Source organism: Chromobacterium sp. (assembly GCF_041912965.1).
GTDB classification, from domain to species: Bacteria; Pseudomonadota; Gammaproteobacteria; order Burkholderiales; family Chromobacteriaceae; genus Chromobacterium; species Chromobacterium aquaticum.
Genome location: NZ_JAYSGF010000003.1, coordinates 1 through 56,253, shown reverse-complemented (window position 1 = coordinate 56,253; position 56,253 = coordinate 1). Strand labels below are relative to the sequence as shown.

Below are 56,253 nucleotides of genomic sequence, written 5' to 3'. Positions count from 1 at the left end.
TGTACAACTTCAGCAAGAAACGGGTGGGCTTCAATATCGGCATCGGTCCGGTGGACTTCGGCTTCTTCACGCTCAAGGGCGTGGCGCTGAAATACGATCCGCAGTCCAAGGACGCCAAGGTGGAGATCTCGGTGCAGGGCAGCTTCGTCTGGCAGTCCGGCGACGCGCTCAGCTGGGACCCGTCCAAGCCGGAAACCACGCCGGCGCCTCCGGGCGGCGGCAACAAATACCTGGACCTGCGCCTGCTGGCGCTGGGCCAGCATGTCACCGTGCCGGGCCTGGTGGAGGAAACCTCGGTGCAGGGCGTGATCGCCAAACTGCGCAGCCTGGAAGTGCCCAACCCGCCTGAGGTGCCGGTGGGCGGCAAGGGGCAGCCGGTGTTCGCCGCCAACAACTCCTGGTTCATCGCCTTCGACTTCGGCGTGTTGAAAACCCAGAAAGACAAGGAAGCGCCGGCGGCCAAGGGCAGCCAGCAGTTGATCACGGCGCGCGAGGCGGCCGCGGCCGACGAAGAGGCCGACGAATACCTGCTGCAGCTGTCCATGGTGTTCAACGACCCCACGCTCTACGCGCTGCGCGTGGCGCTGGCCGGGCCGATGGCCAAGATTTTCGCCGGCCTGGATTTCCAGATCCTTTACCGCCAGGTATCGGAAACCGTGGGCTGCTATTCCGCCAATATCGCCTTGCCCAATCTGATGCGCAAATTCCAGATCGGGGTGGCCACGATCACCTTGCCGGAATTCGGCATCAATCTGTACACCAACGGCGATTTCCAGGTGGACATCGGCTTCCCGTGGCGGCAGGACTTCGCCCGCTCCTTCACCATAGAGCTGATCGTGGCGCCGGGCATCCCGGTGCTGGGCTCGGCTGGCTTCTATTTCGGCAAGCTCAGCAGCGCCACCACCAATCTGGTGCCGGTGTCGGAGCGGGGCTGGTTCAATCCGGTGCTGGTGTTCGGCTTTGGCGCCCAGATCGGCCTGGGCAAATCGATAGAGCTGGGCATTCTGCGCGCCGGTTTCAGCCTGACCGTATTCGGCGTGATCGAGGGCGTGCTGGCGCGCTGGCTGCCTTATCGCGAGGCCACGCCCAGCCAGGGCCGCGATCAATTGCAGGATGGCTATTTCTTCTCGCTGATCGGCACCGCCGGGGTGCAGGGCCGCCTGTACGGCAGCATAGACTTCGCCATCATCCGCGCCGACGTCAATATCGCCATCAAGATCTATGTGCGGCTCAGCTATATCGCCTATCAGGACATTCCGATCAGCGCCAACGCCTCGGTGGAAGTCAGCGTCGACGTCAAGATCAATCTGGGCTTGTTCACCATCACCATAGGCCTGTCGTTCTCGGCCTCGGTGCAAGCCACCTTCGTGCTGAAGAACCCGGCCGGCAACAATGCGCCCTGGGGCCGCACCCTGCCTGGCAACGGCATGCGGACGCTGGCCCTGGCCGACGGTTCATTCCCGCGCCATGCGGCGGCGGAATTGGAAGCGCGCCGGCTGCGCCGCCCGCGGGGGCAGGGCGGCGCGGCCGGCGCGAGGCGGGCGGCCAACGCGGCCGGCGACCAGCCGGCCAGGGACAAACTGCAAGCGGGACAGCTGCTGCAACTGACCGGCTGGACCGTGCCGGTGCTGACCGTGGCCGGGGATCAGGCCAAGACCGCGGCCGAACAACTGCCGTGCTATGTGGCGGCCTTCTTCCTCGCCACGCCGGAACCGGTCAAGGCCGGCGGCGCGCTGGCGGCGGCCCGCAACGGCGCGTCCGAGTCAGGTCAACTGGCGCATGCGGCGCTGGCGCGCGCGCGTCGAGGCCAGGCGCTGCGCGCCAATGTCGCCGCCAATGGCGGCGATGACGGTTTCGAAGACTTGGCGGTGCGGGTGCTGCAATGGGTATTGGCCGCCGGCATGAGCGGGGCGATGAGCCCGGATCAGCTCAACCAGCAAGTGGTGAGCGCGACCTTCCTGAATCAGGCGCTGCAGTATTTCTCCAACCCGGACCAGCCCTTGCCGATTCCGGCCGACCAGGTGGAGGCCTTCCTGGCGCGGCAGGCGACGATCTGCTTCGCCTCCGCCGCGGCGGCCAACGCCCATGGCGTGTTTTTCCCGGCGCCGCCGGGCGTGCGCCTGAACGTGCCGAGCTACGCCGGCGCGCCGGGCTACGATTACGTGTTCGGCCAATACAACAGCAGCCAGACCGACTACCTGCTGCTGCTGCGCCAGTACTTCCAGCAATTGCAGGTGCAAGTGGAAGGCGGCGGCGCGCCGGCGGCGGCCGCGGCGCGGATGCAGTCCGGCACCGGCGCGTCCATCGCCAGCTATATCTTCGGCGATTACTTCTGCCTGCTGGCGCGCCAGGCCTTGCAGGCGCTGCGCGACGGCCTCGGCAATTTCAAGCTGGTGATCCAGCCGGCGCAAACGGTGGCCGAGATCGTCGCCTGGGTCAACGCCACCGGCCAGCTGTCCGGCGACGACGCCTTCAGCGCCGGCCAGCTGTTCGTCGCCAACCAAGAGCACCCGCTGGCGGCGCGCGCCCAGCCCCTGACCGTGGCCGGCATGCGCTGGCAGACGCCGGGCGGCTTGAGTTTCGATCAGATCGCCGCGCAGTCGCTATTTGGCGGCGGCTTCGGCGGCGAGCAACTGGCGCGGGCCAACGCCGACGAGGCGCGCATCCTCGCCGCCAATCAGCGCATCGCGCTGGGCGACAAGGTCTATCTGACCCAGGACGGCGACTCGCTGGCCGGCATCGCCGCCGGGCTGGGCGTGTCGCTGGACGCGCTATTGCAAGGCAGCGATGTGCTGCGGCGCGCGGATCTGCTGCTGCCGCTGGCGATACTGGCGCTGCCGGCCTTCCCGCAGCCGGTGGCCGCCGGCGACACCCTGGCCGGCATCTCCGCGCGGCTGGGCGTGAGCCTGGACCTGCTGGCCGTCGCCAACGGCGCGGCCGCCGGCTTGTTCGACCACGACAGCGATCCCAATCTGAACATCCCGGAACTGGCGCAGTTCCAGGTGGGCGAACTGATAGACGAAGCGCTGCGCACGCTGGCGTTCCAGAACCTGGGAGCGATGGCCTCGCGTTACTATCTCAACGGGTTGAGGCTGCCCACCGCCGGGCTGACGGCGAAATCGCCCGGCCTGTTCGTCAAGCCCAACGGCCAGGGCGGCTATGACTATCCGGCGCAGCTGGGCCTGTTCGCGCTGACCGGGCAGGCCTTCCCGCTGCCCGCGCTGCAAGACCCGGCGCAAGGCGCGAAATTCAGCTTCACCCTGAGCCGCGGCAGCGCCGAAACCTGGCTCAGCCTGGGCGCGCCGGGCAGCGCCAGCGCCCGTTTCGAAGTGGGCGCGGACGATTATCTGCGCTATGTGAAAGTGCGCGCCGCCGCCACTGGCCAGCCGCTGCGCACCGACACGCTGGCGATCCGGCCGCTGCTGGACGCCGAGGCCCAGGCCTCGCGCTTCCCGCTGTCCAGCTCCCAGCCGTGGCAGTGCGCGGCGCCGGTGACGCTGCCGCGCCAGGCCCATGCTCCGGAAGTGGCCGAGCTGCGCTTGTGGAGCCTGCCGGACTCGCTGATCAATACCCCGCTGGAACAAGGCGTGCTGCCGCGTTTCGCGCCGCAGCTGGCGCGCACCGACGCCGCCACCGGCAGTGTCAGCGAACAGCCCTTGCTCAATTACGGCTTCGGCATGCTGATCCCCTTCGGCGTGCGCCGCACCCAGCCGCTGGCGGGCAATCCCAGCAGCCAGCGGCTGTATGAAATCATCGGCGCGCCGGACAAGGAAATCGTGTTACTGGAGCGCCTGCTGAATCAACTGCGGGGTCCGGGCGCCGGCCTGAGCCAGTTGCTGGTCTTGTATCGGCCGGCGACTACCGGCAGCGAGGTGGCCGGCTGGCAAATGGAAAATCCGGCCGCCAGCCTGGCCGGCATCGCCAAGGTCAATCTGTCCACCGAGACCCGTCCGCCGGCCCAGAGCGGCCTGCGCGCGCTGGCGCTGGCCGAGAACGGCTTCCCCAATCTGATCGGCGCGCCGGACGAATTGCTGCGGCTGTTGTGGGAGGCCAGCATCACCCGTCAGGGCGGCTTCTTCCTCAGCTACAGCCAGGGCTTGCAAGCCGGCGGCACGCTGTCCGGCCTGCCGGACCATGTGTTCAACGACAGCGGCGAAGCCGAACTGGCGGTGCTGGCGCTGTTCGCCGTGGACGAGGGCGAAGGGCAGGCGGTGGGCGACTGGATGAATGTGCTGGCCACCAATGAATCGTTCGATGCCAGCGCCGCCGCCCTGGTGGCGGCCGCGGTGCTGCGGCGGGAACAGACCGCGCCGCTGTCCGCCGTCTCGCTGTCCGGCGTCGCCGCCGCCTACTACAGCCGCGTCGACAGCCTGGCCCGGCTCAACGCCGAGCGGCCGCTGCGCGGCGGCGCCGCGCTGCGCGTGCACGGCGGCGTCTATCAAGTGGCGCCCGACGGCGCGGCGCCGGGCGGAGACCTGGCGCGCATCGCCGAGCACTTCTTCACCACCGAGGACGCCATCAAGCAGGCCAACCCGTATCGCGCTGGCTGGAGCGGGCCGCTGGCCAGCTACACCGCGCTGCGCCTGCCCGAGGTCAGCGTGACCATGGGCCAGCGTTACGCCAATGGCGCGGAGTTCTCCAGCCTGGCGGACACGGCGGCGTACTTCCAGGCGCCGCTGGCCAGCCTGGCCGCCGCCAATGCGCATGTCCCCGGCCTGTTCCCGGACCAGACGGTGTTCGAGGTGGAATTGGGACCGTTCGACGTGTCGGCGACCACCCAGGCTGGCGTCGCCGGCATCGAGCTGGAACGCAAGGCCGCGCCGCCGGTGCCGGACCGGGCCGATGGCGACGACTGGGGCTGGATCTACCTGGCCAATCTGTTCAATCTGCTCGGCTACCGCAATAGCAAGACCGACGATTTCAAGGAGAGCAATTTCGGCGTGGCTTCCGGCCCCGGCAATATCGACGGCGATGGCCCGGCCGACAAGGTGCGCGCGCCGCGCGCGGCGAATCAGGACCAGCCATGGCGCTATGTGCGCACCGTGCCGTATCCCAGCCTGTATCTGCATCCGCCGATGCAGCGCCAGGCCTCGCCGGCGGTGGGCGGCAGCCCTTATCTGGGCGTGGGCGGCCTGCTGCAGATCGAGCTGGCCTGGCTGGACTTGTTCGGCAACCGCATCCTCAGCGATCTGGACGCGCCGCCGGCCAAGGCCAAGGCATACAACTTCCCGCCGCAGCTGACCGGCTACACCGACAGCGTGCTGGGCGTCGGCCAATGGCCGTCGCTGGCCAATGACTACCAGTTCGCCACCCTGCCGGACGGCAAGGCGGGGCTCAAGGTGGCGCTGGCCTTTGATCAGCAACCCTATCTGGACGCGGCCAAGGCGCTGGACGCCGGCGGGCGGCAGCGCATCGAACAGGCGATCGCCATCTACGCCAAGATCTTGTACCAGTTGCAAGACCCCAACGGCCTCGCCATCGAACTGAGCAGCAGCGTCTGCCCCGACGCGGCATCCTTGCTGGAACCGACGCAGCAGGCGGCGCTGCTCAATTGGGCGGTGGACATCTATGCCTGGCTCAACAGCCTGCTGCCCAGCGGCAGCGGCAGCCACCGCGAGCGCGCCGCCGGCTTCCAGCCGCTGCTGGAGCTGAGCGTGCCGCTGCCCGCCGGCCAGATCAACGACGAGCAGATCTTCCGCCTGAACGCCAGCCTGACGCTGAGCCGCCGGCCGCAGCTGGTCAGCGGCGAACTGGCGGCGGTGTCCGGCGTGGCCGAGGCCGGCACGCTGCTGTCGCCGTCCACCGGCCCGCTGCAAGGCGACCAGGCCGCGGCCGGCGCGCAGCGCGATCTCAAGCAATTCGCCGCCAGTTTCGAGCAAGCGCTGTCCACCCCGCAGGGGCCGCGCTATCAAGTGGCCACCGGCACCGATCGCGACGCCTTCGCCGGCGGTTCCGGCATGACGCTGTGGGCGGTGCAGCTGGGACGCGATGCCACGCAAGCCATTTCCTACCGCGTGCTCAATCCGGGGCAGCCCAAGCAGTACGCGCCCAGGCCGGTGTCCAATCAGCTGGCGTCCAAGCAGAACGCGGCCATCATTCCCTATCACACCGGCAAGGTGATCAGCCTGCAGGACCCGGCCCAGCCGCGCGCCTTCACCGACGTGGATCTGGATCAATGGCTGCAATCCTCGCTGGCGCGCATCGACCAATTGCTGTCGCCGGCCTATGTCGCGCCGGCGCAGATCCTGCGCAGCCTGACCGGCAACGATGCGATGCAGGGATTGCTGGACGCCAAGGAAGCGCTGGCCCAGGCGCTGAAGAGCGCGATGATTCCGGTGTTCCGTGACGAAACCGCGGACGACAAGGAATTGGCGGCGATCCGCGAAGCGTTCTTCCAGCGCATGCTGGGCACGCTCAGCGAATTCTACGCGGTGCGCGCCGGCATCCAGTTCCAGGCCGAGGTCAATGCGGAGATTCAGCCGTCGGGCGCGGAACTGACGCCGCGGCTGTACGGCAATATCGTGGGCCGTCCGGGCGGAGACAAGATCGGCGGGCAGGGCAATCTGTCGCTGACCGCGCCCAAGCTGGGGCTGAAACTGGCCGGCGACGGCGGCGGCAATACCCGCGCGCTGAGTTTCCTGCTCTCCAGCGCCGGACTGGAGGCCAAGAAGGTGGACCTGGACCTGGTGTTCGAAGGACAGAACATCGAACACCAGATCGGCGCGCTGGCCGGCATCCGCGGTTATCAGCCGTCGTCCTGGCTCAGTTTCGTGGCCGATACCGCCGGCGAGGGCTGGCCGCTGCGGCAGGCGCTGGGCGCGTTCAGCACGCCCATCGTGCTGCGCGCCTTCCCGGAAACCCCGGCCTTGACCCTGCAGGAAGCGGTGGCCAATGCCGATATCGCCTGCCCATGCCGGCCGCCCGAGAGCGCGGTCGCGCCGGCGCGGGCATGGGCCGTCGGCGATCCGGCTTGCAGCCGGCCCGGCGATTACAATCCCTTGGCCGCGCTGAGCCGCTGGAACTACCGGCTGCGTTATGCCTTGCAACGCCACTTCGAGCAGGACGCGATCAACGGCCAGATCGATTTCAACCTGGGCGGCCAGGCCAGCCTGAAAGCGATGGCGCTCAGCCGCGATCTGTTCGACAACCTGGCGGAAATGACCCAGGTCTTCCCGCAGGTGGTGGCGGATCTGAACCGCTACCTGCTGCCGCTGGACATCGACAGCAAGGACCCGGCCCAGATAGAAAACGCCGAGGCGGCGCTGCTGTCCGCCGGCGCGATGGTGGAGTGGCTGGCGGACAGCGCCGGCGGCTCCGGCCTGCTGCAAGCGAATAGCCGGCTATTGGCGCAGGCGGAGCCGGTGCGCTTCGTCATCGAGGAAGACGCGGTGGAGCGCGTCAATCCCGGCGGTGGCAAAGTGAGCGCGCTGCGGGTGACGCTGACGCTGGAACAGGCGCTGCCCGAGCGCGTCGGCCAGCCCTTCGTGCAAGTGGAGCCGGAGCGTTACGAGTGCGAGCCGGAGGAGGGCGAAGGCCTGAGCCGCGCCTTCACCTATCGCCAGCGCGACACCGGCATGTATCTGCCCGCGTCCGAGGGCAAGGGCATCGCCGCGCGCATGGTGGTGTTGCCGGACCTGGACATTCTGGAGCGGCAGGACGCCAATGCCCAGGTCTTCCTGCGGCGCAACGAGGAATTGGTGCCCGGCAAGCCGACGGCCGAGCCCTTCGTCTACCAGACGCCGACGGTATCGCTGTCCGCGCCGCTGCGGCCCACCGTGGATTCTGACCAGCCGGTGAATATGGCGGCCATCTACGCCCAGGGCGCGGATCAACCGGTGAGCCGCTCGCTGGAATGCCAGCTTGGCCTGTTCTACCAGGCCTTGTTCGGCCATGCCGGCAGCGACAGCGCCATCCTCAGCCTGACGGCCTACTATGAATACCGGCTGAACAATGCGCTGACCAAGGTGCGTCTGCCGGTCTATCTGATGCCGCCGACCAAGGCGGCCTTGCGGGAGGGGGGCGCCGGCCTGCCGCTGGCCGACATCGTCGCCTTGCAGGCCCAGGGGTGCGTGGATTGGTTCGCCGCGCATGGTCCGGAGCGGAAAGACGGCGGTTTGTGGTTCGATCTGACCGTCAGCTCCAATCTGACCGAGCAGGCGCAACCCTTGCTGCGCTTGCGCAATGTGTTCCTGGAGCTGGCGAACATCGAGCCGCCCTTGGCTTGAGCCGCGCCTCACGGTCTGCCGCCAGCGGCAGACCGTGAAGCTTCCCGGATCGATGCGCGCGCTCGCGGTGGCGGGGGTGCGCAATGGTTATTTGCTTAGACATAAGGATTCCGTCTTTGCTGATAGCCAATCGGTATAATGGCCGTTCCCCGTTGGAGAACGCGTCGTGTACAAGCATCTGGAAGATTTCGTCGGCCACACCCCGCTGGTCAGACTCAAGCGCCTGCCCGGCGTCACCAGCAACACCGTGCTGGTCAAGCTGGAAGGCAATAACCCGGCGGGTTCGGTCAAGGACCGGCCGGCGCTGTCCATGATCCGCCGCGCGGAACAGCGCGGCGAGATCCGGCCGGGCGACACCCTGATCGAGCCCACCAGCGGCAACACCGGCATCGCGTTGGCGATGGCGGCGGCGATGATGGGTTACAAGATGATCCTGATCATGCCGGAGAACTCCAGCGCCGAACGAGTGCAGGCGATGCGCGCCTATGGCGCGGAAGTGATCCTGACGCCCAAGGAAGCCTCCATGCCCGGTTCCATCGACCTGGCGCGCAATATGGAAGCCGCCGGCCAGGGCCGCATCCTCGATCAATTCTCCAATCCGGACAATCCGCTGGCCCATTATGAAAGCACCGGGCCGGAAATCTGGCAGGACACCGCGGGCGGCATCACCCACTTTGTGTCCAGCATGGGCACCACCGGCACCATCATGGGCACCAGCCGCTATCTGAAGCAGCAAAACCCGGCGATCCAGATCGTGGGCGTGCATCCGGAGCCGGGCAGCCAGATCGCCGGCATCCGCAAATGGGAAGATCCCTACGTGCCCAAGATCTGCGATTTCTCGCAGCTGGACGATTTGCAGCATGTCAGCCAGCAGGAAGCGGAGGACATGGCGCGGCAACTGGCGCGCGAGGAGGGCATCCTGGCCGGGCCTTCGTCCGGCGGCGCGCTGGCGGTGGCGCTGCGCCTGTCGCGCCAGCTGGAAAACGCGGTCATCGTGTCCATCGTCTGCGACCGCGGCGATCGTTACCTGTCCACCGGCCTGTTCGGCTGAGCATCTGTCGATGATGCGCCGGAACGCAGCGTTCGCGTTTTGGCGCTGGCGTGCGGCGCATCATGCAGTTAGCATCTGGAGTCCACTATCCCAGTCACGGAGGCTCCCATGCTGCTGCACGTCGATTCCCGCTTCCTCAGCCCTTATGCGCTGTCCGCCTTCGTCGCCCTGAAAGAAAAGGGGCTGACTTTCGAGCTTTCGACCGTCCGCCTGGAAGCGCAGGCCAATCTGGCCGCCGACTACCGTCGCCAGTCGCTGACCGCCCGCGTGCCCATGCTGGAAGACGGCGAGTTCCGTCTCAGCGAATCCTCGGCCATTGCCGAATACCTGGAAGACGCTTATCCCGAACGCGCGCGCCTGTATCCGCAAGAGCTGCGCCAGCGCGCCCGCGCGCGCCAGCTGCAAGCGTGGCTGCGCAGCGACCTGATGGCGCTGCGCGAAGACCGCAACACCGAAGTGGTGTTCCTGCGCCCGGCGACGGGCACGCTGGCGCCGGAAGCGCGCCAGGCGGCCGGCAAGCTGATCGACGCGGTCGAGCAACTGCTGCCGGCCGATGGCGGCGACTTGTTCGGCGCCTGGTGTCTGGCCGACACCGATCTCGCCTTGATGCTGAAACGGCTGCAATACGACGATGTGCTGCCGCCGCGCTTGGCCGCCTACGCCGAGCGCCAATGGCGGCGGCCGGCGGTGCAGGACTGGCTGGAGCTGGGACGGCGGGCGGCGTCGGCGTGACCGGCCAAGGCCTCGCCAGGGAAGCTCGTTGAGCAGGGGCGGGGCCAGGCCCCGCCTCGGCCTCAGCGGTGGATGTCGTGAGCGACGAAGGGACGGTCCGGCGATGGCATCGCCAGCCAGTCCGGATGGCGCAGCGTGCGGCACATGTCCTGATAGCCGCTGGCCCAGTGCATGCGCATGGTCTGAGCGCCGAATTGATAGTCCTTGTGGTGGTTTTCGTACTCCTTGTCCTGGTAGATCAGGTGTATCACCTTCAATAGCCGGCCGCAGGCCAGTTCCCGCGCGCGCAGATAGGCCGGGTGCTCGCGCTGCGCCTCCGGGATCAACTCCATCAATTGCCGCAGCAGGCCGCGGTAGTTCTGCTCCCGTTTCATCATGTCGGTGATCTGGCGGGTGCGGCTGGAGTACTGGATATCCTTCTGCCGCATCGTGATCGCCTTCATGTCCGTGGGCGGCTCACCCTTGGCGCTCCATAGGTCAACCTGAAAGATCAGCGAGTTCTTGCGCGGCTCGGTGGCCAGCACCTGCTGCAAGGGGGTGTTGGACACCAGGCCGCCGTCCCAGTAGTACTCGCCGTCTATCTCCACCGCCGGGAAGCCGGGCGGCAGCGCGCCGGAAGCCATGAAATGCTCGGGCCGCAGCCGTTGATGGGTATTGTCGAAATAGACGAAGTTGCCGTTGTGCAGATTGACCGCGCCCACCGACACCCGCATCTGATTGCTGTCGTTGATGCGGTCGAAATCCGCGAACCGCTCCAGCGTGCTCTTCAAGGGCGTGGTGTCGTAGACGCTGCAATTGGTCGGCAAGTGCACGGATGCGGGCCACCAGGGCCGCGGTTGGTAGAAGCCGTTCTGGCCCTCGGTCATTGCCCGCCACGCCTCCCAGTCCGACGCCAGCTCGTTCAGCTCCGTTGGCCAGGAACGGTTGTCCAGATGGCTGAACGGGCTGGGCGGCAGCATCGGCGGACGGCAGATGGTTTCCCAGAACGCGCGCAACTGCTCCACCCGCCGTTCCGGCGGATTGCCGGCGATGATGGCCGCGTTGAGCGCGCCTATGGAAATGCCGGCCACCCAGTTGGGGTGCAGATCGGCCTCGGCCAGGCCCTGGTAGACGCCGGGCTGGTAGGAGCCCAGCGCGCCGCCGCCCTGCAGCACCAGCGCCAGCACCTGGTAGCGATGATCGGGCGGCAGGCTGCGGCTCTGGTACAGGCCGTCGGCGTGCGGGCAGGCCGGGTTGTGCCGCGTCGTCATTGCATATACCAGCCGTGGCTGACGATGACGGATTGGCCGGTCAGCGCCGCGCTGGGGAAGGCGGCCAGGAACAGCGCGGTCTGGGCCACGTCTTCCACCGTGGTGAACACGCCGTCCACGGTATTGCCCAGCATCACGTGCTTGACCACGTCCTCCTCGCTGATGCCCAGCTCCTTGGCCTGCTCCGGAATCTGCTTTTCCACCAGCGGCGTGCGCACGAAGCCGGGGCAAATCACATGGGCGCGCACATTGTATTCCGCGCCTTCCTTGGCCAGCACCCGGCACAGGCCCAGCAGCGCGTGCTTGGCGGTGACATAGGCGGACTTGAGCTTGGACGCTTCGTGGGAATGCACCGATCCCATATAGATCACCGTGCCGCCGCGCTTGTCCTTGTACATATGCGGCAGCGCCGCCTTGGTGGTGAGAAAGGCGCCGTCGACGTGGATGGCCTGCATTTTCTTCCAGTCGGAGAACTTGTAATCCACCAGCGGGTTGACGATCTGGATGCCGGCATTGGAAATCAGGATGTCCAGCGCGCCCAGCGCATCCACCGCCGCCTGGGTGCCGGCGTTGACGGATTCCTCATTGGTCACGTCCATCGCCACGCCCACCGCCTTGCCGCCGGCGGCCTGGATTTCCGCCGCCGTCGCCTGCGCCGCCGCCAGGTTGATGTCGGCGATGGCCACCGCCGCGCCGGCCCGGGCGTAGGTTTCCGCGATGGCCTTGCCTATGCCGCTGGCCGCGCCGGTGATCAAGGCCACTTTGCCGTTCAATTGCATGCTGCTCTCCTTCGTTGTCGAGTGGGGACGTGCCGCCGAGCGGCGTAGAGCCGGTTTACGATCCCGCGAGCCGCGCCGCGTATCGTAAACCGCTTCAATTCAGGTAATCGAATTCCACTTCGCCCAGGCCCAGGGTCAGGTCGGCGATGATGTGGCGCGCTTCCACCACTTCCAGCACCGGCAGCTCCGCCACCGGGGCCAGCGCGTGCGGAAACAGCGCCAGCGCGGCCGGGCCGCTCCAGACGCCGTGCACGGTCACGTCCTTCAGGTAGAAACGCACCAGTTCGCAGATGCGGGCGCTGCCGTCCACGTGCGGAATGATCTTCAGCAGGAAGTTGGGGGTGTTGATCATGGAGCGCTGTTGCGCGCTGGCATCCTGAGCATGGTGCTTATAGCCCATGGTGGCGGTGGCCACCCGCACCGGGCCGTAGTCCAGCTCGCCCACCAGGGTATCGGTATGCACTTGCAGGCGCGGGCAGGCCAGTTTCTTGGGAAAGCCCCACAGCTCGCGGCCGCCGGCGATGGGCGGATGGTCGTTCAGATACATCGCATGGGTGTAGTTGCCGGCCACGCCGCCCAGCAGCACCGGAATCACCTGGCCGCTTTCGGTGTAGTCGCCAAAGCCGGTGGAATCCGGCATGCGGATGAATTCGAAGTTCACCAGGTCCGAGGCCGGTTGCAATGGCTCGGGCACCACCTCGCGCAGCTTGGCCGGGTCGGTGCGGTAAGTGATGATGAAGAACTCGCGGTTGGTGAAGCGGTAGGGGCCGCGGGGGAAGGCGGGATTGGTCAGCGGCATGGCGAAGGCCTGCTCGCGGATGGCGTCGATGTTCATACGTGCTTACGCTCCCTGGATGGCAATGGGTCGCGCCCGGGATGGGCGCGACCGTGCTGCTGAAGGAGCCCGCCGTCAGCAGGGGCGGGCATGAGTGCATCTGGCTTTGATGGTACAGGGAAAGAGTTCGTTACCGGTGGCTTGGTTCCGTGTCAACTGTCACTTGGAGCGGAGCGGCGGCGCGAGCCGCGACGTCGCGGCGGTTTGGCGGCCGGGCGGCGCGCGTTGAGCATGGCCGCCAGCACGAAGCCATCGACAAGATCGCTGGCGAGCAGCATCGCCTGTTCCAGGCAGTCGAAGAACCCCACCCAAAAGCCCTTGGCGGCGCTGGCGTCGGCGTAGTCGATGTCGGACGCGATCAGCCCTAGCAGGCCGTTGCCGGCGTGTTGCGGGCAGCCGTGCAGCAGGCGCAGCAGATGGGCGGCGTATTCGCGGCCCATTTCGCAGGCTTCGCCGTAATCCTGGATCGGCGGCACTTGCCAGCAGTGGATGCGCGCGCGCTGCGGCAGCCGGCGGACAAAGGGCAATACGGTGAGCGGGGGCAGGGCGGAGTATCGGGAGGACAGAGATTGGGACATAACGGCTCCTTGCTGAAGCTGATTATGGCCACCTCCGCGCTTGCGAAGACGCGGGAGTGGGCGAGAGGTTCGCAACACGTAGCAAGCCGTGCCCCGCACCTCACGGTAGCGGGACTCTCGCCCATTGGGAAACGCTGGGCGTGACGAGTCCGCGCTTCTCAGGATGCGCGGGGGACTGCTTGCTATTTGGTGTTGCGAGCACCAGCCCGGGACTGTAATGGCGGGGCTGGCGGGTGTCAAGGCGCGGCCGGCAAAGCGGCGGCGCGCCGTGCTATGCTGTCACGGTTGCGGCGGATGAGCCGCGGCCCGCCACCGTGCCGGCGGAGTCGGCACTTGTGTTTTGGATATACCGTATGAGCAAAAGCATCATTTCCGACATGGATGGAGTGATCTATCGGGGCAAGCAACTGATTCCGGGCGCGCGCGATTTCGTCAACCGCCTGACGCAGGAGGGCACGCCCTTCCTGTTCCTGACCAATAACGCGGAGCAGACGCCGCTGGATTTGCGCTTGAAGCTGGAGAGCCTGGGCATCAGCGGCGTGACGGAAGACAACTTCATCACCAGCGCGATGGCGACGGCGATGTTTTTGCGCAGCCAGACGCGCAAGGCGATGCCCACCGCCTATGTGGTGGGCGGCGCCGGCCTGATCAACGAGTTGTACAACGTCGGTTTTTCCATTTCCGAATCCCACCCCGATTACGTGGTGGTGGCCAAGTCGCAAACCTTCAGCTTTGAGCAGATCAAGAAGGCGGTGCGCTTCATCGACCAGGGCGCCAAGTTCATCGGCACCAATCCGGACATGATAGATCCGATCGAGGGCGGCGGTTACGAGCCGGCCGCCGGCACGCTGCTGGCCGCCATCGAGGCCGCCACCGGCAAGAAGCCCTATATCGTGGGCAAGCCTAACTCGCTGATGATGATGCTGGCCACCCGCAAGCTGGGCGTGCATCCGGAGGAGGCGGTGATGATAGGCGACCGCATGGACACCGACATCGTCGGCGGCATCGAGGCCGGCATGGGCACCGCGCTGGTGTTGTCCGGGGTGTCGTCGCGCGAGTCCATGGAGCAGTTTCCCTATCAGCCGGATTATGTGTTCGAGAGCGTGGCGGAGATCGATCCGCAAGCCTTGTAGGGCCTTGCCGGCCAAGCCGCTTGCCAATGAAGACAGGGCCGTCCCCAGTGGGGCGGCCCTGTTCGTTTCCGGCCGTCACGGCGTCTGGCGCCAGCCTTCCCTTTTCTCCACCATGAAGTCCATGAAGGCGCGGACCTTGGCCGGCATCTGCTCGCGCGAGGGCAGATAGAGATAGAAGCCGGCGAAGGGCTTGCACCATGGGCGCAGCACGCGTTGGAGCGCGCCGCTTTGCAGCTGTGCGCGCACGGCGATTTCGATGTGCTGCATCAGGCCTATGCCCTGCAGCGCGGCGCGCATCATGCTGTCGTCGTCATTGGTGGTGTAATTGCCGATGGGTTCGACGACGAAGTCGCCGCCCTCGGTGTCCGGCGGCGAGAATTCCCATTGATAGACGGCGCCGCTGCTGGTGTGGCGGTAGCGCAGACAGTTGTGGCGCGTCAGTTCCGCCGGGCTCTGCGGCAGGCCGTGGCGCGCGAAGTAGTCCGGCGTGGCAACCACCGCCATTTCCAGCGGCGGGGTGATGGGCACCGCGGTCATGTGCTCGGCCAGGCTTTGGCCCAGGCGGATGCCGGCGTCGCAGCCCTCGGCGATGATGTTGGCGAAGCCGTCGTTCATCACCAGTTCCAGTTGCAGCTTGGGGTGGCGCGCCAGCAGTTCCGGCAGGTGCGGCTCCACCAGCACCTTGGCGGCAAAGCGCGAGGTGTTGACCCGCAGCAGCCCGCTGGGCTCGGCCTTGGCTTCGCCCACGGTGCGCACCGCGCCGTTTATCGATTGCAGCGCGTCTTGCAGCACGGCGAACAGGCGCTGGCCTTCCTCGGTCAGCGACATGTCGCGGGTGGTGCGATAGAGCAGCTTCACGTTCAGCCGCCGCTCCAGGTTTTTCAGATTTTGCGACAGCGCGGCGCGGGAAACGCCCATTTCCGCGGCGGCGCGGGTGAAGCTGCGATGCTCGGCCACGCGGCAGAACCAGGCTAGCGAAGGCAGCAGCGAGGGGTCCATGCTCTGGCCTTAAATTGTAAACTTGGGCTTAGCACTGTAGTCCGTTTTGTGTTCTTGTTCAATGCTAATCAACTGCCTACCATGCACTGACAAAGCGTAGCCGTCTTTGCCGCCGCCGTGCTTCCAAGCGACGCTGAGCTGAGCCGCGGCCCGCATTTTTCATTTTCAGGTTTTTTCATAGCGAGCATTGGACATGAGCATAAGCATCAAGGCGGTGACTTACCGCAACCTGGGCTGGGATTCCGCCGCCGATCTGTATCTGCCGCCCGGTTTCGATCCGGCGCGGCGTTATCCGGCGCTGGTCAGCACTCATCCCATCGGCAGTTGCAAGGAGCAGACATCGGGCAAGGTCTATGCCCGCGGACTGGCGGCCGAGGGCTTCGTGGTGCTGGCTTTCGACGCCAGCTTCCAGGGCGCCAGTGGCGGCGAGCCGCGTTTCATCGAGGACCCGGCGCTGCGGGTGTCCGATATCCGCTTCGCCATCGATTACCTGCAGTCGCTGCCCTATGTGGACGCCGGCCGCATCGGCGCGATCGGCATCTGCGGCGGCGGCGGTTATGCGGTGCACGCGGCGATGACGGATTACCGCATCAAGGCGCTGGCTGCCATCACCGGGGTGAATTTCGGCCGGCTGATGCGGGAGGGCTTCAGCCAGTTCGATCCGGTCGGCGCGCTGGAGGCGATGGCCGGCCAACGCGCGGCGGAAGCGCAGGGCGCGGCGCGCCATCTGATCTCCTATCTGCCCGCCTCGGTGGCGGAGGCCCGCCAGGCCGGCATCACCGACATCGATGTGCTGGAGGCCACCGACTATTACAAGACGCCGCGCGGCCAGCAGCCCAACGGCGCCGGCAGCGGCCTGCTGTCCTTCAATGGCGCGGCGATGGCCTGGGATGCCTTCCAGCAGGCCGAGCGCTTGTTGACGCAGCCGCTGATGGTGGTGATGGGCGACAAGCCGGGCGGCTTCGGCGCGTATCGCGACGGCTGGGACATCTATGGCCGCGCGGCGTCGCCGGTCAAGCAGATGGTGTTGGTCGAGGGCTGCTCGCACTACGATCTATACGATCAGCCGGAACCGGTGGCGCAGGCCTTGGCGCGGCTGGCGCCGTTCTTCCATGAACATCTGCCCGAGGGCCAGGCCTGAAGCCGGCATGGCTTCCCGGCGCCGGCCGGGCGGCCAGGCCCGTTCCATGCGGCGGCAATGCCGCTCGACGCGGCCACGCCCATGGCGCCGGTCGGCGCCGGGCGCGGCTAAGAGCCTGTTCAAGGCCTGCTGCGCGTCGGCGCGATGTTGAGCAGGTTTAAGACCGTTCGGCCTGTTCCCGTGCCGCCGCTTCCCGCAGCTTGTCCTTCTTGCTCTTGCGTTTGCCCTTGATGCCGCCATTGCCGTCGTTTGCCGGCACGGCCGTTTCCGGCGCGGCGGCCTTGGGTTCGAAACCGGCGATGCGCTCGCGCGGTAGCCGCAAGCGCTGGCGTTTTTCTATCAATTGGAAATGCGCGGCGCAATCGGCGCTGACGAAGCTGATGGCCTCGCCGCTGGCGCCGGCGCGGCCGGTGCGGCCGATGCGGTGGGTGTAATCCACCGGCGAGCGCGGCAGGTCGTAGTTGACCACGGCCGGCAGGCGGGCAATGTCGATGCCGCGCGCGGCCACGTCGGTGGCCACCAGGACTTGCAGACGGCCGGACTTGAGATCGGCCAGCACCTGGCCGCGCTGTCCCTGGCTGCAATCCCCATGCAGCGCGGCGGCGCGGATGCCGGCGGCCTGCAGTTTGCCGGCCACCCGGTCGGCGCTATGCCGGCTGGCCACGAAGACCAGCACGCGCTCCCAGCCATGGGTGTGCAGCAGATGGCGCAGCAGCAGGGTGCGTTGCGCCGCGTCCACTTCGATGACGCGCTGGCGGATGTCCGGCGCGGCGGCGTCGCTTGGCGCGATGTCGATGCGCTGCGGCTGATTCAGCAGTTGTTCCGCCAGCGCGCGCACCGCGGGCGGGAAGGTGGCGGAGAACAGCAGGTTCTGGCGGTAGGGCGGCAACAAGGCCAGCACGCGGTTCAATTCGTCGGCGAAGCCGAGGTCGAGCAGGCGGTCGGCTTCGTCCAGCACCAGGGTTTTGACGGCGGAAAGCCGCAGCGCATTGTGCGCCAGCAGGTCCAGCAGCCGGCCGGGCGTGGCTGCGACGATGTCGGCGCCGCCGCGCAGGGCCATCATTTGCGGATTGATGGAAACGCCGCCGAAAACCACGGCGATCTTGGGCCGGCGCGGCAGGTCCCGGGCCAGTTGGCGCAGGGTGTCGCCCACTTGTGCCGCCAGTTCCCGCGTGGGAAGCAGGATCAGCGTGTGCGTCTGGCGCGGCGCGGCCTGGCTGCCCGCCAGCCATTGCTGCAGCAGCGGCAGGCAGTAAGCCGCGGTTTTGCCGGAGCCGGTTTGCGCGGTGGCGAGCACATCGTGGCCTTGCAGGATGGCGGGGACGGCGGCGAGCTGGACGGCGGTGGGGGCCAGATAGCCTTGAGCGCTGGCGGCCTGGGCCAGCGCGGGCGACAGGCCCAGTGAGGTGAAGGACATGGGGAGGCTTGACGGCTAGGGTGCTTGAAGCGGCAGGAGTATCGGCGCTGTCCGCCGCCCGGTCAAGCGGGGCGTGGCGGCGGCGCAACGCGTGTTGCGCAGCGGGAAGTTCCGTTTGCGGGTACTATCTGGGCTCGCTATCAAGTTAAAGTCATACGCACATGCAAACAGAAGTCAAAGAGAAACCCCGCTATGCCCTGGTGGCCTCGGTGCAATTGCCCGATGTCAGCGATATCGAGTTCGAGGCCTCGCTCACCGAATTGAGCGAGCTGGCCAAGACCCTGGGCTTCCAAGTGGTGGGGACCTTTGTGCAAAAGCGTAACAGCTTCGACCGCACCGCCTATATGGGCGTGGGCAAGCTGGAGGAAATCAGCATGTTCGTCAATCGCGGCCTGCGCAATGACGAACTGGATGACGCGCCGCCGGTTCTGGATGCCGGCACGGTGGAGATCGACGCCCTGTTGGTGGACCACGAAATCTCGCCGTCGCAAGCGCGCAATCTGGAGTTGGCGGTCGGCTGCGAGGTGATGGACCGCACCATGGTGATCCTAGAGATCTTCCACCGCAACGCGCGCTCGCGCGCGGCGCGGGCCCAGGTGGAAATCGCGCGTTTGGGTTATATGGCGCCGCGCTTGCGCGAGGCGGCCAAGCTGGCCGGCCCGCAAGGCCGGCAGCGCAGCGGCATGGGCGGACGCGGCGCCGGCGAATCGCATACCGAGCTGGACCGGCGCAAGGTGCGCGACCGCATCGCCGAGCTGCAGCGCGAAATCGTTGCGATGGAGCTGGAACGCAAGACCCAGCGCGCGCGCCGGCTTGAGCGCCAGGGGCAGGGCCTGGGCGGGGTGTCGCTGGTGGGCTACACCAATGCCGGCAAGTCCACGCTGATGCGCGCCTTGACCGGCAGCGAGGTGCTGGTGGCGAATAAATTGTTCGCCACCCTGGACACCACGGTGCGCGCGATCTACCCGGAAAGCGTGCCGCGGGTGCTGGTCAGCGATACCGTCGGTTTCATCAAGAACCTGCCTCACGGCCTGGTGGCTTCGTTCAAGTCCACGCTGGAAGAGGCGCTGGACGCGGCCTTGCTGCTGCACGTGATCGACGCCAGCGATCCGGGCTTCCAGCGCCAGCTGGAAGTGACCGATGAGGTGCTGCAGGAAATCGGCGCCGACGACGTGCCGCGCATCCGGGTATTCAACAAGATAGACCATGTCGGCGACGCGGCCGCGCAGGCGGCTTGGACCGCCGAGTTGCGGCAGCGCTATCCGGACTGCGTGGTGATGAGCGCGCGCCGTCCCGAGGAAGTGGCCGAGCTGCGCGCGCAGATCGTCGCCTTTTTCCAGCGCGATCTGGAGGAGGGCGAGCTGCTGCTGCCGTGGTCGGCGCAGCAACTGCGCGGCGAGATCTACAGCCATTGCCAGGTGCTGGAAGAACGCGCGGAGGAAGAGGGCAGCTGGTTCCGCGTGCGCGGCGAGCCGGAGAAGCTGCGCAGCTTGCGCGAGCAGTTGAACCCCGGCTCTCAGGGCCGGGAAAAGGAATACTGGGAAGTCTGAACCAGGGCGCACCGGGCCTGGGCTCTGAGAACCTGTTTACGATCTGCTGCGCGTCGGCGGGATGGATAGAGATGGGCGTTGAAACCAAGCTCAAAATGCTCATGTACCAGGTGTACATTTCGCTCTTCGCTCGTTTCCGCCTTGTCTCGCTCTAGCTCGCGAGATCGTAAACAGGTCCCGAGCCCGGGCCTTTTTCATTTCACGCGAGCGAGAGGCGGATGTGAGGATTGTCGAAGTCGAACTGCCGTTCCGGCAAAACCCGCAATGCCATGTCGTGACCCTGCATCAGCGGGATCAGGCCATGGCGGTGTTCGATTGTTGGGATGACGATGCCGACATCGCGCCGGGCGTGTTGGGCTGCGTGCGTTTCTACGGGGTGCTCGCGGTCAAGGTTGAGCGCCACAGCGCGCCGCTGATCCCGGACGAGCTGGAATTCGGCTCGTCCCTCTACCAAGTGCTGGAGTCGGATTGGCTGCGCGCGCACTTGCAAGCGGTGCGGGCGTGGACGCATGAAGGCCAGGATGCCGGCCGTTATCGCCATTATCTGGTGAACAGCCACGATCACCAGCTGGCGGTGCTGTGCACCGGCTACGACGCGCAACTGCGCCAGGCGCGGCTGGCCGACATCATCGGCGATTTCGAGCTTGGCTGAACGCGCCGGCTTCCGGCCGCAATCCTCTTGAGGCTGCAATGGATTTATTGAATCGGATCGCCCGCAACACATTCTTGTTGGACTTGTTTCCCTCCGGCCTGGAACAGCCCTTGTTCTTGGGGCAAATCAGCCTGGACGTGGGCGGGCGGTTGAGTTTCAAGTTGCATACCCGGCAGCGGCCGGCGATGGAGGTCCGGAAATGGGGCCAGTGGGGGCGGGACTACAATACCATCGTGATCAAGCTGTTCGCCCACGCCGACGCCGACATCCGGATCTCCAACTGGCGCGAGGCGGGTTATTGCGCGCTGCAACTGGAGGTGGACGGAGAAACATTGCGCCTGAAGCAGGCCAGCGGCGCTTTCTCGCTGGAGCTTGCCTTGTCCCATCTGCTGTTCCAGGAGTGCTCGGTCTATATGGACGGCGCGGATGAGGAGGTTGCCGATGTCTGAGGCCCTGGTGTTTTATGCTGAGATCCCCTTGTCCAACCAGGGATTCAACAAGTGGCTGGCCCGGCCGGTGGCTATCGATGGCCTAGCGGTTTGCAGCGTGCTCGACGCCTTGGCCGATTACCTGGCGCAGTGCTGCGACCCCGTCGCCGGGAATGCGCTATTGTGCCGCTACCAGCGCACAGACAAGACCCTGCAGTTCGCCGCCTGTCTGCGGGATGGCTCCAGCCGGCAGAGCCGCGATGACGCGAGCTTCCTGAAGCGATTGTGGCAGGAGCTTGTCTCTTGCCGCGGCAAGGCGGGCAAGCCTGGTGCGGTTGCGGACGCCATTGTCGACTGGTCCGAAGCGGGGCCGGGCGATGCCGGCGATCCGGCCTGGTTCCGCGAGTGGTTGCAGGCCATGCCGCTGCTGGGCGCGCCGGACAGCCAGGGCCGCTGGCTGGACCGCGAGATACTGCGCGCGCTGGCCGCCATCGACGCCATTGCCAACGCCAGCCCTGAGCACCCGGCCAGGATAGGCTGCTTGTATACCGATGGCGTTCAGGTCTACGCCGATGTGGCCGGGAAAACCATCATGGTGGACGATGCGGAGGCAGCTGGTGGTCAAAGAATGGAATTCAGCCCGGCGCTCAGCTATGTGCTGGAAGGAGCCCAGCCCCGCTCCATGCGGGCGCTGAGCGACAGCTACTACACCGACGGCAATATCCTGTGGCACTGCAATATCTTCGCCGGTAACGCGCCGCAGGCGCTGGCGTATTGCGAGGGTCAGGCCCCCAGGCTTTATAAATTCGTCGATTCCTCGGTGGATGCGCTGATCGTGTTGGGCGACATGGCCTGGAGCGCGGCGATGGACGACAGCAAGCCGCCGCACGAGAGGTACTATATCAAGTCTGTGGCCATCGATGGTCAGTCGTTTGCCCGGGTGGCCGGCGGCAACGACTTCCAGGACCGCTTCAGGCGCTATCGCTTCGACGAGCGCCGCGGCTTGCTGCCCTTGAACCCGCTTGAGGCGTGAGCGGCCAAGCGGGTCCTTGTCACGCGACAAGCGTTCCGCCAGTGAAGCCCGCATCTGCGTATAATCCCCGGCATGTTCTGGGCCGCGGGCGTGGCGCACGCATGATATTCCGCCGGGCCGCGAATAGTCGCGGACCGTGGTTTCCTGTTTTCTAAAATTTCGTAATACCGCAATTCCCAATGATCATTCTGAAAAACGTGGTGCTGCGTCGTGGCACCAAAGTCTTGCTGGACGGCGCAACAGTCAATATCAATCCCGGTGAAAAAGTGGGCCTGGTAGGGCGCAACGGCGCGGGCAAGTCCTCGCTGTTCGCGGTATTGAACGGCAATCTGCATGAAGACGGCGGCGATTTCTCCATCCCCAGCCAATGGCGAATGGCGCAAGTGGCGCAGGACATGCCCGAGACTTCGCAGACCGCCACCGAGTTCGTGGTGGAGGGCGATACCGTCCTGCTGGCGGCGCGGCGCGAAGTGGCCGAAGCCGAGGCGGGCGAGGACTATATGCGCATGGCGCATGCCTATACCGCGTTGAACGACGCCGGCGAGCATGATGCGCCGGCGCGGGCGCAGGCGCTGATCCTGGGCCTGGGCTTCAGCGTGGCCGAGCTGCAGCGGCCGGTGAACAGCTTCTCCGGCGGCTGGCGCATGCGTTTGCAACTGGCGCGCGCGCTGATGTGCCCATCCGACCTGTTGCTGCTGGACGAGCCGACCAACCACCTGGACCTGGACGCGCTGGTGTGGCTGGAGGCCTGGCTCAAGCAGTACGCCGGCACCATGGTGGTGATCAGCCATGACCGTGAATTCCTGGACGCGGTGACCGATGTCACCCTGCACATCGATCACGGCAAGCTGGTGCGCTACGGCGGCAATTACAGCAAGTTCGAGGACATGCGCGCGGAACAGTTGATTCTGCAGCAGGCGGTGCTGGCCAAGCAGCAGGAGAAGATGGCGCACCTGCAAAAGTTCATCGACCGCTTCAAGGCCAAGGCCAGCAAGGCCAAGCAGGCGCAAAGCCGCGTCAAGGCGCTGGAACGGATGGAGAAGATCGCGCCGGTGCTGACCGAAGCCGACTTCCAGTTCGGCTTCAAGGAGCCGAGCAGCCTGCCCAACCCGATGCTGACCATGTCACAGGCTTCCTTCGGCTATCCGGCGGCGGAGGGGGCGGCGGAAGGCGCGCCGCCCACCGTGATCGTCAAGGGCGTGAACCGCTCGGTGCTGGCCGGGCAGCGCATCGGCATCCTGGGCGCCAACGGCCAGGGCAAGTCCACGCTGGTGAAAACGGTGGCCGAGGCGCTGGCGGCCACCGGCGGCGAGATCATCCGCGGCAAGGGCTTGAACATCGGTTACTTCTCGCAGCAGGAGCTGGACGTGCTGCGGCCGGAAGACGATCCGCTGCAGCATATGCTGCGCCTGGCGCGCGAAACGCCGGCGCAGCTGCGTCCGCCGGCCAACGATTGCCGCGAGCAGGGCCTGCGCAACTTCCTGGGCACCTTCAATTTCAGCGGCGACATGGTCAAGCAGGCGGTGGGCAGCATGAGCGGTGGCGAGAAGGCGCGGCTGGTGCTGTGCATGATAGTCTGGCTGCGCCCCAATCTATTGCTGCTGGACGAACCGACCAACCACCTGGACCTGGCCACGCGCGAGGCGCTGAGCGTGGCGCTGAACGAGTTCGAGGGTTCGGTGATGCTGGTCAGCCACGATCGCGCGCTGTTGCGCGCGGTCTGCGACGAGTTCTGGCTGGTGTCGCGCGGCGGCGTCAGCGACTTTGACGGCGATCTGGACGACTACCAGGTGTATTTGCTGGAAGAAGCCAAGCGCCGGCGCGAAGAGGCGGCCGGCAAGCGCTAAGAACCTGTTTACGATCTCGCGAGCCAAGGCGGAAACGAGCGAAAAAGCCGAATACTCGTGGTACATGAGCATTTCGAAGTTGTTTTCAACGCCGTATCGCCGACGCGCAGCAGATCGTAAACAGCTTCTAAGCCGACTGGGTTCTGGCGGTGATCATCAAGGGCAGTGTCGCCGGAACGGCGGCGCTGCCTTTTTGTTTGGCCGCCGCGCCGGCGTTGCGGCCGGAAAATCCGTGGTTGACATTGAAGCGAACTTGAAGCTTAGCATGGCGCTTGCCATCACCAGCCTAAGAGCCTGTTTTCGCCTTGTCTCGCCCTTGCTCGCGAGACATTGAACAGGCTCTAGGCGGAAGGCATGGCGGAATGTTCTATTCTTCACAGGGTGTCGCCCATGCTGACTTTCAAGAGATTTGCCTTATTCGCCATGTCGCCATTGATGATGAAAACCGCCGCGGCCGAATCGGCGCCGGCGTCAGCCGCCCGCCTTGGCAAGGTGCTGTTGGTCATGACCAGCCACGACCGTTATCCGGACAGAAACGATGGCACCGGGCTGTGGCTCGCCGAGTTGACCCATGTCTACGATGTGCTGACGGCCGCCGGCTACGCGGTGGATTTCGTCAGCCCCAAGGGCGGCGCGGTGCCGCTGGACCCTCGCAGCCTGGGCTGGCCCCATGCCGACGCCGCGGCGAAAGCGCGCCTGCGCGACCCGGTCTTCATGGCGCGGCTGCAAGCGACAAGAGCGGCGGCGGACATCGACCCGGATGCCTACCTGGCCATCTTCTACACCGGAGGCCACGGCACGATATGGGACTTCCGCGACAATCAGGCGCTCAAGCGAGCGGCGGAAAGCATCTATCGTCATGGCGGCATTGTGGCCTCGGTCTGCCATGGCGCGGCCGGGCTGCTGGAGCTTGAGGCGGACGACGGCAGGCCATTGATTGCAGGCCGCCGCGTGACCGGATTTTCCAATCTCGAAGAAACGCTGTCCGGGGTCAAGGACCAAGTGCCCTATTGGCTGCAGAGCGAGATGGAAGCCCGAGGCGCGCGCTACGAAAAGTCATGGCTGCCCTTCGGCAGCTTCGTGTTGACCGATGGCCGTATCGTCACCGGCCAGAACCCCGGCTCCAGCAAGGAAGTGGCGCGGGCCTTGCTGGCCGCCTTGCCGGCGGCACACTCGCGGCAAGCTGACGGTCAGCCTGGCCTGGGTCAGGACGCGCATGAAAATCGGTGAACTGGCCAAGCGCGCCGGCATGGCGGCGTCGGCGATTCGCTTCTATGAAGCCAAGGGCTTGCTGAGGATCGCCAGCCGGCAGGCGAACGGCTACCGGGATTACCCGCCGGAAGCGGTGATCTTGCTGACCATCATCGGCGATGCCCAGCAGGCCGGTTTTTCGCTGGAGGAAATCAAGCGCCTGCTGCCGGCGGATGTTTCGTCCTGGCGGCATGATGAGCTGATCGCCATCCTCCAGCGCAAGGTGGCGGATATCGAAGCGCTGGAGGCGCGCCTGGCGCACAGCAAGGCGCAGATCCAATCCCTGGTTCAGCTGATCGAGTCCAAGCCGGAAGGCATGGACTGCAAGCTCAATGCCGCGCGGGTGATGGCTAGCCTGGGCCTTGCCGTCGACAAATAGCGCGCGGCCCGGCCGCTGAATCCACGCACCTCATTCCCTACTCAAGACCCCACGAAGCATATGCAAACCATACTTGGAGCCAATGGCCAGATCGCGGTGGAACTCGCCCGCGAGCTGCACGATAACTACCGCAGCGATTTGCGGCTGGTCAGCCGCAATCCGCGTAAAGTCAACGCCAGCGATGCGCTGCTGCCCGCAAACTTGCTGGATGCCGGGCAGACGCGCGAGGCGGTCAGGGGCAGCGATCTGGTCTATTTCACCGCCGGGCTGCCGCCGGACAGCAAGCTGTGGGAGACGCAGTTCCCGCTGATGTTGAAAAACGCGCTGGACGCGTGCCGGGCGGAGGGCGCCAAGTTCGCCTATTTCGACAACACCTATATGTATCCGCAGGACGACAGAATCCTGACGGAGGAAACGCCTTTCGCGCCGATGGGCCGCAAAGGCAGGGTCAGGGCGGCGATGGCCGCCATGGTGTTGCAGGAGATGGCGCGCGGCGAGATTCCCGTGCTCATCGGGCGGGCCCCCGAGTTCTACGGGCCGGGCAATACGCAAAGCATCACCAACGCGCTGCTGTTCGACCCGCTCAAGCAGGGCCGCAGGCCGCGCGTGCCGCTGCGCGACGACACCAGAAGAACCCTGATCTGGACGCCGGACGCGAGCCGGGCGCTGGCGGCGCTGGGCAACACGCCGGACGCATTTGGCCAGACCTGGCACTTGCCCTGCTGCGAAGACCGGCCGACCTACGGGCAACTCGCCACCATGGCGTGCGAGGCGTTCGGCAGCGAGGCTGCTTACGCGCTGATCGGCAAATGGACGTTGACCGCCGTCGGCCTGTTTTCCAAGCCGGCCAGAGAGATCCGGGAATTGTTGCCCCGCTATGCAAGCGACAATCTGTTCGATTCCAGCAAATTCAAACGCCGCTTCCCCGATTTCCCGGTGACCAGCTACCAAGAAGGCATCCGTTTGATTCGGGCCGAGTTGGCTTGATGGGTGATGAGGCGGGTTTGGGCGTAGACTAGCCGTCCCAGTAAAATACCAACAGGACATTCCATGAGCGCCCTGGGCTTCAAGCAGGTCGATGTCTTCAGTTCCACGCCCCTCAAGGGCAACCCGGTTGCTGTCGTGTTCGACGCCGACGGGCTCGATGAGCGGCAGATGGCGACCTTCGCCAACTGGACCAACCTCAGCGAGACCACCTTTATTCTCCAGCCCAGGGACCCGCGGGCGGACTACCGTCTGCGTATCTTCACCACCCTGCACGAACTGCTGTTCGCCGGTCATCCAACCCTGGGCAGTTGCCACGCCTGGCTGGAGTCCGGCGGCGTGCCACAGGGGGAGGAGATCATTCAGGAATGCGCGGTGGGGCTGGTGCGGATCCGCCGCCAGGGGAGGCAGTTGGCTTTCCTGGCGCCGCCCCTGCTGCGCTCCGGTCCGGTGGATGAGGAGCTGCTGGAGCGGGTGCGCCTGGGCCTGCGCCTGGCGCCCGAGGCGATCATCGCCGCCCAGTGGGTCGACAACGGCGCCGGCTGGCTGGCGGTGATGCTGGCCAAGCGTCAGCAGGTGCTGGAGCTGCAACCGGACTATCCGGCGCTGAGCGGGCTGGCGGTGGGGGTGATCGCCCGCTGCGACCCGCGGCACGATGATAGCGACGCCCAGTTCGAGGTGCGGGCCTTCATCTCCGGCGACGGCATGCCCGAAGACCCGGCCACCGGCAGCCTGAACGCCGGCATTGCCCAGTGGCTGCTGGGGGCCGGACTGGCGCCGGCGCGCTACCGCGTCAGCCAGGGGCTGAGCATGGGGCGCGCCGGGTGCATCGAGGTGGAGCAGGTGGGCAATGAGGTGTGGATAGGCGGCAATGCGGTGACCTGCATTGAAGGCCGGCTGATGTTGTAGGCCAAGCCTGCGGGCCTTCGTGGCGTTCTTAGACCCGCTAACAAAACCCCTGATCCTGCGTTGTGCCTCCTTGTCGTACTACTTGTACTGCCTGCGTCGGCACGCCTTGGCTCAGGTTCTCTGCGAGGTTTTGTTAGCGGCTCTTAGAACCTGTTCAAAGTCTGCTGCGCTGCGGCGATACGGCGTTGAAAACAGCTTCGAAATGTTCATGTGCCACTTGCTCATTCCGCTCTCTCAGCGGTTTTCGCCTGGCCTTGTCCGAGCTTGCGAGATCAGCAACAGGCTCTTGCCGCAGCACTATGCACGCACGACCGTCACCCCCGCTATTTCGATCTGTCTCATCAATTCCCGGTCGGCGTCCTTCTCGACGACGATGGTTTGTGCGAGCGTGATCTCACCGATGACGAAAGGCGACGCCGCATTGAGTTTCGACGACGACGCCAGCACGACCGTCTCCGCCGCGCGCGCAGCGAGCGCGCGCTTGATCGCGGCTTCCTCAAAATCTCCGGTGCTCAGACCCGCCGTGGGGTGAACACCGGTCACGCCCATGAAGTACCAATCCGCATGGATGCGCGAGATGCCCTCGATCGCGGCGGCGCCGACGGCGACGATCGAATGTTTGTACAGCCGTCCACCTATCAGAATGACTTCGACCGAAGGATGCTCGGCGAGCGCCGTGGCGACGCTTGGGCTATGCGTGACGATCGTCGCCCGCAGATCAGCGGGCAGTGCCTTGACCAGCAATGCCGACGTGGTGCCGCCATCAATGATCGCTGTCTGCCCGGGGGCGATCATCGCGGCCGCTTGCCGTGCAATCCTTTGCTTGGCGGCCGATTCAATGTCCCGGCGCCGCTCGAACGGTGCGAGCGCAGGAGAAACGGGCAACGCGCCGCCGTGAACGCGTTGCAATAACCCCTCCGAAGCGAGTTCACGCAAGTCCCGGCGAATCGTGTCTTCCGATACGCCGAACTCCACGCTCAACTCGCCGGCGAGCACTTGGCCATCGCGAGCAAGCGCGTCCAGGATGGCTTTCTTACGTTGTGTCGTTAGCATATGTTTGCACGAAATATCTTGATGTTGCACGAATGTGCACGATACCATCACCGCTATTAGCTGTCGACTGGAGGCGCCATGGCTGCAACGAAAGACCGGGTTCGCATCGTCGAGTCCACCGTACTCTCCGACAATTGGTACACGCTGAAGAAGGTGACGTTCGATTTTCTGCGCCGAGACGGCAGGTGGCAGCGTCAAAGCAGGGAAACATACGATCGCGGCAACGGCGCAACCATCCTGTTGCATTGCCGGCGCACGGGAAATGTCGTGCTCACGCGCCAGTTTCGGATGCCGGTGTTCGTCAACGGACACGATGGCATGTTGATCGAGGCGGCCGCGGGCTTGCTCGACAACGCCACGCCGGAAGAGCGCATACGCCTAGAGGCGGAAGAGGAGACTGGGTACCGCGTGAGCAATATCCGCAAGGTATTTGAGGCTTACATGAGTCCGGGGTCAGTGACCGAGAAGCTCTATTTCTATCTGGGGGACTACGACGCGTCCATGCGCGTAAGCGATGGCGGCGGCATCGAAGACGAGGGCGAGGATCTTGAGGTGCTCGAAATGCCGCTGCGGACCGCTTTGCGTTTGGTCAAAAGCGGCGAGATCGTCGACGGCAAGACGATCATGCTCTTACAGCACCTGGCATTAAGCGAAATCACGGAGGGACGCCAAGCATGAAGCCGCAACGGGTTTTGATTGCGGGCCATAGCGCAGTTGAACCAACGGCGATCCGGCTCGCATTGGCTACAACACTACTGCTCAAACCTTGGGCGTGAACGTCAGCGCCACCGAGTTGATGCAGTAGCGCTCGCCGCTGGGTTCGGGGCCGTCCGGGAAGACGTGGCCCAGGTGGGCGTCGCATTCCGAGCAGCGCACTTCGACCCGAGTCATGCCGTGGGAGTGGTCGACGATGCGGGCGATGCGCGCGCCGGCGGCTTCGGCCCAGAAGCTGGGCCAGCCGCAGCCGGGGTCGTACTTGCTATCGCTGTGGAACAGCAGGGTGCCGCAGCAGACGCAGTGATAGTCGCCGTTCTCGGTGCGGGTATAGTGTTCGCCGCTGAACGGGCGTTCGGTGCCGGCCTGGCGGGTGACGCGATATTGTTCCGGCGTCAGCTGCCCTTGCCATTCTTGATCGGTTTTGCGGGTGCTCATGAGGTTCTCCGTGATGGGCGCTTGGCAGTGAGTCGCCAGGCGCAGCCGCGGCTTACAGCGGCTGCCGTGTTTACTGGATTTCGTCCAGCGCGGCGGCCAGGTGGGATTCGTCGGCCCATTGGTCCACGCGCCAGTGTCCATCGCAATAGCTCAGCCAGTTCAAGGCCGCGTTGGGGATGGGGAAGTCGCGGGCTTCGGACATCGGTTTGCCGGTGGCCAGCCGATACATCATTTCCAGCACGCCGCCGTGGGTGACCACCAGCAGGGTCTGGCCCAGGTGGCGGCGAGCGATGTCGGTGAAGCCGTCGCCGATGCGGCGCATGAAGACATTGAGGCTTTCCCCGCCCTTGAGGTCGTAGTCCGGATCGCGGGATTTGAGTTGCAGATAGTCGTCGCGGATGCTCTGTTCCGCCTCGGCATAGGTTAGGCCCTGGAACACGCCCATGTGGCGCTCGCGCAGCGCGGCGCTGTAGGTGGGCGCCAGGCCCAGGCCGGCTTGCAGCGGCGCGGCGGTCTGGCGGGTGCGGGTTAGGTCGCTGACGTAGAGCGCGTCGAAGGCGTAACGCCCCGGCCATAGCGCGCGGCCCAGGCTGGCCGCCTGTTCCTGGCCGGTGGGGTTGAGGGGGATGTCGGTGTGGCCTTGCAATCGATATTCGCGGTTCCAGTCGGTTTCGCCATGGCGGACGATGCAAAAACGGGTGGTGTGCTGCATTCCTGTCTTTCTGTTTTTTTAACTGCCGAAAATACGGCGGGGCGGAGTTACAGAATGCCCACGCCGGAAATGTCGCGCGCCAGGTTGGCGGCGTAGTTGTCGGTCATGCCGCCGACGAAGTCCAATACTTTCATATAGGCCTGATACAGGCTGTCGTCACCGCGGATATGCTGTTCCAGCAAGCCCATGGCCAGGTGTTCGCGCGGGCTCAGGCGCTCGGCGCCCTTGCTGATGTAAGCGTGGGCGGCGGGGATCAGCGCGTCCAGGATGCCGGCCATGCATGGGTAGGAGGCGAGTTCGGTCACCAGCTTGGTGCGGTGGCGGTAGACGCGGGTGCTGGCCAGTTCCTTGGCGTGAATCAGCGCGTCCTGCACCTGCGAGCCGCATAGATTGATCAAGTCCTTGGCCGGGAATTCGCCGCGCAGCAGGCTGTCGTGGTGCAGCATGAATTTCTCCGCCACTTCGCTGACGCAGCGGCCGATGGCGATGCCGCGCAGGGTGCCGCATTTCTGCCGCACATCCTGCATGTCCCAGATGCGTTCGTATTCGGTGAAGCCGGAGAACAGGGTTTCGAATTCCTTGAAGTCCAGGATGCCGATTTCCACCGCGTCCTCCAGATCCAGGATGGCGTAGCAGATGTCGTCGGCGGCTTCCATCAGGTAGGACAGCGGGTGGCGGCTCCATTGCATCACGCCCTTGGGCAGCAGGCCCAGCTCCGCGGCCACGCGCTGGAAATAGGGCAGCTCGGTGCGGTAGATATTGAATTTGTCGCGCGCCTGGGCGGCTTCGGCGTCCGATGTCCACGGGTATTTGATCAGCGCGCCCAGCGCGGCGGCGGTGAGGCGCATGCCGCCTTCGCCGGTGTACATCTCCAGCGTGGCCAGCATGCGCAGGCCGTGGGCGTTGCCTTCGTAGGTCTGCACGTCGCGGATTTCCTCCGGCGCCAGGCCGTGCAGCCAGTGGGCGTTGCGCTCGGCGCGGAACCAGTCGCGCAGCGCGTATTCGCCGGTGTGGCCAAATGGCGGATTGCCGATGTCGTGAGCCAGGCAGGCCACTTGCACCACGGAGCCGATGTCGTGCGGAGTGTAGTTGTCCGGCAGCAGGCGGGCGTGCTGCATCATCATGCCGACGCGGTTGCCCAGGCTGCGGCCCACGCTGGCCACTTCCACGCTGTGGGTCAGGCGGTTGTGGGTGTGATCGTGGCGCGCCAGCGGGTGGACCTGGGTCTTGCGTCCCAGCCGGCGGAAGGCGCTGGAGAACACCACGCGGTCGTGGTCGATGTGGAAATCGGTGCGCAGTCCGGGGCTGCCTTCCTCGGTGGCCGGGGTGCGGGTCTCCTTGACTTGGCCCTGGATGACCTTGAAGCGTTTGGTGGAGAGGAGTCGTTCCCAATTCATGCGTGCGGTGGAAGTCATGGCGTGGCCCGTGATGCTAGTGCTTTGATGATATGGGCGCGGCGCACAAAACAAAAGAGCCAGCGCAAGGCTGGCTCGGTGAAATCAGGCTGGGTTTCAGCGTTTGCCGGTCTGGTGGCCGATCACGCCGCCCACCGCCGCGCCGCCCACGGTGCCGATGGCGTCGCCGCCGGTGAGCACGGAGCCGAGCACGGCGCCGGCGGCCGCGCCGATGGCGGTGTTTTGCTGACGCTTGGACATATTGGCGCAGCCGGACAATAGGCTGACGGCGAGCAGGCTGGCGGCAATCGCTTTAAAGGCGGGCTTGCTGGTAATCGATGTCATGAGAGTCTCCAAAAACATAAAGTAGGTCTTGTGCTGTTTGAGACGCCGGGAATGCCATCTGGTTCCTTTTTTTGCACGCCATTTCGTAACCATACGTACAGCATTCCATATGCTGTATTGATGTTTGTCCGCGGGGAAGAAAATTTAAATAAACCATTTTGTTTACTTATTGCCGGGGCCGGTTTAGCATGGGCCATCGTGCAATTGGTATGCGTCATGAATGTTTCCCATCCAAAACTGATTCTGCTGACAGTCTGTCTGGTGGCGCTGATGAGCACGGCCGGCGTGGCCATGCCTTATCCCATTCTAGCGCCCATCTTCGTGGATTCCGCGCCGGACGGTTTCAACCATTTCCTGGGCCTGCCGCCCAAGCTGCTGCTGGGCCTGGCATTGGCGGCCAACCCGCTGGGCATCTTGTTGGGCAGCACCTTGATCGGCGCCTTGTCGGACCGGCTGGGACGGCGGCGGGTGCTGACCGGCACCTTGCTGCTGACCTTCGCCGGCTATCTGCTGACGGCGTATGCGCTGTGGAGCCGTTGGTATTTGCTGTTCGTGATGGCGCGCTTCGTCACCGGGCTGACCGAGGGCAATGTGGCGGTGGCGCGGGCCATTGTCGCGGATCTGCATCCGCAGCTTGATCGCGCGCGCTCCTTCGCCATCCTCAATGCGGTGCTGTACACCGGCTGGCTGGTGGGGCCGCTGATCGGCGGACTGACTTTGCCGCTGGGCGAGGCGGTGCCCTTCCTGCTGGCGGCCGGCGCGATGTTGCTGTGCCTGTTGGTGTTGCTGGCCTTCCTGCCGGAAACCGGCGAGCGCATGCATCAGGACCAGTCCTTGCTGCAGGTGATGCGCGGCCAGCACTCCTTCCGGCTCTTGGCGGCGGACCCGCTGCTGGCGCGCTTGTTCTGGATGCAGCTGGCGTTCGCCATCGGGGTCAACGCGTTTTACGAGTTCTACCCCTTGTGGCTGGTGGAGTACGCGCGGCTGGACAGTCGCGGCATCGCGCTGGTGACCGCGGCGATGTGCGTGCTGATGACCTCGGCCAGCGCCTTGCTGGGCAAGCTTGGGCATCAGCGGGCGCCATTGGAACTGGCGCGGCTCAATGCCGGCTGGGTGGCGCTGGGCTTGTTGGCGCTGAGCCTGCTGGCGGAGCTGCCGTGGACCGGCGTCGGCCTGATCGTGGCGCTGGGCGTGCCGCTGGCGATTTACAACGCCATCCTGCCCAGCTGGTGCTCCGAGCGTTTCGCCAGCCTGGGGCAGGGCAGCGTGATGGGTTTGCTGACCACGATTTTCTGCGTGGCCAATGTGCTGGTGGCCTTGCTGGGCAGCGTGCTGACCATTCTGGATACCCGCCTGGTGCTGGTCTTGGGCGCGCTGACCTGCGCGGTGGCCGCCGTCAGTTTGCAGGGGGTGATACGCGATGCGGCGCAAGCGTGACGGGAGCGGGCATGAATAGCGCGGATCGGGCGCTGTATCTGCTGAAAACGCGCGGGGCGCTGACGGCGCAGGCGCTGGCGGCGGAGCTGGGGCTGACCAGCATGGGCGCGCGCAAGCAGTTGCAGGCCTTGGAGGAGAAGGGGCTGGCGGAGACGGAAACCCAGGCCCAGGGCGTGGGCAGGCCGGTTCAGCTCTGGCGTTTGAGCGAGCGCGGTCATGGCCGTTTTCCCGACCGCCACTCGGACTTGACGCTGCAATTACTGGAGCAGGTGCGGGCGGTATTCGGCGAGGCCGGGCTGGAGCGTCTGATTCAGCGCCGCGAAGAGCAGTCGGAAGCGGATTACCTTCGGGCGATGTCCGGCGCGGAGGATCTGCCGCAGCGGCTGGACGCGCTGGCGCGGATACGCAGCCAGGAAGGCTATATGGCGGAATTGCAGCCGGACGGCGCCGGCTGGCTGCTATTGGAGAATCATTGTCCGATCTGCGCGGCGGCGCGGCAGTGCCAGGGTTTGTGCCGCTCGGAACTGGCGCTGTTTGAGCGTGTGCTGGGGCCGGCGGCGGCGGTGGAGCGCGTCGAGCACGCGCTGGCCGACGGCGGGCGGCGCTGCGTGTACCGCATCGTGCCATTGCCGAACTGAGCCGGCGCGCTTGCCGTTTGAATTCATGGGCTTGCGTGGCCTGATTGTATTTCGCAATACAGATTTACCCGGATGGTTTTATCAGGTACATTCCGGCGTTTTTCCACGTGGTTGGCGCTTGCCCGACGCTGGGCGGCGCCATGTCTATACTGTTGCTCTCCCGTCCTGCGGCAAGGCCCTTGCTCAGGACCCTCATGCACTTCACCATTTTCGACACGCCTGTGATCCGGCCCTTGTTCCGCTGGCTATCCATCGTGCTGCTCAAATTGAGCGGCTGGAAGCTACGGGGGGAATTCCCCAAGCTGGACAAATACGTGCTGATCGGCGCGCCGCATACCAGCAACTGGGATTTCCCGCTGACGCTGGCCTTGTGCTTCGCCTCGCGGGCCAAGATTTACTGGATGGGCAAGCACACGCTGTTCGCCGGCCCGATGGGCCCGCTGATGCGCTGGCTGGGCGGCATTCCGGTCAAGCGGCATCAGAACAACTCCCTGGTGCAGCAGATGGTGGAGGTGTACCAGCGTTCCAGCCGCCTGGTGGTGGCGATTCCGCCCGAGGGCACCCGCAAGGCGGTGGACGAGTGGAAAACCGGCTTTTATCACATTGCCTGCGGCGCCGGCGTGCCGGTGGCGCTGGCCTATCTGGATTACAGTCGCAAGGAGGCGGGCTTTGGCCCGATGTTCCAGCCCAGCGGCGATATCGATGCCGATATGCCGCGCATCCGCGCGTTCTATAGCGACAAGATAGGCAAGCACCCGCGCCGAGGCTGAGTCCGGCGCTTCACGGAGCCGCCGCCTGGGCGGCGGCGCTGACCGGCAGGAATTGCAGGAAGGGGCCGGCGATCAGCGATTGGCCGAAATCGATGGCGCTGCGGCGCAGCTTCTCGTCGCTCAGTTCCGCCAGCAGGTCCAGTCTGGCCATCATCTTGCCGAACTCGCGCTCGAAGGACAGATTGCGCACGCTGCCGATTTCATTGGACAGCAGCACCGGGGCGCCGCTGATTTGGCGGTTGTTCAGCATCCAGGCGGCCACTTCCAGATTGTGCGAGGCGTTGGCCAGTTGCTGCGCGTCCAGCCCATGCACCAGGAACAGCTCGGTGCGGCCGCCGTAGGCGTCCACCAGCATCGAGCCTATGCCGTAGATCAGCGCGCCGGCGCGGTCGCCGCCGAAGCCGGGGTCGAAGGCGGTGCTCATCGCGGCGATGGAGCGCTGTCCGCGCAACGCCGGCAGCGGCGCGTTGTTGCGGATGGCGGCCATGACCTGGCGCAGCGCCGACGGATAGTCGGCGGCGCCGGCCTTGCGCCATTCTTTGGGATTGCGCTTGTACAGTTTTTCCAGCAGGGTTTGCAGGCTGGCCAGATTGTCGCGCATGGCCAGGTTGGCCATGCGGTTGGCGCTGCTTTGTCCCAGTTCGTTGCCGCGGAAATCATCGCCGGCGACGGGTTTCTGCACCGGGGTGTAAGCGCAGGCGCTCAACAATAGCGCGGCGAGCGGCAGCAGGGGCCTGAGCGACATGGGCGGCTGAACTCCAAGGGTTGGATGCCCGTTGGTGTACCATGCGCGCGGCGCGCTTGGCAATGCGCGGCGAGTTTGTGCTTACGGTGTCTTGTTCGCGAACAGCGCTTTCCAGCCGTCCAGGCCCAGCTGTTGCAGAGTCTCGATATTCTTTTCGTAAATCGCTTCCGCCTGCGGGAAGGCCTCCACCGCGCGGCCGATGCTGGCTTCGCGCAGCAGGTGCAGCGTGGGGTAGGGCGCGCGGTTGGTGTAGTTCTCGATATCGTTGACGCCGCTGCCCTCGAACTGGAACTTGGGGTGGAAGCTGGCCACTTGCAGTTCGCCGTCCAGGCCCATGTCCTCGACGATGGCGTCGGCGATATCGAGGAAGTCGTTGAAATCCAGGAAGCGTTGCAGCGCGCGCGGGTGGATCAGCAAGGTGGTGTCGATTTCGCTCGGATCGGTGTCGGCCAGCAATTGCAGTTCGGTGGCCAGTTCTTGCGCCAGTTGGTCCGGCCGGCTGGCGTCGCTGACCACGTAGCGCACTTGCTGCTTCACGTAGACGCTTTTGGCGAATGGACACAGATTCAGTCCGATCACCGCTTTTTCCAGCCATTCCTTGGTGGTGGCGATGATGGCTTCGTGGTCGTCGAGGGCGGGCATGGGGAGTCCTTGCGTTGGGGCGTGAATGCAAAAAACCCGGCGCGAGGCCGGGTTTTCATCAAGCTGTACTAATCGCGAGGATTAGATGGGCTGGATGTTGGAGGCTTGTTTGCCTTTCGGGCCGTCTACGACGTCAAAGCTAACGCGCTGGTTTTCGGCCAGGGTGCGGAAGCCTTTGGCATTGATCTGGGAGAAGTGAGCGAACACGTCGTCGCCGCCTTCATCCGGGGTGATAAAGCCAAAACCTTTGGAGTCGTTGAACCACTTAACGGTACCGGTTGCCATTTTGTTTATTCCTCAAAACGAGCAGTTGAAATAAAAGGCACGAAGTTCAAGGGAAATGGCGACTGAGGTACGGACTTAATGCCACTACGACAACAACACATCCACAACTTGAGCATCCTGCGGCAGGAATAGTGCCTATAGTTCCGGGACATGGCAAGCGTTTTCTGCATGGCTGTCAGGGTTTTTCTGCGGTTTTTTCAGAAGCCCTGGCCTTTGTGCCGGTTTTTGCGGCAAGACGCTCAGGCGCCGAAATAACCGGCCTGCTCCGCGCGCTCCAATTCCGCGCGCAGCCAGTTCGCGGCCAGCGGACAGCCGTCCTCCACTTTTCCAACCGCCATCGCCAGCACCTTTTCTTTGCTGACGCCGTTCTCGCGCCAGCTCTGGCCGCCGGATCGTAGGTTCAGCAGGATGGGCATCAGCCGGTCTATCGCGCGGGCGAAACGGGCTTCCGGACTCTTGCGCGCCTCGAACTCCTGCCACAGCGCCAGCAGTTGCCCGGACATGGGCTGAGGCAGCAGGCCCAGGATGCGGCGCATCGCCGCCAGTTCCTCGGCTTCGCGCTCGGCGGCGCCGCCTTCGGCGTAGACCAGGGTGTCGCCGGTGTCGATTTCCCCCAGGTCATGAATTAACAACATGCGCACCACCTTGTCGATGTCCACCGGCTCGGCGGCGAAGTCGCGCAGATTGAGCGCGAACAAGGCGATCTGCCAGCTGTGTTCCGCGGAGTTTTCGTAGCGGTCGGCGTGGGCGGTCTTGGTTTTGCGCAGCACGGTCTTGAGCTTGTCCACTTCGATGATGAAGGCGATATGCTGCTGCAGCGTGTCCATTGAGTTTGGCATGGGGATGGGGAAAGAGAGGCTTGGCGAGGCGCCGGGGCGCAAATTATGCGCGGCGGACGGCGCTTTGAGAAGGGTGTCGTCGCACGCTTTGCCGCATGCTGCATATACTGGGAATGACGGCGGTTGAAAACGGGGGGAGGCATGGGCAAGCAGGAGCTGTCGTTGGAAATCGTGGAACCGGAAGCGTTCCATGACTTTATGGAAGTGATGAGCGATTACGCACCGCAGGTCGAGCACCTGGTGTGCCAGCTGGGCTTCGGCGATACCGATGCCGCTCAGATCGATCAGCTGTTCCGTCTGCTGCATAGCATCAAGGGCGATGCCAGCATGTGCCAGGTGCGCTTCGTGGTGCCTTTCGTGCATGCGCTGGAGAGCTTGCTGGAGCGCTTGCGCAGCGGCGAGGTGGCTTATGAAGATTCGATAGGCGATGTGATGCTGCTGGTGATGGACCGGCTGGGCTTGGCGCTGGAGGCGTTGGAAAACCACGAGTTGCTGGATGATCTGCAGCTGCCCTTGCTATTGCACGCGCTGAACGGCACGGTCGAGTCCCCGGTTGGCGAATTGTTGCAGCATTGCCGCCAACTGGTGGAGCAGATCACCGGCATACCCTTGCACGCGATGGCGCCGGAAGCGCCGGTGGACGCCGCCTTGCTGGCCAGCCGCGGCGATTTGGCCTTTTTCCGGCTGCTGGCGGTGCAGTTCGAACAGCGCTTGCCGCAGTTCCTGGGCCGTACCGAACGCAATCTGGCGCTGGCGCTGGAGGCCAGCCGCCAGGCGCCGGGGGTGGTGGATGATGACCAATTGGAAGCCGCCGTTTATATGCACGACATCGGCATGATGCTGCTGCCGGAGTCGTTTTGGCTCAAGAACGGGCGGATGAGCGAGCTGGAGCGTCGCCAGATGGCGGAGCATCCAGGTTGGGCGGCCGGGCTGCTGGAGCGGATGCCGGCCTGGGCCGGCGCGGCGCGCATGGTGGCCCAGCATCATGAAATGCCGGACGGCCGCGGCTATCCGCTGGGCCTGCGCGGCGCCGAAATCTGCGACGGCGCGCGCATCCTGGCGCTGGTGGACGCGTTCGAGGCGGTGACCTTGAAGCACGCCCACCGTGGTTTGCGCCATTCGATGATGCGCGCCATCGCCGAGATCAACGCCTCCGAGCGGCAGTTCGACCCGCTGTGGCTGGCGCGTTTCAACCAGGTGATCCGCCTGCGGCTGGCGGCGTGCGCCAGGCGGCCGGCGGGAGGATGAGCCGGTGTCAGGCGCCGTGTTGCTTGAACCACTGCAACATGCGCTGCCAGCCGTCGTTGGCGGCGGCGGCGTTGTAAGAGGGGCGGTAGTCGGCGTTGAAGCCGTGGTCCGCTTCCGGGTAAACCACGATTTCGGACGGTTTGCCGGCGGCGCGCAAGGCGGCCTTCATCTTGTCCACCGATTCCAGCGGGATGCCCTTGTCCAGGCCGCCGTAGAGACCGAGCACCGGCGCGTGCAGCTGGGCGACGATGTCCAGCGGCTGACGCGGGGTGTTGGCGCTGGCCTCGCCTTGCAGCCGGCCGTACCAGGCGACGCCGGCCTTGATCCTGGGGTTGTGCGCGGCGTACAGCCACACTTGGCGGCCGCCCCAGCAAAAGCCGGTGATGGCAGCGCGCTTGGCGTCGCCGCCGTTGCCGCCGGCCCAGGCCAGCGTGGCGTCGAGATCGGCCAGTACCTGGCTGTCAGGCACTTTGCTGACCAGGCCGCTGACCAGTTCGCTGATGCTGGCGACCTTGCTGGGGTCGCCCTGACGGAAATACAGTTCCGGCGCCACCGCCAGGTAGCCGGCCTTGGCCAGGCGGCGGCACAGATCGCGGATGTGTTCATGCACGCCGAAGATTTCCTGCACCACCAGCACCACCGGCAACGGCCCGCTGGCGGCGGCCGGTTTGGCGGTGTAGCCGGGCATGGTGGCCGGTCCGGTCGGGATTTCCACCGCGCCGGCGCTGAGGCCGGCGCCGTCGGTGATGATGGCGCTGGCGGCAATGGGTTGCACCGCCAATGCGAAGCCCACGCCCACCGCGCTGTTCAGAAAGTCCCTGCGCGAGGCGTCGATGGGTCGATTGCTGGTCATAAGCGAATTCTCCGGCTTGGTGTACGGGGAGGAGTAGGAGTGCACAGATTAATGTCATTGGTATGCGGAGGCAAGCCGGCGTGCGGGAAAGGTCGCCGGGGCTTCCAGCCGCGGAGGGAATGCGGCATTATTCACAGCTGTTGAAGCATGACTTAACGAAACTTATATAGATTATGCCGGACTCCACCAAGGTGAAGCTGCCTACCAGCTTCCTGCGCATCGGCGGGCAACTGCCGGTGGATGTTTACGCCAAGAACGGCCTGCTGCTGTTGAAGAAGGGGCATTACGTGCTGACGCCGGAGCAGCGCGAGCGGCTGGTATCGATTGCCCACGGCGATAGCGAGGAAGTGGCCGCGCGGCTGGAACGCGAACAACTGGAGCGCGCGGCGCAGCGCGAGAAAGAAGCTGCGGCGCAGGTGCAGCCCAATCCCATCATGGAGCTGGGCTTCCAGACCCGGCGCGCCGAGGGCCTGTTATTGCACGGCCTGGCGGTGCCGGGGTTGGCCGGCCGGCTGGCCGACATGGCCGCCTCCCTGATCCGCCTGGCCAGCAAGCAGCCGGACGGCGTGCTGGCCAGCGTGCTGCTGACGCCCTACCGCGATATCGGCAGCGCCCACAGCGTGCACGTGGCCGCCATCATGGCGGTGCTGGGGCGGCGGCTGGGCATGGAGGAGGCGCGCTTGCAGGCGGTGGTGGGCGCGGCCTTGAGCATGAATCTGGCGATCACCGGCCTGTTGAATCAGCTATCGCGGCAGCAAACGCCGCCGGACGCGGCGCAGCGCGACGATTTATACGCCCATCCCATCGTCGGTTCCGCCATTCTGCGCGAGGCCGGGGTGGTGGACGAGCATTGGCATCTATTGGTGCAAACCCATCAGGAGCAGCGCGGCGGCGATGGCTACCCGCAGGGCCTGCGCGACGAGGAGATTCACCCGGACGCGGCCTTGCTGCACATGGTGGATGTGTTGTGTTCCTGCATACATCAGCCGCAACCGGCGCTGCCGGCGCTAGTGATAGGCAGCTTGTACCGTGGCGAGCTGGGCGATTTCGATCCTCAGCACGCGGCCTTGTTGATCAAGGAGCTGGGCGTGTATCCGCCGGGCAGCTTCGTCAAGCTGGCCAGCAATGAGATCGGCGTGGTCACCCATCGCAGCGACCGGGCCAATGCGCCGCGGGTGGCGGCCTTGCGCAAGCTGGATGGCGCGCCCTACGCCGACGCGCTATTGCGCGACACCCGGCAGAACGCCTACCGGGTGCTGGAAGCCGTGCCGCTAGCGGCCGCGACGGTGAAGCCGGCCTATCTGGCCAAGCTGTGGCAGAAGTGAGCGGGTTCAGCTCCGGTTCGTGGTCTGCGGCGGGTAGAGAGGCGTAGTGGTTTCGAAAGGCTCATACCCGGTATGAGCCTTTCGCTTTGTCGGCGGCCATGCCGGGTTTTGAGCCGGTTCCGATATTTCTAACAGACGCTCAGGGCCGTGTTTGCCCCAGCGGCCGCAGCTGGATGCCGGAGACATCCTTGATCTTCCAGATGCGGCGGATATGCGCGAGATCGCGCTCGGTTTCATTGCGCAGTTGTGCTTCCGGCAAAAAGCTCATTTCCACATTCACATTGCCCAAGTAGACCGCCTCGCCGCGTTTCACCTCGAACGGCGCTGCCAGGCGGAAACTGCGCATCTTGCGGCTGACGCCCCAAGCGCCGTCTTCCAGCCAATTGGCCCACACTTGTTCCACCCGGTACTGACCCGGCTCCAGCGTGAACAGCAGCAATTTGCCCTCGGCCATGGACTTGCCTAGTTCGCCGAACACGGTGTCGGTCAGCAGGCTGGCGCTGTCGGCGGCCACGATGCGGCCGGAGGCGTTGGCGATGTTCAGGCCCAGCATCGCGCTGTCCGGGTTGGCGGATTTGCCGGTCAGCGACAGGATGGCGTGGCCGCGTTCCGCCGGCGGTTCCAGCGAGCCGCGCAGGCGGTCGGCCATGCTGGCGCAGCCGGTGAGCAATAGCGCGCAGAGGGCGATGGCGAGGGTTTGTTTCAGCATGGTGCGTCCTATCGGCCGCCGGAAGCGGCGGTTTGAGTTGGATTGTCCGCTGTTCGCGCTGGCGGTTTCAAGCCCAGCACTAGGAGCGCGCTGAGCAGCAGCGAGCCGCTGAGCCAGAAATAGGCCAGGGTATGGCTGCCGGTGGCGGCCTCGATCAGGCCCAGCGCGTAAGGGCCGATGAAGCCGCCGATATTGCCCGCCGAGTTGATCAGACCGATGGCGCCGGCGGCCAGCGTGCCGGTGAGAAAGGTGGTGGGGATGGACCACCACACGCCCATCGGGCTGTAGACGCCGATGGCGACGATGGTGACGGAGAGCAGCGCAACGACGATATTGTCGCTCAGCGCGCCAAGCAGGAAACCGGCGGCGGCAAGCAGGAGCGGCAGCGCCACATGCCAGCGCTTTTCCGCGCGCCGCGAGGAGGAATGGCCCAGCCACAGCATGGCGGCCAGCGCCGCCAGCATAGGCACGGCGGAGGCGAGGCCGATGGCCAGCGGCGACCAGCCGGAGGCGTTCTTGATCACCGTGGGCATCCAGAAGCTGAAGCCCCAGAAGCCGGTGATCCATAGAAAGTAGATCAGACACAGCCGCAGCACCGCCGGCTGCGCCAGCGCCTGGCGCAAGCTGGCCGGTTGTTGTAGACGCGTGGCGGCTTGCTCCGTCTTTAGCGTATCGAGCAGATAGCGCTTTTCCTCCATGCTCAGCCAGCGGGCTTTGGCCGGGTCGTCTTGCAGCCACAGCAGGACGGCGCAGCCGTAGAGCACGGTGACGCCGCCCTCAAACAGGAACAGGCTTTGCCAGCCCTTGAGACCTAAGGGTTGCAGGCCCACCATCCAGCCGGCCAGCGGCGCGCCGACGATGGCGGAAACCAGCAGCGAGCTCAAGGTGATGGAGATGGCTCGGGCCCGGGTTTCCGCGACGAACCAGCGCGGAATCACCGAGGCGTAGATCACCGGGTAGAAGCTGGCCTCGCACACGCCCAGCAAGAAGCGCAGGACATAGAACTGCCATTCGTTCTGCACCAGGCCCAGCAGCATGCTGACCGCGCCCCAGGAGAACAGGATGCGGGCGATCCAGCGGCTGGGGCTCCAGCGTTCGGCCAGAATCGCGCCCGGCACTTCGAACAGGACGTAGCCGGCGAAGAAGATGCCGGCGGCCAGGCCGTAGACCTTGGCGTCGAAGCCGAGGTCGGCGTTCATGGTCAGGGCTGCGTAACTGACGTTGACCCGGTCAAGAAAGGCCAGCACCGAGGCGATGAACAGCGGCAGGAGAATGCGCAGATAGGTCTTGCGCAGGACGGAAGTCTTGACGGTGTCGGAAGCCATGCGGCGTTTTCGCTTGAGGGTGGGATGCCGTCAAGATGCGCAGAAAGCGCCGCGCAGTCAATCCAGATGCGGTTCGAAGAATTCCAGCAAGCGGGACGGCAGCCAGTCCAGCGTGCCGGGGAAGGCGCCGGAGGCGAAGCCGACGTGGCCGCCGTGGCGCGGGAACTCCAGCGTGACGCAGGCCGCGGCCTCGTCCTGGCGCGGCAGCGCCTGTTCCGGCAGGAAGGGGTCGTTGCGCGCGTTCAGCACCAGGGTGGGGCGGGCGATCTGACCCAGCCGCGGCTTGGCGCTGGCGCATTGCCAGTAGTTGAGCGCGGTGCCGAAGCCATGGATGGGCGCGGTGACCAGGTCGTCGAACTCGATGAAGGTGCGCGCGCGGCTGAGCTTGCCGCCGTCGAACAGGCCAGGGTGGCGCTGCAGCGATTCCAGCGCCTTGGGCTTGAGCGTGTCCATGAACATGCGGGTGTACAGCAGCTTGCCCAGGCCGCGGTCCAGCCGGGTGCTGGCCGCCACCAGGTCCAAGGGCGCGGACACCGCTGCCGCCGCGCGCGGCAGCGCTTGCGCGCCCTCGTCCGCCAGATAGTTGAGCAGCATGCTGCCGCCCAGCGACACCGCGGCGGCGGCCAGCACCGGGAAGCGCTGCGCCAGCCGGCTCAGAATCCAGCCCACCTCGGCGCCGTCGCCGGCGTGGTAGGCGCGCGGCAAGGGATTGTCCACGCCGCCGCAACCGCGGAAATGCGGCACCACGCCGTTCCAGCCGCGCCGCTGCACCGCCTGCATCAGCGCGCGCGCGTAGTGGCTGTCGCTGCTGCCTTCCAGGCCGTGGAACAATACCACCAGCGGCGCGCCGGGCCGCCCGGACACGAAGTCCAGCGCGATGCGGGCGCCGTCCGGCGTGTCCCACAGTTCGCGGCGGTAGTCGGGTCGGCTCGTCTTGATCGCCAGCGCCGGCCAGATGGTTTGGGCATGGCCGCCGCGCAGCCAGGCGGGGGACTGGTAAGCCATGGCTCAGGCCGGCTTTTTCTGCGCCGACTTGGGGCGGAAGGCCTTGACCATCGCCTCATGGGTTTCGATATAGGGGCCGTCCAGCAAGTCTATGCAATAAGGCACGGCGGCGAAGATGCCGGGCACTTCCACCTGGCCGTCGGCGCCGCGCAGGCCTTCCAGCGTTTCCTTGATCGCCTTGGGCTGGCCGGGCAGGTTGAGGATTAGCGCCTGCTTGCGGATCACGCCCACTTGGCGCGACAGGATGGCGGTGGGCACGAAGCGCAGGCTGATCTGGCGCATCTGCTCGCCAAAGCCGGGCATTTCGCGGTCCGCCACCGCCAGCGTGGCTTCCGGGGTCACGTCGCGCGCCGCCGGGCCGGTGCCGCCGGTGGTCAGCACCAGTTGGCAGCCTTCCTCGTCCACCAGCGCCTTGAGCGCGGCTTCGATCTGAGGCTGCTCGTCCGGGATCAGGCGGGCGACGACGGCGAAGGGGCTGGCCAGAGCGGCGGCCAGCCAGTCTTGCAGCGCCGGAATGCCCTTGTCCTCGTACACGCCGCTGCTGGCGCGGTCGGAGATGGAAACCAGGCCTACCTTCAACATCACTCGTCGTCCTCTTGGTCCTGCTGTTGCAGGCGCGGCTTGCCCGGTTCCGGGATTACGTCCTTGATGGCCTGGTAGAGCAGGCGGAAGGACTTGGGAGGCTTGTTGTCCTGCTTTTCCTTGCGCGCGTTGCGGATCAGCGTGCGCAGCTGCTGCGGATCGGCGGCGGGGAAGTCGCTGACGAAGCTGGCCAGCATCTTGTCGTCTTCCATCAGCCGTTCGCGCCAGCGTTCCAGCAGATGCTGCCAGGCGATGTGCTCGGACGATTCGCCCTTGAGAATCAGCAGGTATTGCTGGATCGGTTCCGGGTCCACGTCGCGCATCAGCTTGCCGATGTATTGCAGCTGGCGGCGCAGCGCGCCGTGCGCGGTAAAGCGTTTATAGTCCAGAATAGCGGTGAGCAAGTCTTCCGGCAGCTGCATTTTCTTCAGCGTGTCCTTGGACAGCTCCACCAGTTCGCGGCCCAGGTCCTGCAGCGCATCCATGTCGCGCTTGCGCTGGGATTTGCTGACGTAGCCGTCGTCCGGGCTGTCGTTCTGGTAATGGGTCATCGTTGGCAATTCTCAATCGGTTTTCTCAAGGCTGGTATGATACCGGAAAAGGCCTCCGGCCGTTTCGACCATTGCGAAAGACACTATGGCAGACAAGACATTCAGTTTCAGCCAAGCCGAGCTGGAAGGCATCGCCTCCCGCGTGATCGAGCTTGCCAAGGCCGAGGGCGCCAGCGCCGCCGAGGCCGATGTTTCCGAGGGCCTGGGCCAGACCGTGAGCGTGCGCCTGTCCGAGGTGGAAACCATTGAGTATAACCAGGACAAGGGCGTGGGCGTGACCGTCTACCTGGGGCAGAAGAAGGGCCATGCCAGCACTTCCGATTTTTCCGAAGAGGCCTTGGCCGACACCGTGCGCGCGGCGCTGGACATCGCGCGCTACACCGCCGAGGACCCATGCGCCGGTCTGGCCGATTCCCAATTGATGGCCAGCGAGTTTCCCGACCTCAGCTTGTACCACCCGTGGGCGCTGCCGGTGGAAGAAGCCATCGAGCTGGCCAAGTCCTGCGAGGCAGCGGCGCTGGCGGCCGATCCGCGCATCCGCAATTCCGAGGGCGGCACCGCGTCCTCGCAATCCAGCCACTTCGCCTACGCCAATAGCCATGGCTTCATCGCCGGCTACGCCAGCAGCCGCCACAGCATTTCCGCGGCGGTGGTGGCCGAGGACGAGGGCGCGATGCAGCGCGATTACTGGTATTCGTCGGCGCGGCGGCGCGAGGACCTGGACGCGCCGGAGGCCATAGGCGCCAAGGCCGGCCAGCGCGCGGCGCGGCGCCTGGGCGCGCGCAAGGTGAAGACCGGGCAGTACCCGGTGGTGTTCGAGGCGCCGGTGGCATCGTCCTTGCTCGGCCATTTGGTGGCCGCCATCAGCGGCGGCAGTCTGTACCGCAAATCGTCCTTCTTGCTGGATTCGCTGGGCAAGCTGGTGATGTCGGCCAATGTCACCATAGACGAAGACCCCTTCCTGCTGCGCGGCATGGCCAGCGGCGCCTTCGACAACGAGGGCGTGGCCACGGTGGCGCGCCGGCTATTGGACAAGGGCGTGCTGCAGGGCTATATGCTGGGCAGCTATTCGGCGCGCAAGCTGGGCATGCAGACCACCGGCAACGCCGGCGGCGCGCATAATCTGATCGTGCACTCCACCGGCGAGAGCCTGGAAGAATTGCTGAAGGCGATGGGCACCGGCCTGCTGGTGACCGAGCTGCTGGGCCAGGGCGTCAACACCGTCACCGGCGATTACTCGCGCGGCGCGGCCGGTTTCTGGGTGGAGCGCGGCGTGATCGTGCATCCGGTGGAGGAAATCACCATCGCCGGCAATCTGCGCGAGATGTTCATGCAGATAGACGCGGTGGGCAACGATGTGCTGGAGCGCGGAGGCCGGCAGATGGGCTCGGTGCTGTTGCGCAGCATGATGGTGGCCGGCGAGGCCTGAGAACCTGTTCAATGTCTGCTGCGCTTCGTGAAACTTGGCACGGTGAGTGCCGTTTCGAAATGCTCATGTGCCACTTGTGCATTCCGCTTTCTCGGCGGTTTTCGCCTTGTCTCGCTCTTGCTCGCGAGACTTTGAACAGGCTCTGAGGCCGGCGATGGCGGATCTGTTCGCGCCGGAAGAGGGCGGCTGGCTGGAGCGCCTGTCGTCCGGCGCAGTCTTATTGCATCGTCGCGCCAGCGACATCGATGCGCTTCTGCTGGCGGAAGTGGAGGCGCTGCTGCGGCAGGCGCCGCCGCGCGGCATGCAGACGCCGGGCGGACGGGCGATGTCGGTGATCACTTCCAGTTGCGGCGGCTACGGCTGGGTGTCCGATGCGCGCGGCTACCGCTATGCCGAGCGCGACCCGCTCAGCGGCCTGCCTTGGCCGGCGATGCCGGCGTCGTTCCGCGCCTTGGCCGAGGCCGCCGCCGCCGAGGCCGGCTTCCCCGGCTTCGCGCCGGATGCCTGTCTGATCAATTGCTATGCGCCCGGCGCCAAGATGTCCTTGCACCAGGACAAGGACGAGCGCGATTTCAGCGCGCCCATCGTGTCGGTGTCGCTGGGCCTGCCCGCGGTATTCCTGTTTGGCGGCTTCAGCCGCGCCGAACGCCCCGGCCGCATCGAGTTGCGCCATGGCGATGTGCTGGTGTGGGGCGGGCCGGACCGCATGCGTTTCCACGGGGTGTTGCCGGTGGCGGAGGGCGAGCACCCTTTGCTGGGGCGGCGCCGCATCAATCTGACTTTTCGCAAGGCGCGCTGATCCATGGCTGAACCGGCCGATTCCACTTCTTCCTTGTCTTTGTCTCTGAGCTTGCCCGCGGATTTCCGCCGCGACGACTTCATGGCCTTCCACCGTCGCGACGCGCAAGAGTTGTCCGAGCGGGTGACGGAACTGAGCCTGAGCAAGGGCTTGCTATGGCGCGGCGCGCCGGCCTGCCTGAGCATGGACTTCGTCGCGGACGCGGTGCGGGTGGGGCTGGACGCGGATGTCCCGCCTCAGGCCGGCGACGCGGCGGCCTTGGCTGCCATGGCGCGTCGCATGCTGGGCTTGACCCAGCCGGTGGCGGAGTTCGAGCGCGCGCATCACGGTCATCCGCAGTTGGGCGGCCTGATCGCCGCGCGTCCCGGCTTGCGCGTGCCGCAGACTTCGACGCCGTTCGAGGCGCTGGTCTGGGCGGTTACCGGCCAGCAGATCAGCGTGCACGCCGCCATCTCGCTGCGGCGTCGGCTGATGCAGTTGGTCGGCAAGCGCCATGGCGGCGGCCTGCTGTGCCATCCGTCGCCGGAGCAATTGGCGGAGCTGGAGCCGGAGCAACTGGGCCAGGCCGGCTTCTCCCGCGCCAAGACCCGGACCTTGCTGGAATTGAGCCGGCGGACCGCGGACGGCGATCTGCCGTTGCAGGGCTGGCTGGACGGTGGCGCGCCGGAGGAGATCGCCGCGCGCTTGCTGGCCTTGCCCGGCATTGGCCCGTGGACGGTCAGCTACGCGCTGCTGCGCGGCTATGGCTGGCTGGATGGCTCGCTGCACGGCGACGTGGCGGTGCGGCGTGGCCTGCGGCGCTTGCTGGAGCGGGAGGAGGCGGTGTCGCCGCGCGAGACCGAGCAATGGCTGCAAGGCTTCGCGCCATGGCGCGCGTTGGTGGGCGCGCATCTGTGGGCGATGCAGACCGCGGCCGCTTATTGAGCCCGCCCAAGCGATTTCCGCCGCGCGAGCTTGGCGCTGGCCGCGTGTTTGACTATGCCTAAATAGAACAAGAAGCCGTGCGGCGTCCGGCGGGCCGGGCCGTCAATATAGCCACGCGAGGTGCGGGATGGGGAGGCAAGCCGATATCGGGCTGGTGTTGTCGGGCGGCGGCGCGCGCGCGGCGTACCAGGTGGGCGTGCTGCTGGGCATTTCCCGGCTGCTGCCGGATGCGCGCGCCAATCCCTTTCCCATCATCTGTGGCACCTCGGCCGGCGCGATCAACGCGGTGGCGCTGGCCTCCGGCGCCAGCAATTTCAATCTGGCGGTGGCCACGCTGGCGCAGATGTGGAAACAGCTGCATATCCAGGATGTCTACGATGCCAGTTCCGGCTACTTTCTGAAGACCTTTTTGCATTTCGGCCTGTCCATCCTGTCCGGCGGCCGGCTATGGCGCAATCCCAAGAGCTTTCTCGACAACGCTCCGCTGCGCGAACTGCTGACCAAGGTGATGGCGTTCGAGGGCATAGATCACTCGGTGCGCCACGGCGCGCTCAAGGCCTTGGCGCTGACCGCCTCCTGCTACACCACCGGGATGTCGGTCACCTTTTTCCAGGGCGCGGATAGCCTGGAGGAGTGGGAGCGCTATCAGCGGCTGGGGCTGCGCGAGCGCATCGGCATCGATCACATGATGGCCACCTCGGCGATTCCGCTGATTTTCCCCTCGGTGTGCCTGGGCGAGAAATTCTATTGCGACGGCGCTGTGCGGCAGTTGTCGCCGCTGTCGCCGGCGCTGCATCTGGGCGCGGAAAAGCTGTTCGTGGTCGGCCTGGCCAGCAAGCGGCCGGATACCATAGAACGCCGCCACAGCGGTTTCTATCCGTCGCCGGCGCAGATTTTCGGGCATCTGCTCAACAGCGTGTTCATCGACAGCATGTCGGTGGACATGGAGCGGCTGACCCGGGTCAATCATACGGTGTCGCTGCTGCAACGCCATGAGGACCTGGCGAATCAGACCCAGCTGCGCAAGGTGGACATCTTCATGCTCAATCCCAGCAAATCGCTGGAGGGCATCGCCTACAAGCACACCCGGCTGTTTCCGCCGCTGCTGCGCTTCCTGATGAAGGGCACCGGCGCCACCCGTCACCGCGGCACCGCCTTGGCCACGTATCTGCTGTTCGAGCCGGGTTATACCCGCGAGCTGATCGCGCTGGGCTATAAGGACGCGCTGCAGCAAAAGGACGCCATCCGCCGTTTTCTGGAACTTTAGCCGGCGGCGCGGTTCTGAATTCTCCATGTTGTATGGCACAATCATGCGCCATGACGTTTTACCGCCAAACATTGAGGATGATATGGCTCTGAGCAACCGACAAGGTTTTCTGCTGATCGCCGCCGCCTGCGCCGGCGCGATGGGCTTCGCATTGTTCGCGCAGTATCAGCTGGGCCTGGAGCCGTGCCCGCTGTGCATTTTTCAACGCATCGGCGTGATCGCCGCCGGCGTGATCGCCTTGCTGGCGGCGCTGCTCAATCCCGGACGCGGCGGCGCCAAGGTCTGGGGCGGGCTGACACTATTGGCGGCGCTGGCCGGCATTTCGGTGTCGCTGCGCCAGCTGTGGCTGCAGCAGTTGCCGGCGGATCAAGTGCCGGCCTGCGGCCCTGGTCTGGAATTCCTGATGGAGTCCTCGCCGTTGATGGAAGTGATCTCCAAGGTGCTCAAGGGCAGCGGCGAGTGCGCGACTGTCGATTGGACCTTCCTGGGCATGGCCATGCCGTTCTGGGTGGCGGTGTTCTTTGCCGGCGTGATCGCCTTCGCCGGCTGGCTGATGGTGCGCAAGCCGGCCTGATGCCATCGCGAGGATCACAATAGCCGCCCTGGATGGGCGGCTTTTTTCATGGCGGCGACGCGAGGCGTTCACGCATGAGCTTTGTGCATAAATGAGTCGATGAAAAACCATGGCCGCTCATGCGTCAACCCGCTTGCCGCTTAGCGTTTGTCATTTTGGTGCAACATATTGATTTGATGTTAATGCATTGATTTTGAATGATTGTTTGCTGTTGCCGCCGACGATGGGCTGGGCGGGATGATGGCGGCTTTCTTGTGGCGTGGCTTGGCGCAGGGTAGGGCCGCGGCCAGCCGGCTGCGGCGCGGTTCTGACGGCCGTGTTGGAGACTACAAGGGTGTCGGCATATGAAACTGAACAATCTGGCTTGCGCTGCCGCGGCAATGGGCATGGCGCTGGGCGCGCAGGCGCGCGCCGAGGAGGCGGAGGTGCTGGAGCGGGTCACGGTGACCGGGTCCAATATCAAGCGCATCGGCAAGGAAAAGGCGCTGGCGGTGGAGGTGATCAAGAAGGAGGACATCGACAAGACCGGCGCGTCCACCGTGATCCAGTTGCTGGACCGGCTGCCGGCGGTGGGCAGCTTGCTGGCCGGAACCAACTCCGGCAGTTTCGCCGCCGGCGCGGCCACGGCCGGGCTGCGCGGCATGAGTTCCAAATACGTGCTGGTATTGTTGAATGGCCGGCGGTTGCCGAATTACGCGATGTTCATCAGCGGCAGCGATGCCTTCGTCGATCTGAACACCTTGCCGCTGTCGGTGATCGAGTCGGTGGAGATCCTGCGCGATGGCGCGTCGGCGATCTACGGCTCGGACGCCGTGGCCGGGGTGATCAACTTCAAGACCAAGCGCAACTATCGGGGAGCGAGCGCGAGCACGCGGCTGGGACAGAACCTGGATGGCGACGGCAATGAGCAGTCGCTGAACCTCAGCGGCGGTTTCGGCGACCTGGACCAGGACGGCCAGAATCTCTTGCTGTCCTTCGACGTCTACCATCGCGAACCGGTGTTCAGCCGCAATCACGCCGCCACCCGCAGCAATGATTACCGCTTCCTGGGCGGGCTGGATGTGCGCAGCGGCGCGCAGTGGGGCTATTGGAACGACCGCACGCCCAATCCGGGCAAGACCAATGCGCTGGCCAAGCCCTTGCCCGGCTGTCCGCCGTCGCGGCTGACCACCCGTCCCAGCGGCTCGGTGCTGTGCGTGTCCGATGTCGACGAACTGGGCACCCAGCTAGCTCCACGCACCAGCCGCTATGGCTTGTTGGCCAATTACACCCGGCGCGTGGACGGCGATGCCGAATTCTTCGCCGAGCTGGGGGTGAACCGCAGCGAGACGCCGCTGGATGGCGGCTATTCCTTCGTGCAGGCCATTGTCACGCCCAGCTGGGCGATTTATCCGCGGGATGGCGGGCTGGGGGCGATTTATCCGGACTTCAAGCCCACCGACAATCTGCAGATCACCCGTAATCTGTCGGAGAACGGCCGGCGGCTCAATGAGATCCGCAGCGACACCTATCGCGCGGTGCTGGGCGGCCGCGCCTTGCGGCGCGGCTGGGACATGGAAGGCTCGCTGAACCTGGGCTTGAACAAGGTGGACGCGCGCCAGAGCAATGTGGTGCTGAACGACGCCTTCCTCGCGATGCTGAAGAACGGGGCCAATGGCCAGCCGCTGTACGATCCGTTTTCGCAGAACAATGCCGCCGCCGCGTTGCGGCCTTATCTGGCCACCATCGCCAATACTTCGTCGTCGCGCTTGTCTGCGTTCGAATTCAAGGCCAGCCAGGACGAGTGGTTCAAGCTGCCGGCGGGCGCCGTCGGTGTCGCCGCGGGATTGCAGTGGTCGCATGAATCGGTGGATGCGCGGCCGGACCCGCTGCTGCAAAGCGGCAAGATCATGAACTTCGCCGTCCAGCAAAGCCTGCGCGCCAGCCGTTCGGTGTTGTCCGCCTTCGGCGAAGTCAATCTGCCGGTGTTGAAAAACCTGGAGCTGCAGCTGGCGCTGCGCGCCGATCGCTACAACGACTTCGGCGACACCTTCAATCCCAAGCTGGCCTTCGCCTTCCGGCCCTGGGAACCGGCGATGCTGCGCGGTTCGGCCACCACCGGCTTCAAGGCGCCGACGCTGCCGCAGTTGTACGCGTCGCGCCAGGCTTATGCCTCGGTGTACGACTACGCGCAATGCGCCGATCGCGGCATTCCCCGCGAGCGCTGCGGCCTGGGCAGCAATCAGCTGCGCAGCGGCGGCAATGCCCAACTGAAGCCGGAGGATTCCAGGAACTATGCATTGGGCCTGGTGCTGCAGCCCAGCAAGGCGCTATCCGCCACCGTGGATTGGTATCAGATCGAGGTGTCCAACACCGTGCAGTCGCTGGACCCGCAATATGTGCTGGACAACCCGGGCCGCTTTCCCGGTTTCGTGGTGCGCAAGCCATCCGATATGCCCAGCGTGCGCGGGGACATCGAATATATTTCGGCGCCGTATATGAATATCGGCAAGACCCGCACCCGCGGCGTCGACATCGATGTGCAATACGATTGGCCGCTGGGGGCTTACGGCAAGCTGAAATTCCGCAATGCGCAGAACCGCATTTTCAGCTATCAGGAGTCGCAGACCGAAACCGATCCGCTGCTGGAGTACGCCGATTATGGCGCGCAGCCGCGTTGGAAGAATGTGTTCGAAGTAACGTACAGCAAGGCGGCGTATTCGCTGGGTTTGGCGGCGCGCAGCTACGCCCCCTACAAGAACCAGTATTCACAGCTGTACGGCCATGGCGGCAAGCTGAAGCAGAGGGTGGCGTCCTACACCGCGCTGGACCTGAATTTCGGCCTGGCGCCGTTCAAGGGCTTCAAGGTCAATGGCGGCATCCGCAATCTGGGCGACCGGCGTCCATCCTATGCCACTGGGGAGGGGTTCGGCAGCGGCGTCGCCGGCTATTCCGGCGCGGCCACCGATTTATGGGGGAGGATGCTGTATCTGTCCGCCAGCTACGCCTTCTGAGAACCTGTTGGTGATGCTGCGCTTCAGCGCTGATGCTGCAGCGCGCGTCCCGCGGGCGTGGGGCTGACCGTATTGCGCCCGGAGCGCTTGGCGATGTAGAGCGCGCTGTCGGCGTCTTCGTAGAAGGTGCGGCCGCTGTCGTCCGGGTCCGGCACGCGCGCGGCGACGCCTATGCTGCAAGTGACCTTGCGCAGCGGACTCTTCAGGTGGGGCAGTTCCAGCGCGGCCAGCCGCAGGCGGAAGTCTTCCGCCGCGGCTACCGCCTGATCCAGCCCACATTCTTCCAGTAGCACGCCGAATTCCTCGCCGCCCAGCCGCGCCACCACATGGCGCCGGGTGGAGAAGCTGGCTTGCAGCTCTTGCGCCAGCCGTTGCAGGATCAGGTCGCCGGCATAATGGCCGTAGTGGTCGTTGTAGCCTTTGAAGTTGTCGACGTCGAGAATCAGCAGCGCCAGCGCCTTGCCGGCGGCGCGGTGCTTGTCCAGCACCGGCGCCAGCACCTCGTCGAAGTGGCGGCGATTGTACAAACTGGTCAGCCCATCGGTATTGGCCTGCAGCAGCAGCTTGGATTGCCGCGACACGAAGCGGATGCTGCCGGCCAGCCACAGCAGGATGGCGGTGGTGACGCCGCTCCAGAACACCGAGGCCAGTGTCAGCAGCAGCACGCTGAGCACCAGCACGCCACAGGAGGCCAAGAGATAGGCCGGCAGAATGCCCTGGCGGTGCTTGTAACGGCTGAGCAGCAGGTCCAGCAGCAGGATGGCCAGCGCGTTGATGGCGGCTTTCCAGCCCAGCGGCAGCGGCATCGGGGTGTTGTCGGTCTGCAGTCCATGCAGCAGGAAGGCGTTGATTTCCACGCCGGGCATGCCGCGGTTATTGGCCGACAGCGGGGTGGAGTGGATGTCGCCCAGGCCGGTGGCGGTGGCGCCCACCAGCACGATCTTGCCGGCGAAGAAAGAGGCCGGCAACTCATTGAGCGCGTCGATATAGGAAACCTGCTGAAACGGCGGCGGGCCGGACAGATAGGGCACCATCACCGGGTCTTCGCGCAGCCAGCTGTCCGGTTCGCCGGGCGGCATCGCCATTTTCTGCTGCTCGGACTGGCGCTGGCCATTGGCCAGATCCAGCACCGCCTGGGCGAAGTTGGGGTGGTGGGGCGAGCCCAGGCCGGCCTTCAGGTAAACGCGGCGGATCACGCCGTCATTGTCCAGTTCGTAATCGGTATGGCCGAGGCCGGCGCTGGCGGCGGCGATATTGGGCAGCGGCCGGGTTTCGGTCAGCCGGTTGCCTTGCATCTCGGGAAACACCGGGCTGATCACCTTGCCATTGCGGCGGATGGCGTCGGCCAGCGCCTGGTCCGATTCCGGCGTGTTGTGCGAGGCTTCGGCCAGCACGATGTCCAGGCCCACCGCGCGGGCCTGGGACAGCTTGTCCACCAGTTGGGCATGGTATTCGCGCGGCCAGGGCCAGCGGCCGAGTTCGGACAGGCTGCGCTCGTCGACCGCGACGACGACGATGTCGCTGTTTTGCTCGTGGTTGGTCTTGAGCCGGATCAGCCCGTCATACAGCCAGAAATCCAGCCGCAGCAGCAGGCCGGACAGGGTTAGCAGGGCTGCCAGCAGGGCCAGCAGAAACGGCAACAAGCGCAGAATCTTGTCGCGATAAAAAGTTAGCATGCTGCCATTCTAGGGAAGTTTTTAGGGAAGAGTGAGCATTTCTTGCTCTTCCTTCGCCAGGTAGCCGTGCTCTCCCTCGACCTTGACCTCGGCCCGGTATTGACCGGCCGGCAAGGCTTGCAGCGCTTTCAGTTCCCATTGCGGCTGCTCGCTGCTGAGGCTGAAGGGCTGGCGTTTTGCGTCCTGCGTCGGCATCGGGGTCAGGGTCAGCGTGTAGCGCGCGCGGGTGATGGGATAAGGGCGGCCAGCCAGTACCGGGGTGGACTGCTGCAAGCGGCTGAGCCAGCCCTTGGTTTCGACTTTCTGAGGGGTGGAGTAGGGGCCGGGGCGGCCTTGCGCATCCAGCCGCGCCAGTCGCCAATACCAAGTGCCGGGCTCCGGCAGATTGGTCTTGAACTCGGCTTCGGTCAGGGTCTGTTCCAGCAGCGGCTGGGCGAAGTCCGGCTGGCGCGCGAGCTGCAGGCGCAGCGGTTGCTCCGGCGTGGCGTTGACCCGCAACGGCAAGGTCTGGCCGCGCAATTGCGCGCCGCCGGCCTGGGTGAACAGAAGCGGCGGCAGCGGATAGGCTTGCAGCTTGAAGCTGCGGCTGCTGTCATAGCCTTCCAGTCCGGAACGGCTCTTGGCGCGAACTTGCAGCACATAATCGCCGTTGCCCGGCAGGCTGGGATAGTAGCGCGGCGCTTGCAGCTGGCGCTCGGCCAGGCGCTTCTTGCCGTTGAGGGTGACGCGATAGGAGGCGGCGTGTTCATTGCTGGCCCATTCCAGCGGCGGCGGGTTGAATTGGTTTAGGTCCGCCAGGGAGGACAGATCCGGTGGCGGCGGCAATTCCTCCGGCGCGCTCGGCCCGTCCTTGAGGCTGGACAGGGTGCCGAAGCCGGCGGGCACATCGACCTTGCTGTGCTTGCCTTTGACTTCCACCACGCCCTTGAGTACTTCGGCCGAGGTGTCTTCCTGTTCGGATGCGTTGACGCGGAACTCGGTGCCGCGCACGGTGGTGACCGCCGATGGGGTGCGGATTTCGTAGCGGCTGGGCATCAGGATATTGGGTATCACCGAGTTGCCGGTGCTGCCGTTGTCCAGTTTGATCTGGGACTTGATCGCGCCGGTGCTGGGATAATAGACCTGGGTTTGCAGCGTCAGATCGGAGTTGGCGTTGATCAGCAGTGAGGAACCATCGACGAAGCGCAGCTTGATCATGGCGTCATTGCCGGTCTTGAAATGGGTGCCCTTGGGGTACTTTTGACCCACGGCCAGATTTAGCGGCTTGCCGGCGCCATTGACGGCGCGGGCGTCGCCGGACACTTCCTCCAGCGTGGCGTCGGACGGCGTTTGTTTGATCCAGGGATAGGGCACGCGCAGAATGCTGCCTGGCACCAGTCGGTAGGGATTGGCGATGCGGTTGCGGACTTGCAGCTTGGGCACGTAAGCGGGGGACGATAGGTGCTCGGCCGCCAGCGCCCACAGATTGTCGCCGTCCTTGACCGTGTACTCCCAGATGGCCTTGTCGGCAGGCGCGCCTGCCAGGGCCAGTGTGCTGGCGCAACAGCCAGCCACCAGGATTAAGTTGCGCATAGTTGAATCTCTTTATAAAGATATCAGAAAGTCAACCGCAGTATCACTTTAGGCTTTGCGCTTTGCAAGCTGATATCGTCTCAAACAGTAGTTATTTGTCCTAAACGCAGTGTTGTATGTATGTTGAATTAAAATCTTGAGTCGATAATGCAAAAAAGCAGCCGAAAGGCTGCTTTTTTGCAATGCTTGGCGGAGTGGACGGGACTCGAACCCGCGACCCCCGGCGTGACAGGCCG

50 protein-coding genes (1 of these 50 only partly in view) are annotated in these 56,253 nt (G+C 65.3%); 26 read left to right on the top strand and 24 right to left on the bottom strand.

Features of this window, described 5'->3' with window-relative positions; genetic code table 11:
* The 3 genes from ACE3QM_RS02300 to yfcF all read left to right on the top strand — a co-directional run.
* On the top strand, positions 1–8,225 hold the 3' portion of the coding sequence (locus tag ACE3QM_RS02300) for a LysM peptidoglycan-binding domain-containing protein (RefSeq protein WP_374419921.1). 3,466 nt of this gene lie to the left of the window's left edge; 8,225 of the gene's 11,691 nt are visible here — the last part of the coding sequence; its start codon lies off the left edge, out of view; its stop codon occupies positions 8,223–8,225.
* Positions 8,226–8,391: 166 nt separating this feature from the next.
* A complete protein-coding gene (cysM, locus tag ACE3QM_RS02295) occupies positions 8,392–9,276 on the top strand; it encodes a cysteine synthase CysM (protein WP_048410902.1) in 885 nt (294 codons plus the stop codon).
* 108 nt (positions 9,277–9,384) lie between these two features.
* Complete coding sequence (gene yfcF, locus ACE3QM_RS02290) at positions 9,385–10,008, top strand: glutathione transferase (protein WP_374419918.1); 624 nt, start codon at positions 9,385–9,387, stop codon at positions 10,006–10,008.
* A 62-nt stretch (positions 10,009–10,070) separates the two neighbouring features.
* On the opposite strand, the gene ACE3QM_RS02285 is transcribed toward yfcF, so the two are convergent.
* The 4 genes from ACE3QM_RS02285 to ACE3QM_RS02270 all read right to left on the bottom strand — a co-directional run bounded on the left by ACE3QM_RS02285 (position 10,071) and on the right by ACE3QM_RS02270 (position 13,450).
* A complete protein-coding gene (locus tag ACE3QM_RS02285; RefSeq protein WP_374419916.1) occupies positions 10,071–11,258 on the bottom strand; it encodes a DUF3734 domain-containing protein in 1,188 nt (395 codons plus the stop codon).
* Positions 11,255–12,037, bottom strand: a complete 783-nt coding sequence (locus ACE3QM_RS02280; RefSeq protein ID WP_048410905.1) for a 3-hydroxybutyrate dehydrogenase — start codon at positions 12,035–12,037, stop codon at positions 11,255–11,257. Before ACE3QM_RS02280 ends, ACE3QM_RS02285 begins: the two co-directional genes overlap by 4 nt.
* A gap of 94 nt (positions 12,038–12,131) precedes the next feature.
* Positions 12,132–12,872, bottom strand: coding sequence for an acetoacetate decarboxylase (locus ACE3QM_RS02275; RefSeq protein ID WP_374419914.1), 741 nt, complete (start codon positions 12,870–12,872; stop codon positions 12,132–12,134).
* Between the two features lie 152 nt (positions 12,873–13,024).
* A complete protein-coding gene (locus ACE3QM_RS02270) occupies positions 13,025–13,450 on the bottom strand; it encodes a hypothetical protein (RefSeq protein WP_048410907.1) in 426 nt (141 codons plus the stop codon).
* Positions 13,451–13,803: 353 nt separating this feature from the next.
* On the opposite strand from ACE3QM_RS02270, the gene ACE3QM_RS02265 reads away from it, so the two are divergent.
* Complete coding sequence (locus ACE3QM_RS02265; RefSeq protein WP_231462754.1) at positions 13,804–14,583, top strand: HAD-IIA family hydrolase; 780 nt, start codon at positions 13,804–13,806, stop codon at positions 14,581–14,583.
* 75 nt (positions 14,584–14,658) lie between these two features.
* On the opposite strand, the gene ACE3QM_RS02260 is transcribed toward ACE3QM_RS02265, so the two are convergent.
* Positions 14,659–15,582, bottom strand: coding sequence for a LysR family transcriptional regulator (locus ACE3QM_RS02260; protein WP_374419911.1), 924 nt, complete (start codon positions 15,580–15,582; stop codon positions 14,659–14,661).
* 193 nt (positions 15,583–15,775) lie between these two features.
* On the opposite strand from ACE3QM_RS02260, the gene ACE3QM_RS02255 reads away from it, so the two are divergent.
* Positions 15,776–16,723 (top strand): alpha/beta hydrolase, encoded by a 948-nt coding sequence (locus ACE3QM_RS02255; protein WP_374419909.1) that lies wholly within the window; start codon positions 15,776–15,778, stop codon positions 16,721–16,723.
* A gap of 157 nt (positions 16,724–16,880) precedes the next feature.
* On the opposite strand, the gene ACE3QM_RS02250 is transcribed toward ACE3QM_RS02255, so the two are convergent.
* Positions 16,881–18,140, bottom strand: a complete 1,260-nt coding sequence (locus ACE3QM_RS02250) for a DEAD/DEAH box helicase (protein WP_374419907.1) — start codon at positions 18,138–18,140, stop codon at positions 16,881–16,883.
* A gap of 161 nt (positions 18,141–18,301) precedes the next feature.
* Between ACE3QM_RS02250 and hflX the strand changes: the two genes are divergently transcribed.
* The 5 genes from hflX to ACE3QM_RS02225 all read left to right on the top strand — a co-directional run bounded on the left by hflX (position 18,302) and on the right by ACE3QM_RS02225 (position 23,650).
* A complete protein-coding gene (hflX, locus tag ACE3QM_RS02245) occupies positions 18,302–19,690 on the top strand; it encodes a GTPase HflX (RefSeq protein WP_231462759.1) in 1,389 nt (462 codons plus the stop codon).
* 220 nt (positions 19,691–19,910) lie between these two features.
* A complete protein-coding gene (locus ACE3QM_RS02240) occupies positions 19,911–20,342 on the top strand; it encodes a hypothetical protein (RefSeq protein ID WP_374419904.1) in 432 nt (143 codons plus the stop codon).
* 38 nt (positions 20,343–20,380) lie between these two features.
* The gene (locus ACE3QM_RS02235) at positions 20,381–20,791 is read left to right on the top strand and encodes a hypothetical protein (RefSeq protein WP_053074474.1); all 411 of its coding nucleotides are present in this window, start codon (positions 20,381–20,383) and stop codon (positions 20,789–20,791) included.
* Positions 20,784–21,803, top strand: coding sequence for a hypothetical protein (locus tag ACE3QM_RS02230; protein WP_374419902.1), 1,020 nt, complete (start codon positions 20,784–20,786; stop codon positions 21,801–21,803). Before ACE3QM_RS02235 ends, ACE3QM_RS02230 begins: the two co-directional genes overlap by 8 nt.
* Positions 21,804–21,982: 179 nt before the next feature.
* Entirely contained in the window at positions 21,983–23,650 is a 1,668-nt protein-coding gene (locus tag ACE3QM_RS02225) for an ABC-F family ATP-binding cassette domain-containing protein (RefSeq protein ID WP_048410911.1), read from the top strand.
* Between the two features lie 374 nt (positions 23,651–24,024).
* On the opposite strand, the gene ACE3QM_RS02220 is transcribed toward ACE3QM_RS02225, so the two are convergent.
* Positions 24,025–24,156, bottom strand: coding sequence for a hypothetical protein (locus ACE3QM_RS02220; RefSeq protein WP_269326086.1), 132 nt, complete (start codon positions 24,154–24,156; stop codon positions 24,025–24,027).
* Here ACE3QM_RS02220 and ACE3QM_RS02215 point away from each other — a divergent pair.
* The 4 genes from ACE3QM_RS02215 (at position 24,155) to ACE3QM_RS02200 (ending at position 27,173) form a co-directional block, all read left to right on the top strand.
* The gene (locus ACE3QM_RS02215) at positions 24,155–24,880 is read left to right on the top strand and encodes a type 1 glutamine amidotransferase domain-containing protein (RefSeq protein WP_374419900.1); all 726 of its coding nucleotides are present in this window, start codon (positions 24,155–24,157) and stop codon (positions 24,878–24,880) included. The genes ACE3QM_RS02220 and ACE3QM_RS02215 overlap by 2 nt on opposite strands.
* On the top strand, positions 24,867–25,280 hold the full coding sequence (locus tag ACE3QM_RS02210) for a MerR family transcriptional regulator (RefSeq protein ID WP_374419897.1): 414 nt from the start codon (positions 24,867–24,869) through the stop codon (positions 25,278–25,280). Before ACE3QM_RS02215 ends, ACE3QM_RS02210 begins: the two co-directional genes overlap by 14 nt.
* A 60-nt stretch (positions 25,281–25,340) precedes the next feature.
* Positions 25,341–26,267 carry an NAD-dependent epimerase/dehydratase family protein gene (locus ACE3QM_RS02205; RefSeq protein WP_374419895.1) on the top strand — a complete coding sequence of 309 codons (927 nt, stop codon included), beginning with the start codon at positions 25,341–25,343 and terminating at the stop codon, positions 26,265–26,267.
* Between the two features lie 63 nt (positions 26,268–26,330).
* Entirely contained in the window at positions 26,331–27,173 is an 843-nt protein-coding gene (locus tag ACE3QM_RS02200) for a PhzF family phenazine biosynthesis protein (protein ID WP_374419893.1), read from the top strand.
* A 297-nt stretch (positions 27,174–27,470) separates the two neighbouring features.
* On the opposite strand, the gene ACE3QM_RS02195 is transcribed toward ACE3QM_RS02200, so the two are convergent.
* Complete coding sequence (locus ACE3QM_RS02195; RefSeq protein ID WP_374419891.1) at positions 27,471–28,226, bottom strand: DeoR/GlpR family DNA-binding transcription regulator; 756 nt, start codon at positions 28,224–28,226, stop codon at positions 27,471–27,473.
* 78 nt (positions 28,227–28,304) lie between these two features.
* On the opposite strand from ACE3QM_RS02195, the gene ACE3QM_RS02190 reads away from it, so the two are divergent.
* Positions 28,305–28,904 (top strand): GDP-mannose pyrophosphatase, encoded by a 600-nt coding sequence (locus ACE3QM_RS02190; RefSeq protein WP_374419889.1) that lies wholly within the window; start codon positions 28,305–28,307, stop codon positions 28,902–28,904.
* 81 nt (positions 28,905–28,985) lie between these two features.
* Here ACE3QM_RS02190 and msrB read toward each other — a convergent pair whose 3' ends face one another.
* The 4 genes from msrB to ACE3QM_RS02170 form a co-directional block, all read right to left on the bottom strand.
* Positions 28,986–29,378 (bottom strand): peptide-methionine (R)-S-oxide reductase MsrB, encoded by a 393-nt coding sequence (msrB, locus tag ACE3QM_RS02185; RefSeq protein ID WP_374419887.1) that lies wholly within the window; start codon positions 29,376–29,378, stop codon positions 28,986–28,988.
* Between the two features lie 70 nt (positions 29,379–29,448).
* Positions 29,449–30,090, bottom strand: coding sequence for a histidine phosphatase family protein (locus tag ACE3QM_RS02180; RefSeq protein ID WP_231464335.1), 642 nt, complete (start codon positions 30,088–30,090; stop codon positions 29,449–29,451).
* 47 nt (positions 30,091–30,137) lie between these two features.
* Positions 30,138–31,505, bottom strand: coding sequence for a deoxyguanosinetriphosphate triphosphohydrolase (locus ACE3QM_RS02175; protein ID WP_374419884.1), 1,368 nt, complete (start codon positions 31,503–31,505; stop codon positions 30,138–30,140).
* Positions 31,506–31,601: 96 nt separating this feature from the next.
* Positions 31,602–31,829 carry a glycine zipper 2TM domain-containing protein gene (locus ACE3QM_RS02170; protein ID WP_048411806.1) on the bottom strand — a complete coding sequence of 76 codons (228 nt, stop codon included), beginning with the start codon at positions 31,827–31,829 and terminating at the stop codon, positions 31,602–31,604.
* A 216-nt stretch (positions 31,830–32,045) separates the two neighbouring features.
* Between ACE3QM_RS02170 and ACE3QM_RS02165 the strand changes: the two genes are divergently transcribed.
* The 3 genes from ACE3QM_RS02165 to ACE3QM_RS02155 all read left to right on the top strand — a co-directional run bounded on the left by ACE3QM_RS02165 (position 32,046) and on the right by ACE3QM_RS02155 (position 34,674).
* Positions 32,046–33,266, top strand: a complete 1,221-nt coding sequence (locus tag ACE3QM_RS02165) for an MFS transporter (protein ID WP_231464341.1) — start codon at positions 32,046–32,048, stop codon at positions 33,264–33,266.
* Between the two features lie 11 nt (positions 33,267–33,277).
* Entirely contained in the window at positions 33,278–33,904 is a 627-nt protein-coding gene (locus tag ACE3QM_RS02160) for a helix-turn-helix transcriptional regulator (protein WP_374419881.1), read from the top strand.
* Between the two features lie 194 nt (positions 33,905–34,098).
* Positions 34,099–34,674, top strand: a complete 576-nt coding sequence (locus tag ACE3QM_RS02155; RefSeq protein ID WP_048411803.1) for a lysophospholipid acyltransferase family protein — start codon at positions 34,099–34,101, stop codon at positions 34,672–34,674.
* Between the two features lie 10 nt (positions 34,675–34,684).
* Here the strand turns inward: ACE3QM_RS02155 and ACE3QM_RS02150 are convergent, their stop codons facing one another.
* The 4 genes from ACE3QM_RS02150 to ACE3QM_RS02135 form a co-directional block, all read right to left on the bottom strand.
* On the bottom strand, positions 34,685–35,419 hold the full coding sequence (locus ACE3QM_RS02150; RefSeq protein ID WP_374419879.1) for a hypothetical protein: 735 nt from the start codon (positions 35,417–35,419) through the stop codon (positions 34,685–34,687).
* Positions 35,420–35,500: 81 nt separating this feature from the next.
* Complete coding sequence (locus ACE3QM_RS02145) at positions 35,501–36,061, bottom strand: DUF1415 domain-containing protein (RefSeq protein ID WP_048411801.1); 561 nt, start codon at positions 36,059–36,061, stop codon at positions 35,501–35,503.
* An 81-nt stretch (positions 36,062–36,142) separates the two neighbouring features.
* Positions 36,143–36,346, bottom strand: coding sequence for a cold-shock protein (locus ACE3QM_RS02140; RefSeq protein ID WP_019101682.1), 204 nt, complete (start codon positions 36,344–36,346; stop codon positions 36,143–36,145).
* A 239-nt stretch (positions 36,347–36,585) separates the two neighbouring features.
* A complete protein-coding gene (locus ACE3QM_RS02135) occupies positions 36,586–37,173 on the bottom strand; it encodes an HD family hydrolase (RefSeq protein ID WP_374419876.1) in 588 nt (195 codons plus the stop codon).
* A gap of 153 nt (positions 37,174–37,326) precedes the next feature.
* Between ACE3QM_RS02135 and ACE3QM_RS02130 the strand changes: the two genes are divergently transcribed.
* A complete protein-coding gene (locus ACE3QM_RS02130) occupies positions 37,327–38,433 on the top strand; it encodes an HD-GYP domain-containing protein (RefSeq protein ID WP_231464347.1) in 1,107 nt (368 codons plus the stop codon).
* A 7-nt stretch (positions 38,434–38,440) separates the two neighbouring features.
* On the opposite strand, the gene ACE3QM_RS02125 is transcribed toward ACE3QM_RS02130, so the two are convergent.
* Positions 38,441–39,286 carry a dienelactone hydrolase family protein gene (locus ACE3QM_RS02125; RefSeq protein WP_374419873.1) on the bottom strand — a complete coding sequence of 282 codons (846 nt, stop codon included), beginning with the start codon at positions 39,284–39,286 and terminating at the stop codon, positions 38,441–38,443.
* A 173-nt stretch (positions 39,287–39,459) separates the two neighbouring features.
* Between ACE3QM_RS02125 and ACE3QM_RS02120 the strand changes: the two genes are divergently transcribed.
* On the top strand, positions 39,460–40,611 hold the full coding sequence (locus ACE3QM_RS02120) for an HD-GYP domain-containing protein (RefSeq protein ID WP_048411797.1): 1,152 nt from the start codon (positions 39,460–39,462) through the stop codon (positions 40,609–40,611).
* A 139-nt stretch (positions 40,612–40,750) separates the two neighbouring features.
* On the opposite strand, the gene ACE3QM_RS02115 is transcribed toward ACE3QM_RS02120, so the two are convergent.
* The 5 genes from ACE3QM_RS02115 to yjgA are packed head-to-tail and all read right to left on the bottom strand — an operon-like array spanning position 40,751 to position 44,783.
* Positions 40,751–41,320, bottom strand: coding sequence for a hypothetical protein (locus ACE3QM_RS02115; RefSeq protein ID WP_374419871.1), 570 nt, complete (start codon positions 41,318–41,320; stop codon positions 40,751–40,753).
* An 8-nt stretch (positions 41,321–41,328) separates the two neighbouring features.
* Positions 41,329–42,645 carry an MFS transporter gene (locus tag ACE3QM_RS02110; RefSeq protein ID WP_374419869.1) on the bottom strand — a complete coding sequence of 439 codons (1,317 nt, stop codon included), beginning with the start codon at positions 42,643–42,645 and terminating at the stop codon, positions 41,329–41,331.
* 57 nt (positions 42,646–42,702) lie between these two features.
* On the bottom strand, positions 42,703–43,650 hold the full coding sequence (locus ACE3QM_RS02105) for a YheT family hydrolase (protein WP_374419867.1): 948 nt from the start codon (positions 43,648–43,650) through the stop codon (positions 42,703–42,705).
* A 3-nt stretch (positions 43,651–43,653) separates the two neighbouring features.
* Entirely contained in the window at positions 43,654–44,232 is a 579-nt protein-coding gene (gene mog / locus ACE3QM_RS02100; protein ID WP_374419864.1) for a molybdopterin adenylyltransferase, read from the bottom strand.
* Positions 44,232–44,783 (bottom strand): ribosome biogenesis factor YjgA, encoded by a 552-nt coding sequence (gene yjgA / locus ACE3QM_RS02095; RefSeq protein WP_048411793.1) that lies wholly within the window; start codon positions 44,781–44,783, stop codon positions 44,232–44,234. The genes mog and yjgA overlap by 1 nt, the downstream gene beginning before the upstream one ends.
* Before the next feature lie 85 nt (positions 44,784–44,868).
* On the opposite strand from yjgA, the gene pmbA reads away from it, so the two are divergent.
* The 6 genes from pmbA to ACE3QM_RS02065 all read left to right on the top strand — a co-directional run bounded on the left by pmbA (position 44,869) and on the right by ACE3QM_RS02065 (position 52,769).
* Positions 44,869–46,212, top strand: coding sequence for a metalloprotease PmbA (gene pmbA / locus ACE3QM_RS02090; RefSeq protein ID WP_374419861.1), 1,344 nt, complete (start codon positions 44,869–44,871; stop codon positions 46,210–46,212).
* Between the two features lie 154 nt (positions 46,213–46,366).
* The gene (gene alkB / locus ACE3QM_RS02085; RefSeq protein ID WP_374419859.1) at positions 46,367–47,011 is read left to right on the top strand and encodes a DNA oxidative demethylase AlkB; all 645 of its coding nucleotides are present in this window, start codon (positions 46,367–46,369) and stop codon (positions 47,009–47,011) included.
* 3 nt (positions 47,012–47,014) lie between these two features.
* Positions 47,015–47,935: a DNA-3-methyladenine glycosylase gene (locus ACE3QM_RS02080; protein ID WP_374419857.1), complete on the top strand. Its 921-nt coding sequence runs from the start codon at positions 47,015–47,017 to the stop codon at positions 47,933–47,935.
* 127 nt (positions 47,936–48,062) lie between these two features.
* Entirely contained in the window at positions 48,063–49,202 is a 1,140-nt protein-coding gene (locus ACE3QM_RS02075; RefSeq protein ID WP_048411789.1) for a patatin-like phospholipase family protein, read from the top strand.
* Positions 49,203–49,284: 82 nt separating this feature from the next.
* Positions 49,285–49,776, top strand: a complete 492-nt coding sequence (locus tag ACE3QM_RS02070) for a disulfide bond formation protein B (RefSeq protein WP_048411788.1) — start codon at positions 49,285–49,287, stop codon at positions 49,774–49,776.
* A 344-nt stretch (positions 49,777–50,120) separates the two neighbouring features.
* Entirely contained in the window at positions 50,121–52,769 is a 2,649-nt protein-coding gene (locus tag ACE3QM_RS02065; RefSeq protein WP_374419853.1) for a TonB-dependent receptor plug domain-containing protein, read from the top strand.
* Positions 52,770–52,792: 23 nt separating this feature from the next.
* Here ACE3QM_RS02065 and ACE3QM_RS02060 read toward each other — a convergent pair whose 3' ends face one another.
* Both ACE3QM_RS02060 and ACE3QM_RS02055 read right to left on the bottom strand, forming a co-directional pair.
* Positions 52,793–54,445: a CHASE2 domain-containing protein gene (locus ACE3QM_RS02060; RefSeq protein WP_048411787.1), complete on the bottom strand. Its 1,653-nt coding sequence runs from the start codon at positions 54,443–54,445 to the stop codon at positions 52,793–52,795.
* Between the two features lie 21 nt (positions 54,446–54,466).
* Complete coding sequence (locus ACE3QM_RS02055; RefSeq protein WP_374419849.1) at positions 54,467–56,017, bottom strand: FecR domain-containing protein; 1,551 nt, start codon at positions 56,015–56,017, stop codon at positions 54,467–54,469.
* Positions 56,018–56,253 lie beyond the last annotated feature (236 nt).

Coding starts and splice junctions, on each gene's coding strand:
- yfcF (WP_374419918.1), top strand. CDS start 9,385: ATGCTGCTGCACGTCGATTCCCGCTTCCTCAGCCCTTATGCGCTGTCC.
- ACE3QM_RS02285 (WP_374419916.1), bottom strand. CDS start 11,258: ATGACGACGCGGCACAACCCGGCCTGCCCGCACGCCGACGGCCTGTAC.
- ACE3QM_RS02280 (WP_048410905.1), bottom strand. CDS start 12,037: ATGCAATTGAACGGCAAAGTGGCCTTGATCACCGGCGCGGCCAGCGGC.
- ACE3QM_RS02275 (WP_374419914.1), bottom strand. CDS start 12,872: ATGAACATCGACGCCATCCGCGAGCAGGCCTTCGCCATGCCGCTGACC.
- ACE3QM_RS02270 (WP_048410907.1), bottom strand. CDS start 13,450: ATGTCCCAATCTCTGTCCTCCCGATACTCCGCCCTGCCCCCGCTCACC.
- ACE3QM_RS02265 (WP_231462754.1), top strand. CDS start 13,804: ATGAGCAAAAGCATCATTTCCGACATGGATGGAGTGATCTATCGGGGC.
- ACE3QM_RS02260 (WP_374419911.1), bottom strand. CDS start 15,582: ATGGACCCCTCGCTGCTGCCTTCGCTAGCCTGGTTCTGCCGCGTGGCC.
- ACE3QM_RS02255 (WP_374419909.1), top strand. CDS start 15,776: ATGAGCATAAGCATCAAGGCGGTGACTTACCGCAACCTGGGCTGGGAT.
- ACE3QM_RS02250 (WP_374419907.1), bottom strand. CDS start 18,140: ATGTCCTTCACCTCACTGGGCCTGTCGCCCGCGCTGGCCCAGGCCGCC.
- hflX (WP_231462759.1), top strand. CDS start 18,302: ATGCAAACAGAAGTCAAAGAGAAACCCCGCTATGCCCTGGTGGCCTCG.
- ACE3QM_RS02235 (WP_053074474.1), top strand. CDS start 20,381: ATGGATTTATTGAATCGGATCGCCCGCAACACATTCTTGTTGGACTTG.
- ACE3QM_RS02230 (WP_374419902.1), top strand. CDS start 20,784: ATGTCTGAGGCCCTGGTGTTTTATGCTGAGATCCCCTTGTCCAACCAG.
- ACE3QM_RS02225 (WP_048410911.1), top strand. CDS start 21,983: ATGATCATTCTGAAAAACGTGGTGCTGCGTCGTGGCACCAAAGTCTTG.
- ACE3QM_RS02215 (WP_374419900.1), top strand. CDS start 24,155: ATGACCAGCCACGACCGTTATCCGGACAGAAACGATGGCACCGGGCTG.
- ACE3QM_RS02220 (WP_269326086.1), bottom strand. CDS start 24,156: ATGACCAACAGCACCTTGCCAAGGCGGGCGGCTGACGCCGGCGCCGAT.
- ACE3QM_RS02210 (WP_374419897.1), top strand. CDS start 24,867: ATGAAAATCGGTGAACTGGCCAAGCGCGCCGGCATGGCGGCGTCGGCG.
- ACE3QM_RS02205 (WP_374419895.1), top strand. CDS start 25,341: ATGCAAACCATACTTGGAGCCAATGGCCAGATCGCGGTGGAACTCGCC.
- ACE3QM_RS02200 (WP_374419893.1), top strand. CDS start 26,331: ATGAGCGCCCTGGGCTTCAAGCAGGTCGATGTCTTCAGTTCCACGCCC.
- ACE3QM_RS02195 (WP_374419891.1), bottom strand. CDS start 28,226: ATGCTAACGACACAACGTAAGAAAGCCATCCTGGACGCGCTTGCTCGC.
- ACE3QM_RS02190 (WP_374419889.1), top strand. CDS start 28,305: ATGGCTGCAACGAAAGACCGGGTTCGCATCGTCGAGTCCACCGTACTC.
- msrB (WP_374419887.1), bottom strand. CDS start 29,378: ATGAGCACCCGCAAAACCGATCAAGAATGGCAAGGGCAGCTGACGCCG.
- ACE3QM_RS02180 (WP_231464335.1), bottom strand. CDS start 30,090: ATGCAGCACACCACCCGTTTTTGCATCGTCCGCCATGGCGAAACCGAC.
- ACE3QM_RS02175 (WP_374419884.1), bottom strand. CDS start 31,505: ATGACTTCCACCGCACGCATGAATTGGGAACGACTCCTCTCCACCAAA.
- ACE3QM_RS02170 (WP_048411806.1), bottom strand. CDS start 31,829: ATGACATCGATTACCAGCAAGCCCGCCTTTAAAGCGATTGCCGCCAGC.
- ACE3QM_RS02165 (WP_231464341.1), top strand. CDS start 32,046: ATGAATGTTTCCCATCCAAAACTGATTCTGCTGACAGTCTGTCTGGTG.
- ACE3QM_RS02160 (WP_374419881.1), top strand. CDS start 33,278: ATGAATAGCGCGGATCGGGCGCTGTATCTGCTGAAAACGCGCGGGGCG.
- ACE3QM_RS02155 (WP_048411803.1), top strand. CDS start 34,099: ATGCACTTCACCATTTTCGACACGCCTGTGATCCGGCCCTTGTTCCGC.
- ACE3QM_RS02150 (WP_374419879.1), bottom strand. CDS start 35,419: ATGTCGCTCAGGCCCCTGCTGCCGCTCGCCGCGCTATTGTTGAGCGCC.
- ACE3QM_RS02145 (WP_048411801.1), bottom strand. CDS start 36,061: ATGCCCGCCCTCGACGACCACGAAGCCATCATCGCCACCACCAAGGAA.
- ACE3QM_RS02140 (WP_019101682.1), bottom strand. CDS start 36,346: ATGGCAACCGGTACCGTTAAGTGGTTCAACGACTCCAAAGGTTTTGGC.
- ACE3QM_RS02135 (WP_374419876.1), bottom strand. CDS start 37,173: ATGGACACGCTGCAGCAGCATATCGCCTTCATCATCGAAGTGGACAAG.
- ACE3QM_RS02130 (WP_231464347.1), top strand. CDS start 37,327: ATGGGCAAGCAGGAGCTGTCGTTGGAAATCGTGGAACCGGAAGCGTTC.
- ACE3QM_RS02125 (WP_374419873.1), bottom strand. CDS start 39,286: ATGACCAGCAATCGACCCATCGACGCCTCGCGCAGGGACTTTCTGAAC.
- ACE3QM_RS02120 (WP_048411797.1), top strand. CDS start 39,460: ATGCCGGACTCCACCAAGGTGAAGCTGCCTACCAGCTTCCTGCGCATC.
- ACE3QM_RS02115 (WP_374419871.1), bottom strand. CDS start 41,320: ATGCTGAAACAAACCCTCGCCATCGCCCTCTGCGCGCTATTGCTCACC.
- ACE3QM_RS02110 (WP_374419869.1), bottom strand. CDS start 42,645: ATGGCTTCCGACACCGTCAAGACTTCCGTCCTGCGCAAGACCTATCTG.
- ACE3QM_RS02105 (WP_374419867.1), bottom strand. CDS start 43,650: ATGGCTTACCAGTCCCCCGCCTGGCTGCGCGGCGGCCATGCCCAAACC.
- mog (WP_374419864.1), bottom strand. CDS start 44,232: ATGTTGAAGGTAGGCCTGGTTTCCATCTCCGACCGCGCCAGCAGCGGC.
- yjgA (WP_048411793.1), bottom strand. CDS start 44,783: ATGACCCATTACCAGAACGACAGCCCGGACGACGGCTACGTCAGCAAA.
- pmbA (WP_374419861.1), top strand. CDS start 44,869: ATGGCAGACAAGACATTCAGTTTCAGCCAAGCCGAGCTGGAAGGCATC.
- alkB (WP_374419859.1), top strand. CDS start 46,367: ATGGCGGATCTGTTCGCGCCGGAAGAGGGCGGCTGGCTGGAGCGCCTG.
- ACE3QM_RS02080 (WP_374419857.1), top strand. CDS start 47,015: ATGGCTGAACCGGCCGATTCCACTTCTTCCTTGTCTTTGTCTCTGAGC.
- ACE3QM_RS02075 (WP_048411789.1), top strand. CDS start 48,063: ATGGGGAGGCAAGCCGATATCGGGCTGGTGTTGTCGGGCGGCGGCGCG.
- ACE3QM_RS02070 (WP_048411788.1), top strand. CDS start 49,285: ATGGCTCTGAGCAACCGACAAGGTTTTCTGCTGATCGCCGCCGCCTGC.
- ACE3QM_RS02065 (WP_374419853.1), top strand. CDS start 50,121: ATGAAACTGAACAATCTGGCTTGCGCTGCCGCGGCAATGGGCATGGCG.
- ACE3QM_RS02060 (WP_048411787.1), bottom strand. CDS start 54,445: ATGCTAACTTTTTATCGCGACAAGATTCTGCGCTTGTTGCCGTTTCTG.
- ACE3QM_RS02055 (WP_374419849.1), bottom strand. CDS start 56,017: ATGCGCAACTTAATCCTGGTGGCTGGCTGTTGCGCCAGCACACTGGCC.